General features: G+C 69.6%; 48 protein-coding genes. 22 read left to right on the forward strand and 26 right to left on the reverse strand.

From position 1 onward, the window contains the following. Together AB0M73_RS38880 and AB0M73_RS38885 are read left to right on the forward strand one after the other, a co-directional pair. A partial coding sequence (locus tag AB0M73_RS38880) for an IS3 family transposase (protein ID WP_363902239.1) occupies window positions 1-612 on the forward strand: 612 nt, incomplete at its 5' end. Between the two features lie 33 nt (window positions 613-645). Then, on the forward strand, window positions 646-966 hold the full coding sequence (locus AB0M73_RS38885) for a LysR substrate-binding domain-containing protein (protein ID WP_363902370.1): 321 nt from the start codon (window positions 646-648) through the stop codon (window positions 964-966). 55 nt (window positions 967-1,021) lie between these two features. On the opposite strand, the gene AB0M73_RS38890 is transcribed toward AB0M73_RS38885, so the two are convergent. From AB0M73_RS38890 to AB0M73_RS38900, 3 genes are all read right to left on the reverse strand, one after another. Further along, entirely contained in the window at window positions 1,022-1,810 is a 789-nt protein-coding gene (locus tag AB0M73_RS38890) for a maleylpyruvate isomerase family mycothiol-dependent enzyme (RefSeq protein ID WP_363902242.1), read from the reverse strand. Window positions 1,811-1,881: 71 nt separating this feature from the next. Next, window positions 1,882-3,567, reverse strand: coding sequence for an FAD/NAD(P)-binding protein (locus tag AB0M73_RS38895; protein WP_363902245.1), 1,686 nt, complete (start codon window positions 3,565-3,567; stop codon window positions 1,882-1,884). Further along, complete coding sequence (locus tag AB0M73_RS38900; RefSeq protein WP_363902248.1) at window positions 3,564-6,269, reverse strand: aldehyde dehydrogenase family protein; 2,706 nt, start codon at window positions 6,267-6,269, stop codon at window positions 3,564-3,566. The genes AB0M73_RS38895 and AB0M73_RS38900 overlap by 4 nt, the downstream gene beginning before the upstream one ends. An 830-nt stretch (window positions 6,270-7,099) precedes the next feature. Between AB0M73_RS38900 and AB0M73_RS38905 the strand changes: the two genes are divergently transcribed. From AB0M73_RS38905 to fabI, 7 genes are all read left to right on the forward strand, one after another. Continuing rightward, a complete protein-coding gene (locus AB0M73_RS38905; RefSeq protein WP_043715796.1) occupies window positions 7,100-7,744 on the forward strand; it encodes a GNAT family protein in 645 nt (214 codons plus the stop codon). Next, window positions 7,741-10,335, forward strand: a complete 2,595-nt coding sequence (gene lanKC / locus AB0M73_RS38910; protein ID WP_363902252.1) for a class III lanthionine synthetase LanKC — start codon at window positions 7,741-7,743, stop codon at window positions 10,333-10,335. Before AB0M73_RS38905 ends, lanKC begins: the two co-directional genes overlap by 4 nt. Window positions 10,336-11,006: 671 nt before the next feature. Beyond that, window positions 11,007-12,293: an MFS transporter gene (locus AB0M73_RS38915; RefSeq protein WP_363902255.1), complete on the forward strand. Its 1,287-nt coding sequence runs from the start codon at window positions 11,007-11,009 to the stop codon at window positions 12,291-12,293. Next, window positions 12,290-13,153 (forward strand): DUF4429 domain-containing protein, encoded by an 864-nt coding sequence (locus tag AB0M73_RS38920; protein ID WP_363902258.1) that lies wholly within the window; start codon window positions 12,290-12,292, stop codon window positions 13,151-13,153. The genes AB0M73_RS38915 and AB0M73_RS38920 overlap by 4 nt, the downstream gene beginning before the upstream one ends. Before the next feature lie 11 nt (window positions 13,154-13,164). After that, window positions 13,165-14,823: a thiamine pyrophosphate-binding protein gene (locus AB0M73_RS38925; RefSeq protein ID WP_363902261.1), complete on the forward strand. Its 1,659-nt coding sequence runs from the start codon at window positions 13,165-13,167 to the stop codon at window positions 14,821-14,823. A gap of 4 nt (window positions 14,824-14,827) precedes the next feature. Continuing rightward, the gene (gene fabF, locus AB0M73_RS38930) at window positions 14,828-16,081 is read left to right on the forward strand and encodes a beta-ketoacyl-ACP synthase II (RefSeq protein WP_363902263.1); all 1,254 of its coding nucleotides are present in this window, start codon (window positions 14,828-14,830) and stop codon (window positions 16,079-16,081) included. Continuing rightward, window positions 16,081-16,836 carry an enoyl-ACP reductase FabI gene (fabI, locus tag AB0M73_RS38935; RefSeq protein WP_363902267.1) on the forward strand — a complete coding sequence of 252 codons (756 nt, stop codon included), beginning with the start codon at window positions 16,081-16,083 and terminating at the stop codon, window positions 16,834-16,836. Before fabF ends, fabI begins: the two co-directional genes overlap by 1 nt. An 88-nt stretch (window positions 16,837-16,924) precedes the next feature. Here fabI and AB0M73_RS38940 read toward each other — a convergent pair whose 3' ends face one another. After that, on the reverse strand, window positions 16,925-17,764 hold the full coding sequence (locus AB0M73_RS38940; RefSeq protein WP_363902270.1) for an LLM class F420-dependent oxidoreductase: 840 nt from the start codon (window positions 17,762-17,764) through the stop codon (window positions 16,925-16,927). Between the two features lie 41 nt (window positions 17,765-17,805). Next, on the reverse strand, window positions 17,806-18,450 hold the full coding sequence (locus AB0M73_RS38945) for a 4'-phosphopantetheinyl transferase superfamily protein (protein ID WP_363902273.1): 645 nt from the start codon (window positions 18,448-18,450) through the stop codon (window positions 17,806-17,808). Window positions 18,451-18,637: 187 nt separating this feature from the next. On the opposite strand from AB0M73_RS38945, the gene AB0M73_RS38950 reads away from it, so the two are divergent. After that, a complete protein-coding gene (locus tag AB0M73_RS38950; protein WP_363902276.1) occupies window positions 18,638-20,203 on the forward strand; it encodes a cellulose binding domain-containing protein in 1,566 nt (521 codons plus the stop codon). A 21-nt stretch (window positions 20,204-20,224) separates the two neighbouring features. Here the strand turns inward: AB0M73_RS38950 and AB0M73_RS38955 are convergent, their stop codons facing one another. Continuing rightward, window positions 20,225-21,808, reverse strand: a complete 1,584-nt coding sequence (locus AB0M73_RS38955) for a serine/threonine-protein kinase (RefSeq protein ID WP_363902373.1) — start codon at window positions 21,806-21,808, stop codon at window positions 20,225-20,227. Window positions 21,809-21,950: 142 nt separating this feature from the next. On the opposite strand from AB0M73_RS38955, the gene AB0M73_RS38960 reads away from it, so the two are divergent. Further along, window positions 21,951-22,685, forward strand: coding sequence for an SDR family oxidoreductase (locus AB0M73_RS38960; protein WP_363902279.1), 735 nt, complete (start codon window positions 21,951-21,953; stop codon window positions 22,683-22,685). A gap of 161 nt (window positions 22,686-22,846) precedes the next feature. Continuing rightward, complete coding sequence (locus AB0M73_RS38965) at window positions 22,847-23,482, forward strand: DUF4360 domain-containing protein (protein ID WP_363902282.1); 636 nt, start codon at window positions 22,847-22,849, stop codon at window positions 23,480-23,482. Between the two features lie 105 nt (window positions 23,483-23,587). Here the strand turns inward: AB0M73_RS38965 and AB0M73_RS38970 are convergent, their stop codons facing one another. Further along, complete coding sequence (locus tag AB0M73_RS38970) at window positions 23,588-24,223, reverse strand: winged helix-turn-helix transcriptional regulator (protein ID WP_363902285.1); 636 nt, start codon at window positions 24,221-24,223, stop codon at window positions 23,588-23,590. A 127-nt stretch (window positions 24,224-24,350) separates the two neighbouring features. Next, a complete protein-coding gene (locus tag AB0M73_RS38975; protein WP_363902288.1) occupies window positions 24,351-25,568 on the reverse strand; it encodes an ROK family transcriptional regulator in 1,218 nt (405 codons plus the stop codon). 132 nt (window positions 25,569-25,700) lie between these two features. On the opposite strand from AB0M73_RS38975, the gene AB0M73_RS38980 reads away from it, so the two are divergent. From AB0M73_RS38980 to AB0M73_RS39000, 5 genes are all read left to right on the forward strand, one after another. Then, window positions 25,701-26,357, forward strand: coding sequence for a class I SAM-dependent methyltransferase (locus AB0M73_RS38980; protein ID WP_363902291.1), 657 nt, complete (start codon window positions 25,701-25,703; stop codon window positions 26,355-26,357). A 213-nt stretch (window positions 26,358-26,570) separates the two neighbouring features. After that, the gene (locus AB0M73_RS38985) at window positions 26,571-27,773 is read left to right on the forward strand and encodes a helix-turn-helix domain-containing protein (protein ID WP_363902293.1); all 1,203 of its coding nucleotides are present in this window, start codon (window positions 26,571-26,573) and stop codon (window positions 27,771-27,773) included. A gap of 58 nt (window positions 27,774-27,831) precedes the next feature. After that, window positions 27,832-28,827, forward strand: coding sequence for a hypothetical protein (locus AB0M73_RS38990; RefSeq protein ID WP_363902296.1), 996 nt, complete (start codon window positions 27,832-27,834; stop codon window positions 28,825-28,827). 123 nt (window positions 28,828-28,950) lie between these two features. Beyond that, a complete protein-coding gene (locus AB0M73_RS38995; RefSeq protein ID WP_363902299.1) occupies window positions 28,951-30,690 on the forward strand; it encodes an endoglycosylceramidase in 1,740 nt (579 codons plus the stop codon). A gap of 9 nt (window positions 30,691-30,699) precedes the next feature. Then, complete coding sequence (locus tag AB0M73_RS39000; protein ID WP_363902302.1) at window positions 30,700-31,095, forward strand: hypothetical protein; 396 nt, start codon at window positions 30,700-30,702, stop codon at window positions 31,093-31,095. Here the strand turns inward: AB0M73_RS39000 and AB0M73_RS39005 are convergent. Then, complete coding sequence (locus tag AB0M73_RS39005) at window positions 31,085-31,459, reverse strand: hypothetical protein (RefSeq protein WP_363902305.1); 375 nt, start codon at window positions 31,457-31,459, stop codon at window positions 31,085-31,087. The genes AB0M73_RS39000 and AB0M73_RS39005 overlap by 11 nt on opposite strands. 346 nt (window positions 31,460-31,805) lie before the next feature. On the opposite strand from AB0M73_RS39005, the gene AB0M73_RS39010 reads away from it, so the two are divergent. Further along, on the forward strand, window positions 31,806-32,405 hold the full coding sequence (locus tag AB0M73_RS39010) for a DUF4360 domain-containing protein (RefSeq protein WP_198047738.1): 600 nt from the start codon (window positions 31,806-31,808) through the stop codon (window positions 32,403-32,405). 147 nt (window positions 32,406-32,552) lie between these two features. On the opposite strand, the gene AB0M73_RS39015 is transcribed toward AB0M73_RS39010, so the two are convergent. The 15 genes from AB0M73_RS39015 to AB0M73_RS39085 form a co-directional block, all read right to left on the reverse strand. Further along, window positions 32,553-33,971, reverse strand: coding sequence for an FAD-dependent monooxygenase (locus AB0M73_RS39015; protein WP_363902308.1), 1,419 nt, complete (start codon window positions 33,969-33,971; stop codon window positions 32,553-32,555). Continuing rightward, entirely contained in the window at window positions 33,971-34,543 is a 573-nt protein-coding gene (locus AB0M73_RS39020) for a PadR family transcriptional regulator (protein ID WP_363902311.1), read from the reverse strand. The genes AB0M73_RS39015 and AB0M73_RS39020 overlap by 1 nt, the downstream gene beginning before the upstream one ends. A gap of 87 nt (window positions 34,544-34,630) precedes the next feature. Then, entirely contained in the window at window positions 34,631-35,104 is a 474-nt protein-coding gene (locus tag AB0M73_RS39025; protein WP_363902314.1) for a hypothetical protein, read from the reverse strand. Then, window positions 35,101-35,583, reverse strand: coding sequence for a hypothetical protein (locus AB0M73_RS39030; RefSeq protein WP_363902317.1), 483 nt, complete (start codon window positions 35,581-35,583; stop codon window positions 35,101-35,103). The genes AB0M73_RS39025 and AB0M73_RS39030 overlap by 4 nt, the downstream gene beginning before the upstream one ends. Beyond that, the gene (locus AB0M73_RS39035) at window positions 35,580-36,740 is read right to left on the reverse strand and encodes an MCE family protein (RefSeq protein ID WP_363902320.1); all 1,161 of its coding nucleotides are present in this window, start codon (window positions 36,738-36,740) and stop codon (window positions 35,580-35,582) included. The genes AB0M73_RS39030 and AB0M73_RS39035 overlap by 4 nt, the downstream gene beginning before the upstream one ends. Next, complete coding sequence (locus AB0M73_RS39040; protein WP_363902323.1) at window positions 36,737-37,789, reverse strand: MCE family protein; 1,053 nt, start codon at window positions 37,787-37,789, stop codon at window positions 36,737-36,739. The genes AB0M73_RS39035 and AB0M73_RS39040 overlap by 4 nt, the downstream gene beginning before the upstream one ends. Next, entirely contained in the window at window positions 37,786-38,928 is a 1,143-nt protein-coding gene (locus AB0M73_RS39045) for an MCE family protein (RefSeq protein ID WP_363902326.1), read from the reverse strand. Before AB0M73_RS39045 ends, AB0M73_RS39040 begins: the two co-directional genes overlap by 4 nt. Then, a complete protein-coding gene (locus AB0M73_RS39050; RefSeq protein ID WP_363902328.1) occupies window positions 38,925-39,935 on the reverse strand; it encodes an MCE family protein in 1,011 nt (336 codons plus the stop codon). The genes AB0M73_RS39045 and AB0M73_RS39050 overlap by 4 nt, the downstream gene beginning before the upstream one ends. Continuing rightward, window positions 39,932-40,966, reverse strand: coding sequence for an MCE family protein (locus AB0M73_RS39055; RefSeq protein WP_363902331.1), 1,035 nt, complete (start codon window positions 40,964-40,966; stop codon window positions 39,932-39,934). Before AB0M73_RS39055 ends, AB0M73_RS39050 begins: the two co-directional genes overlap by 4 nt. After that, the gene (locus tag AB0M73_RS39060; protein WP_363902334.1) at window positions 40,963-42,234 is read right to left on the reverse strand and encodes an MCE family protein; all 1,272 of its coding nucleotides are present in this window, start codon (window positions 42,232-42,234) and stop codon (window positions 40,963-40,965) included. The genes AB0M73_RS39055 and AB0M73_RS39060 overlap by 4 nt, the downstream gene beginning before the upstream one ends. Continuing rightward, complete coding sequence (locus AB0M73_RS39065; RefSeq protein ID WP_363902337.1) at window positions 42,231-43,037, reverse strand: ABC transporter permease; 807 nt, start codon at window positions 43,035-43,037, stop codon at window positions 42,231-42,233. The genes AB0M73_RS39060 and AB0M73_RS39065 overlap by 4 nt, the downstream gene beginning before the upstream one ends. Window position 43,038: 1 nt before the next feature. After that, window positions 43,039-43,800, reverse strand: coding sequence for an ABC transporter permease (locus AB0M73_RS39070; RefSeq protein WP_363902340.1), 762 nt, complete (start codon window positions 43,798-43,800; stop codon window positions 43,039-43,041). Further along, entirely contained in the window at window positions 43,797-44,549 is a 753-nt protein-coding gene (locus tag AB0M73_RS39075) for a glucose 1-dehydrogenase (RefSeq protein ID WP_363902343.1), read from the reverse strand. Before AB0M73_RS39075 ends, AB0M73_RS39070 begins: the two co-directional genes overlap by 4 nt. Window positions 44,550-44,558: 9 nt before the next feature. Continuing rightward, window positions 44,559-45,419 (reverse strand): 3-oxoacyl-ACP reductase, encoded by an 861-nt coding sequence (locus tag AB0M73_RS39080; protein WP_363902346.1) that lies wholly within the window; start codon window positions 45,417-45,419, stop codon window positions 44,559-44,561. Window positions 45,420-45,499: 80 nt separating this feature from the next. Next, window positions 45,500-45,691 (reverse strand): ferredoxin, encoded by a 192-nt coding sequence (locus tag AB0M73_RS39085; RefSeq protein WP_363902349.1) that lies wholly within the window; start codon window positions 45,689-45,691, stop codon window positions 45,500-45,502. Window positions 45,692-45,788: 97 nt separating this feature from the next. On the opposite strand from AB0M73_RS39085, the gene AB0M73_RS39090 reads away from it, so the two are divergent. The 3 genes from AB0M73_RS39090 to AB0M73_RS39100 are packed head-to-tail and all read left to right on the forward strand — an operon-like array spanning window position 45,789 to window position 48,444. Continuing rightward, window positions 45,789-46,970, forward strand: a complete 1,182-nt coding sequence (locus AB0M73_RS39090; RefSeq protein ID WP_363902352.1) for an acyl-CoA dehydrogenase family protein — start codon at window positions 45,789-45,791, stop codon at window positions 46,968-46,970. A 13-nt stretch (window positions 46,971-46,983) separates the two neighbouring features. Then, on the forward strand, window positions 46,984-48,009 hold the full coding sequence (locus tag AB0M73_RS39095; RefSeq protein WP_363902355.1) for an acyl-CoA dehydrogenase family protein: 1,026 nt from the start codon (window positions 46,984-46,986) through the stop codon (window positions 48,007-48,009). Between the two features lie 18 nt (window positions 48,010-48,027). Further along, window positions 48,028-48,444 carry a hypothetical protein gene (locus tag AB0M73_RS39100; protein ID WP_363902358.1) on the forward strand — a complete coding sequence of 139 codons (417 nt, stop codon included), beginning with the start codon at window positions 48,028-48,030 and terminating at the stop codon, window positions 48,442-48,444. Here AB0M73_RS39100 and AB0M73_RS39105 read toward each other — a convergent pair. Together AB0M73_RS39105 and AB0M73_RS39110 are read right to left on the reverse strand one after the other, a co-directional pair. Next, window positions 48,441-49,535: a nitronate monooxygenase family protein gene (locus AB0M73_RS39105; RefSeq protein WP_363902361.1), complete on the reverse strand. Its 1,095-nt coding sequence runs from the start codon at window positions 49,533-49,535 to the stop codon at window positions 48,441-48,443. The genes AB0M73_RS39100 and AB0M73_RS39105 overlap by 4 nt on opposite strands. After that, window positions 49,516-51,162: an acyl-CoA synthetase gene (locus AB0M73_RS39110; RefSeq protein WP_363902364.1), complete on the reverse strand. Its 1,647-nt coding sequence runs from the start codon at window positions 51,160-51,162 to the stop codon at window positions 49,516-49,518. The genes AB0M73_RS39105 and AB0M73_RS39110 overlap by 20 nt, the downstream gene beginning before the upstream one ends. Window positions 51,163-51,213: 51 nt before the next feature. Here AB0M73_RS39110 and AB0M73_RS39115 point away from each other — a divergent pair, with 51 nt between their 5' ends. After that, window positions 51,214-52,014, forward strand: coding sequence for a crotonase/enoyl-CoA hydratase family protein (locus AB0M73_RS39115; protein WP_363902367.1), 801 nt, complete (start codon window positions 51,214-51,216; stop codon window positions 52,012-52,014). Window positions 52,015-52,093 lie beyond the last annotated feature (79 nt).

The following is a 52,093-nucleotide window of genomic DNA, read 5'->3' on the forward strand; positions in this document are numbered from 1 at the left end:
AAGTCCCCGCGCACGACCCGGCCGGCGCCGGAGACCGGCAGGCCACGTGATCTGGTGGACCGTGATTTCACTGCCACACAGCCGAATGAGCTGTGGGTAGCCGACATCACCTACGTGCGCACCGCCGCGGGTTGGGTCTACGCGGCGTTCGTGCTGGATGTGTTCTCTCGCTTGATCGTCGGCTGGCAGGTCGCCACCAGTCTCTACACGGATTTGGCGTTGGACGCGTTGCAGATGGCGATCTGGCGGCGCCAGGCTGGCGGCGGTGATCTGACCGGGCTGGTTCATCACAGCGACCGCGGAGTGCAGTACCGGGCGGTGCGCTACACCCAGCGGCTGGCCGAGGCCGACGCCGTGGCCTCGGTCGGGTCCACGGGCGACAGCTACGACAACGCGATGGCCGAGGCGTTCAACTCGTTGTACAAAGCCGAACTCGTCCGCAACCGCGGCCCCTGGCGAGGCCTGGACGACCTGGAACTCGCGACCGTCGAGTACATCGACTGGTACAACAACCGGCGCCTACACGGCGAACTCGGGCACCTCCCGCCCGTCGAGTACGAGGCGCTCCACGCGATGACCCGCCCGGTCGCCGCAACCCTGGAAACCAGTTAACTCAGTCTCCATCAAACCCGGGGCTTGACACTGGTGATCGCCGGCCCGATCGACCACCCGACCTGGCTGGTGGCGCCGCCGGACCAACCGTCGAGGCGAGTGGCGGAAGAGATCATGGCCGAGCTCGGGGTGACACCGGATTCCCGCTGGGAGTTCATGGGACTGGCGACGATCGCCAGCCTCGTGGCGGCCGGCGTCGGCGCGGCGGTGCTCCCCCGCCTCGCGCTGCTGCACGTCGACGTGCCGACAACGCCGACGGGCCGCTCCCGCCGCATCGACGCGGTGATCCGTGCGGGTTCCCGGACCCGACCGGCGGTGACGGCGGTGATGGACGCGCTGGCCTCACTGGCGTGAGGGCATTCGATGCGGAGACCCGGACGACGGCCGCCCGGGTCCTGCCCCCCAGTGATCAGTAGCCGGGGAAGACGCGCCGCAGGTCGTCCAGGGTCAGCGAACCGGTGACCTTCACGGACACCGGGGTGTGCTCGGCGGCGTGCCGACCGGAGAACAGCCGCACCAGGTACTCGGTCGGCGCGACGATCTTGGCCTCGGCGGTGGCCGGCAGGTCGGTCAGCTCGACCACGTCGTCGATGACCAGACCGAGGTCGCGGTCGGGCATGGTGGCCCGCACGGCGACCGTCACGGCGCCGTCGACCTGGTCGGCCTTGCCGGCGAAGCGCAGCAGCGGGCCGATGGTGTCGACCAACAGCACGGCGGCGTCACGGGCGACGGTGGCGGTGGGATCGAAGGCGACGTTGACGTCCCACGCGTGCAGGGCGAACTCGGTGAGCCGCATGCCGGCGACGCCGGCCACGTCCAGCGGCTGGGGCATGAAGCCGAGGTCGATCCGCAGCTCGACCAGCGCCCGGTCGTCCAACGCCTCGAAGGCGCCGACCAGCTCCTCGTTCACGGCGGGGAAGGCGGCGACCTGCTCGTCCGGCGTCATGCCGTCCCAGCGGGCCCACACCTCCTTGTTGAAGTCCATGCCGGGGTTGGCGTCGCCGGCGAGGGCGGCGTCGAGGGACGCCTTGGAGATCACGGCGCCGCTGCCGAGGTGGCTGACCGTCTGGGCCACGGTCCAGTCCGCGGAGCCCGAGGTGCGCACGATGTCGTCCGGCCCCAGCGCGGCCAGCCGGCTGACGAGCTCGTCGTGGCCGCGACGCAGCGCGGCGATGATCTGGGCGGCTTGGCTGCTCATGTCCACAAGATAGTCGCTAGTGGTCGGGGCAGTTATGGAGCGGTGGCCGGGCGAGCCCCGGCCACCGCCCGTCACGTCGCCAGGCCGGCCAGCGCAGCCCTGGCGACGGAGTCGTTCTGCGTGAAGAAGTCGAGCTCGGCGGGCCCGTCGCTGATGGGCGCGCGGAAGCCGGCGACGCAGGGGCCGACGGCGAAGGTCATGGGGTGGGCGCTGCCGTCGGCCCGCAGCAGCCGGTGGTCGCCGGCCCGCACCCCGAGCTGCCCGCTGGACCAGTCGCCGACGGTGTCCTCCACGCACTCGCCCCGCGCCAACAGAGCCCGCACCAGGGGATCGTCGGCACGGCCGATGCTGGGCGGGGGCAGCCGGGCCTCGATCAGGCAGCGGGCGGTGACCGTCGCGGCCTCGGTCACCGCCACGAAGCCGTCCGCACGAGGTGTGATCTCCAGGCCCGGCCCCAGGAAGCGGACGAAGCCGGCGCGGGCCAGGGCCAGCAGCTCCTCGGCCCGCCGCCCCGGCGGCCCGCTGGTCAGGAAGCTGGTCATGGGCAGGAACCGCTGCTCGATGTCGATCACCCGGGACGCCCCGGCGATGCGCCGCTCGGCCAGCAGCTCATGCACCACGCCCAGAGCGGAGCCGATGCCGTTGACGGCCCCGATGAGCGGGCTGCGGTCCCGGTTGTTACGGACGTCCAGCACCTCGGCCAGGAACTGCTCGGCGAAGGTGTGGAAATCCCCGCCGTGCCAACGCAAAGGCTCGAACAGGGCGTCGATGTCGAAGCGGTCGCCCGGCACTGCCTCCTCGATCAGCGCCTCCAGCTCGGCGGAACCCCAGTCGAACTTCTCGAACCCCGTGACGAAGTCCGCCCACTGACCTCGGACCCGCTCCGGGTGGGCCAGGAAGAGCTCGTGGTAGTAGCCCCAAGCCCCTTCCTTGACGACCAACGGCCAGAGATCCCCAACAAAGTCCAAAGCAGCACCCGGCACGGTCTCCCGGTCCAGGAATTTGGGCAGCGGCGCGGGTTCCGCCAACCGGTATCCGGGCTTTGCGTGGTAGGGCAACCCGCTACGGGAACCGGCGTACAGCACCGGTTCCCGCCCGCTCGGCTCGTACACCAGCTCCCCGCCGGGAACGCGGTGGAACTGGCCGCCGCGCCCCTCGGTGAGCAGCACCATGTAGTCCACAAAGGTCAGTCCCAGGCCACGGGCGATCACCGGCGCGCCGGCGGGGATGGCCGACACATCGGAGGCGTAGCCGCTTGGCACGTAGGTCAGGCCGAAACGTCGAGCATGGTCGAGGTACTCCAGCTCCGCAGGGGAAGGCAGCGGGTCGATGTGCCCCTGAGCCAGGATGACGGCGTCGACCTGAAACGAACTGCCGCTGCCTAGAACCACCCGTCCGTCCACAATGTCCACAACACGGTCGGTGTGCACGACCAGACGTGACACACGGGACGCCGCCTGTTCGAACACCCACGAGAAGTACGCGCCGGCTTGCGGCCGCGTGGCGAAGGCCGTCGCCGGCAGCCCGGACCACTCCCCCAGCGACGGCACGCCCGGCCCGAACATCGCCACCCCGGCGACGGTCGAGTTCATCCACAGCAGCGACGGCTGCCGTTCCCGCCAGATCCGCCCCGGACCCGGCGGAAAGGGGTCCACCACATGCACTTCGAGATCGAGAGAACCGGCAAGCGCGCCGAGCCGCTCCAGCACCGAGGTGCCACGCGGCCCGGCGCCCACGATGCACACCCGCGCGCTCATGCGCTGGTGGTCAGCTGCCGCCGGTCGGCGCCGATGTAGTCGGCGACGGCCTTGGAGATCAGCAGCGGCTCGGCGATCCGCCTTCCTTGGTAGGCAACGTAATTGGCGACCATGCCACGGCCGCCGAACGGGGCGTTGCCGTCGTCGGCCTCCAACAGCGTGGTGTTCAGGCACACCTCGTGCCGCTTGCGCAGCAGCTTCACCGTCTCCGGCAGGTCCCCGTACACCATCGCGCCCATCGCCCGCTCCTCCAGGAACGGCAGCGTCAGGATGTCGTGCAGGGCGCGCTGGTCGCCGTACACGACGACGTTGAAGATGGGCGCGAACAGCTCGTCGCAGGTGACCTTGTGCCCCTTGGGACGGCGCAGCACGGTCGGCTCCAGGCTCATCCGGGACAGGTCGACGCGGCCGCCGTGCACGATGTGCCGGGCGTTGCGGTGCAGGTACTCCAGGGCGAAGCCGAACGCCTGCTCGTAGAACATCGGCGAGTAGTCGGCCTTGGGGTCGGACCGCTCCCCCAGCACCAGCTCGTCGATGCGCTTGCCGAGCGTGGCGAAGAAGCGCTCCTCCAGCGACTCGTGCACACACACCAGGTCCGGGCCGAAGCAGTCCTGGCCGGAGTTGAGCAGCCGGATCTCCAGCAGGTCGGTGACGGCCAGGTCGACGTCCGCGCCGGGGCCGACGACGAACGGATTGATGCCCTGGCCGTAGTACACGAACAGCTGATCGGGGCGCAGCTGGGCGCGGATCTTCTCGGCGTTGGAGTACGCCCCGGTGAACACCACCACCTCGGAGGCGGCGGTCTCGCCGGTGACGAACTCCTTCTGGGTGCTGGTGGACAGCGTGATCGGCAGCCCGTGCACGGGGGCGAGCAGCTCGTGCAGGGCGATCAGCTGCCGGCGGATGTGCGCGGACGGCCGGAACACGACCTCCTCGCTGTACAGGGCCGGCACCAGCAGGTACAGCACGTAGCCGAACAGCGGGACGTTGGACGGCATGAACACGGCGGTCCGGTTGACCAGCGGCGGCGACCACAGCGCGACCTCGGCTGCGGCGCCCTTGAGGGTGGCCAGCGCGGTGTTCAGCTCGCCGGCGGCGGTGCGGTAGTTGGACATCTCCGTGAGCACGCCGAGCACCTCGTCGCGGTGCTCCCGCAGGTACTGCTCGACCTTGCGCAGCGCGTCGACCCGCTCGGCCAGCGGGATCCGGCTCAGGTCGGTGCGCATGCCGTTGATGGCCACCGGGAACACCTCCTCCGGGTCGTCCTTGACCTGGCCCGCCGCCAGCTCGCGCAACGCCCGCTGATCGACCTTTCCGTTGTGGTTGAGGGGAAAGTTGTGCACGACGAGCACCTGGTTGGGCTGCTCGTGCACGGCCAGGCGCTCGCCGAACACGCGCCTCCAGTACTTCGGGTCGCGCCCGGACTCGTCGGCGACGACGAACACCAGCTTGCTGCCGCGGCGCTCGTGCTCCAGCGCCACCACCCGCACCGGCGCGCCGAAGGCTTCGGCCTTACGGGCCAAGGCTTCCGGGTACAGGGTGTGCCCGTGCCGGTGCACCGCGCCCTTGCGGCCGAGCACGGCGACGTTGCCGTCCTCGTCGAGGTAGCCGATGTCGTTGGTGTGGTACAGGGTTCGCGTGCTCTCCAGGAACCGGCCGTCCTTGTCGATGGTGCCGACGAGCAGATCCTCGCTGCGCACCACCAACTCGCCCACGACACCGGCCGGCACCGGGATGCCCTTGTCGTCCAGGACGTCGACCTCGAAGCCGTCCAGCGGCTTGCCGCACAGGTTCTCGTCGCCGGGCGCGGCCAGCGCGATGTTGCCGGCCTCGCTGCTGCCGTAGCCGTCCAGCAGCGGCTTGCCGGTGAACTCGCGGAACTTGGCGATCAGGGTGCTGCCCAGCGGCGCGCCGCCGACGCACCACATGCGCACGTGGGCCAGCTGGTCGCGGGTGACCTGGCGGTGGTCCATGACCCGCAGCAGCGAGTCGTAGGTCGACGGGGTGGTGTCGACGACGGTGACGCGCATGCTGGTGATGGCCTCGACGGCCCGGTCGAGCCGGGCCCGCGGCACGATCACCAGGCAGCACCGGCTCTGCCACCACAGCAGGATCAGCGACAGGCCGTACTGGTGCGAGAACGGCAGCATCGGCAGCATGACGTCGTCGTCGCGGTAGCCCATGCGGCGCGCGGTGGCGTCGATGTTGCTGCGCACCGACCGTCCACTGCGGACGATGATGGCCGGCGCGCCGGTGGTGCCGGAGGTGAGCAGCACCAGGGCGTCCCGGCGGTTCCACCACGCCGAGAAGTCCAGGGCCAGCGGCTCGTCGGTGACGTTGGCGTCGGCCGCCGGCACCACGTCGGCCATCCTCACGACCCGCACCCCCCGGGGCGCACGGGTGGGCATGGCGTCGGTGGCGACGGCGTCGCTGCCGAGCATCCACTGCACGGAGCGCAGCGCCGGCGCGCGGTCCTCGGCCGACTGGTGCTCGTCCAGCAGCATGATGGACACGTCGAGATGGATCAGGGTGAGCAGCGCAAGCACGTAATCGGTGGAATTCGCGCCGACGAGGGCGACGCGGTCGCCCGACCGTAAGCCGGCCGCGACCAGTTTCCTCGCCAGGGCGGCGCACCGGCGGGCCACCGTCTGCGTGGACCAGACCGAACCCTCGCTGACCAGACGCACGTCGACGCTGCTCACCTGGCGCTCCTCTGCTCGTCGCTTGCTACAAACCCAGGGTTTGGGTTTTTATTTGTTCCCTACACCCGGCAACCAGGGCTACGCACCTTTGTTTCCCACACTATCCACGCCCCCCCACCCGCCCCGCGCCCCGTTACGCCGCCCCGCGACAACGGATTTGGTGAGCGGATCCCGGCGACTGCCGGGCGAATTCGAGGTGCTGGCCTGCGACGTGACCACCGTCATGAACGCTACCGGGCCCGGCCACGCGGTTCAAGAATGAAGCTCGGTTCGGCGTGGGAGCGCATCCACCCCTGCCCTCGCACACCCGTGCGGACGTGGGAAGACGTTACGCCGCACCGCCTACGCGCGAATCAAACGTCGTACGACGGTTGGAACACCGTGAAACACCGATGGAGTAGTCATTTGAGCGTGGCTCAAAGCCTGATCAGAATCGAACGGGATTTGCGGACCACGTTCGTAAGTGGTGTGCGAGCGTCGTTCGGGAAAGCGTCGCCGATCCGTCCGGGCAAGGCCGTTGACAGTCGAACGTCCTACCGGTAGTCGTGTAACCAGAGCGGAACGACTGGGGTGCAGTAACTGGGGTAGTGCTGGGGTGAGCGCGCAGAGGCGCGCCGTGAGCGCACGTTGGTGCGCCCCCCGGTGTGCGGCAGATGCGACTGCCGTCTTTCACGCCGTTCGCCACTGGGCGGGCCGAGGGTTCTCCTCGTGTGCCCGCGGATCAGGCATGCGGCCGTTTCACACCACACACACTCACGCTGTGGCGCGCCCTGGCGCGCCCACAGCCCGTTTCCCATGGGCCGGAGCGGTCCGGAGGGAGCACACACACCATGAAAGGCGCGATCTGTGCGCTGCGCTGGCCGGAGTCCGACGACTACGACCGGATCGCGGCGTGGCTGCGGCCGATGTCGCACGCCGCGGCCCTGACCGGCGACACCCACGAGGCGATCGACGCGGCCGCGCTGCGGCAGGCCGCCGAGAGCGGGCAGGTGCGGTACTTCGTTGTCGTGTCAAGGGACGGCGAGCCGGTGGGCGTGGTCAACTACCGGGCCGCGGGCGGCGGCGGGGCCCACTCGTACGCGATGGGCGGCGCGGTCGGCATCTCCGAGAGGTGGCAGGCCGGCTACGGCGCCGAGGCGCTGAGCCTGCTCACCGATTTTGTGTTCCACCAGCTCAACGCCCACCGGGTGGAGTTCTCGACGGCCAGCTACAACCGGCATTCGCTGCAGGTGCTGACCAGGGACGGCTTCACGTTGGAGGGCGTGCTGCGCGACTACTACTTCGTCGACGGCGAGTACCACCACCGCACGATCTGGTCGATCCTGCGGCACGAGTACTACGCCAACCGGGCCGAGTACGGGCGCCGGCTGCCGATGCCCGAGCTCGTCCCGGCCGAGGACAAGGCCAGGGCCCGGGAGTCGCTGGCCAAGTACCTCGCCAACGACGGGCCCTCGTCCTGGGGAGAGATGCGATGAAACCGGCAATAGAGCTGTATTCGCTGGCCGACCGGGTGTTCTTCGAGGATCCGATGCGCTGGCACGCCGAGCAGACCTTCGAGCTGGCCACCGGTGACGTGCCGGCCGGCTGGCGGCGCAGCGGCGCGGGGCCGTGGGTCATGCTGCGGCCGGACGGCCTGGCCCTTCCCAAGCAGGGCTGGAAGATTCACGTGTCGGCCGTGCCGTCGAACGCGCTGGAGGTGCTCAAGGCCGTCGCGGGCTACCTGGTCGAGCACGGCGTGGCCTTCAAGTTCCTGCGCGGCCGGGCGTTGCTGCACGCGTACAGCATGAAGTACGCGCCGCGGGCGGCGAGCGGCAAGCTCATCACCATCTACCCCGTCGACGAGGCCGAACTGGAGCGGGTGCTGGTCGGCCTGGACGAGCTCGTCGGCGGCGCGGACGGCCCGTATGTGCTGAGCGACCTGCGTTTCCACGACGGGCCCCTGTACGTGCGCTACGGCGGCTTCGACAAGCGCTACTGCGTGACCGAGGACGGCGAGCGTGAGCTGGCGATCGAGCGACCGGACGGCACGCTGGTGCCGGACGAGCGCCGCCCGGTGTTCACCGTGCCGGAGTGGGTCCAGCTGCCGGCTTTCCTTCAGCCGCACCACGACAAGGTGAAGTCCGGTGGGCAGCTGGACTACGACGTGACCGAGGCGCTGCACTTCTCCAACGGCGGCGGCGTGTACGTGGCCAAGCGGCGCACCGACGGGCACGAGGTCGTCATCAAGGAGGCGCGGCCGCACGCCGGACTGTCCGGTGATGAGCAGGATGCGGTCACGAGGCTGGCTCAGGAGGAGTGGGCGCTACGCCACTTGGCCGGTGTGCAAGGGATTCCGGCTCTGCACGAGGTCATCCAGGTGTGGGAGCACCGGTTCCTGGTGATGGACCGGGTGCCCGGGCAGGCCCTCCAGCACTGGATGGCCAACCAGTTCCCGTTGGTGGGCGTGTTTTCCACGCCCGAGCAGCGCCGGGCCTACGCCGAGCGGGCGATCAAGCTGCACGACCGGATCACCGAGCTGGTGGCGCGGGTGCACGAGCGCGGTGTGGTGTTCGCGGACCTGCACCCGGCCAACATCATGGTCGACGACAACGACGAGCCCGGCCTCGTCGACTTCGAAAGCGCGTTCCCGGCGAGCGAACAGCGCCGCCAGCTGGCCGGCCACGCGGGTTTCGTGTCACGTGAGGTGTCGGGCGTCGACGTCGACCGCCAGGCGTTGACCGTGTTGCGGCTGTGGATGTTCATGCCGCTGACCAGCGTGCTGGCGTTGGCGCCGGCCAAGCTCGGTGAGCTGATGAACGAAGCGGAACAGCTGTTCGAGCTGCCGCCGGAGTTCACCAAGCCGGTGCACGAGCTGTCGGATCGCCGTGCCGTGAACCAGGTTCCGGCCGCGGTGTCCGCCCCGTCCGCGCGCTGGGGCGAAGCCGGGTGGTCCGCGGCCATCGAGTCGCTGGCGGCGGCGATCACCGCCAGCGCCACGCCCGATCGTGAGGATCGCCTCTTTCCCGGCGACATCGAGGGTTTCATCTCCACCGACGGCGCCAGCTTCGCGCACGGCGCCGCCGGCGTGCTGTGGGCGCTGTCGTCAGCGGGGCTGCCGACCGAACGCAAACACCGAGAGTGGCTGCTGCACAAGGCATCCGCGCCGGTGGAGCGGCCGGGCTTCTTCGACGGCGCGCACGGCGTGGCCCATGTGCTCGACCATCTCGGCTATCGGGCGGAAGCGGCGGGCCTGGTGGTCCGGGCGGCCGACCTGGTGGCTGAGACGACCGACCTGACGCTGTTCAGCGGGTTGGCCGGCATCGGGCTGAATCTGCTGCACCTGCACGACAAACGGCCCGGCACCGGGCATCTCGCCCGAGCGCTGGAGCTGGGTCTGCGGGTCGGCGACGCGGTGGAGAGCGGTCAACCCTGCGGCATCGACCGGCCGCCGGGCCGGCTGGGCCGAGTGCGGGACTCCGGCACCAACGGGGGCCTGCTGCGGGGCTGGTCCGGGCCGGCGCTGTTCCTGTTGCGGCTGTACGAGGCGACCCAGGATCGCGCCTGGCTCGATCAGGCGGTCCGGGCCGTGCACCGCGACCTGGACCTGTGCGTGGCCGACGAACAGGACGGCACGCTCCAGGTGGACGGCGGCTTCCGCCGGCTGCCGTACCTGGAGATCGGCTCCGCCGGGATCGCCCTGGTGGGCGACATGGTGTCCCGACACACCGCCGACGAACGCGTCCTGGCCGCTCTGAGCCCGCTTTCGCGCGCCTGCGAGAGCATGTTCGTAATGGACGCCCAGCTTTTCAACGGGCGCGCCGGATTGCTCGCGGTTCTCTCTGGACTTTCCCGCTCGGGGCATGCTAGTCTCATTTCAGAGCGAATCGGACAGGACCTAGAATCCAGCGCTGAGGATCACCTCGCGAAGCTCCGATGGCATCTGCTCGAATATCATGGACATGCCTCTTTTCCCGGTGACGGATCGTCCCGCTTGTCCATGGACTTCTCGACCGGCAACGCCGGAATCATCGCAGCCATAAACTCGACGATTCGACCTGGCGTGCCGTTCATGCCCTTCGCACAGTGATTTCTTCCGATATCAACGCGGGGGCTCTTCTACCACCCGGCTCAGCCCCGGGGAATGTCATACGCGAACGGAGGTGATCACCCATGATCCTGGACCTTCAGACCCTGGAGACGTCCGCCGCCGAGACCCGCCTGCCGGGCTCGACCGTCAGCGGTGGCTGCTGAGAAACCAGCGCCTGTAGCCCACTTTCCGACCTAGTCTTCGAAGCGAGGTGACCACCAATGATCCTGGACCTTCAGACCCTGGAGACGTCCGCCGCCGAGACCCGCCTGCCGGGCTCGACCGTGAGCGGTGGCTGCTGAAAAGCGCCCGAGTCGTTCTTTTCGCACTAGCGCACGAAGCGAGGTGACACTCATGATCCTGGACCTTCAGACCCTGGAGACCTCCGCCGCCGAGACCCGCCTGCCGGGCTCGACCGTCAGCGGTGGCTGCTGAACCCGATTCACCCTTGTTGTCAGACGGAATTCTTCAGCACAAAGGAGCACGCCATGATCCTGGACCTGCAGAACATGGAGACCGCGGCCGTCGAGTCCCGCCTCCCGGGCAGCACGGTGAGCGCCACCTGCTTCAACGCCTGATGCGTTAAGCGATAGTCGGTCGGTGCGGGCGGCGTGCAACGCCCGCACCGGCCATTTATTGTCTCCGGCGACCGAAAGGCGGGTGAGAACACGATGGCGGCACCGGTGAAAGCGCTCGACGCGGCGCCGGCCCGGGTCGGATATCCGATCATGCTGCTCGCGTTCGGCACCAGCATGGTCGGCGTCGGAATCGGCTCCTACGGCCTTCCCCTCTTCGTGCTCACCACCACCGGCAGCGCGACGCTGACCGGCTGGATCGCCGCCGCCGCGCTCGTCGGCTCCCTGCTCACCGGCGGCCTGATGGGGCCGCTGATCGACCGGGTCGGCATGCGCCGGGCCTGGATCTTCTCGCTCGCCGGCGGCTCGACCACCGCGGCGCTGACGGTCGCCCTGTTCGCGGCCGGGCTGCTGCCGCCGTGGCTGCTGGTCTCGCTCTCGTTCGTGCGCAGCTGCGTGGAGTCACCCGGCCGGGTCGCCATCTTCGGCATGATCCCGGCCGTCGCCGAAGCCTCGGGCCGCAACCTGGCCCGCGCCAACGGCACCGTGCGCGCCATGAACGGGGTGTCCAACCTGGCCAGCCCGATCGCCGCCGGCATTATCGCCGCGGTGCTGGGCAGCGTCTTCACCATCCTGGCCGACGCTGTCTGCGCGCTGCTCGCCCTGACCGTCGCGCTGGTGTTCCTGCGCCGGCCGACGATGACCACCATCGACGAGGTCAACGCCGCCCGACCCCGGCGTCGCTCGTACCAGCGCGAGTTCCGGGAGGCCATCCGGTACTTCTGGTCCGACCGCCTGTTACGCACGCTGATCTGCTTCACCGTCTTCTTCGCCGCACTGGACGCGGCCATCGCCAACATCGGCCTCACCCTGTACGCGCAGCAGGTGCTCGGCTCCGTGACCTGGTACGGGGTGCTGGTCAGCTGCTTCGGCCTCGGGTCGCTGGCCGGCACCGTCGGCTACAGCGTCTTCGGGCACAGAGCCCCGCCGCGCGGCCTGTACCTGAGCGCCTACCTGGGGTTCGCCCTGGTGGTGCTGCTGCTGTCGGTGAACGACCACACCGCCGTCGCGCTCGGCCTGATGGTGGTGGCCGGCGTGCTCACCAGCCCGATCGACCTGCTCTACCTGGCCGCATTGCAGGAACGCGTGCCGGAGCGGATGTTCGGCCGGGTCACCAGCGTCGCGACGACCGTCATCTCCGGTCCCGGACCGGTCGCCGTGGCGCTGGTGACCTGGCTGATCACCGGCGTCGGCGCGCACGCCGCCTTCGCCCTCATCGGCGGCTGCTACCTGGTGGTCGCGGTGTCGCTGCTGTTCGTCCGGTCCCTGCACCAGCTCCGTCCGCCCAAGCCCGTCACCACAACCGCGGAGGTGTCGTCATGAGCAGCCCGGAACTGGACTTCGACCTGACGCTGGCCGGCCGGAACGCCACGTGGGCGTTCACCCCGGCCGGCGTGCGGGTCAACTACTCGGCCAGCAAGGGAGTGCCGAGACTGCTGCGCCGGATCGGGCAACGGCTGGTGCCGTTCGAGGCGATCACCTCGGCGACCGTGCACGACGACGACGGGCTGCCGTCGCTGGTCCTGTCCCTGCGGCCGGGCTCCGACCCGTACACCGAGGTCGCGGCCGGGCAGCTGCCGGAGGACTACGCGCTCTACCGGCTGGAGCTGGACCAGCACCAGGCCGAACACGCCTTGCGGTACAAGGACACGATCAACGACCGGTGCGCGCCGACCGACGAGCCGGCGCCGCGCTTCCTGCTCGACACCGACCCGGCTCCGTTGCGGCTGCGTGGTTTCGACGGTGTCGCCACGTTCGACGGCGACTCGGTGCGGCTGTCGTGGGGCATGAAGGCCAGCCTGGCCAAGCAGGCCGGCGGCGACCAGGTGTACCGGATCGGCGAGCTGGCCGCCGTGGAGTGGTCGCTGCCCGGGTTCGTGCGAGGCCACCTGCGGCTGCGCCCGGTCGGTGTGCTGCGGCCGCAGATGGACGTGATCGACGACCCGCACACCCTGCTGTTCGGGCTCGGCTACGGCGCCGTCGCGGAGTCCCTGCCCTTCGCGGCGGCGCTGACCGCCGCCATCGGCAACGGCAGCGGCCCGGTCGGGGACCTGACCTCGGCCGGCGTCCGCGCCGAGCAGGTCGCGGCGGCCATCCGCACGCTGGGCGGGCTGATGGCCGACGGCCTGCTCAGCCGCGAGGAGTTCGAAGCCAAGAAGAAGCACCTGCTGGACCAGATCTGAGGGGCACGCTGATGATCACCTATCCCGGCTGCTGGCACGCCGCCGTCGACTACCTGGAAACCGCCGGCGTGGAGACGGTGTTCGGCCTGCCCAGCGACGACCTGGGCTACCTGGCCGCCGTCGACGGCTCCAAGCTGACTTCGGTGCTGTGCCGGGACCAGCGCAACGCCGTGTTCATGGCCACCGGGCACGCCATGGCGTCCGGCCGGCCCGGCGTTGTCGTGGTGGGCAAGGGACCGGCCGTCACGAACACGCTGACCGGCTTGCTGGAGGCCAGGTTCTCCGCCGCCCCGGTGGTCGTCCTCGCCACCGGGACGTCCTCGGAGCACCGGGGCTCCGGGGCGTTTCAGGAGCTTGACCAGCTGGCGGTGCTGGCCCCGCTGACCAAGTGGGCGACCCGGGTGGATCACCCGTCACGGGTGGTGGCCTCGCTGGAGCGGGCGTTCGACGTTGCGGCGAGCGGGGTTCCGGGGCCGGTGTACGTGGAGTTCCCGGACGACCTGCGGGAGACGGAGATCGTGCGCACCCGGCCCTGGGCTGCGTCGATCGAGCGCACGGTTTCGGTTGCCGGCGCCGACAGTGCTGCGGTGCAGGCGATTCAGCTGGCGCGGCGGCCGTTGATCCTGGTCGGCGGCGGCATGCGGCACCGGAACTCGGGGCGGCTGCTGGAGAAGCTGGCTGAGAAGACCGGCGCGGCGGTGCTGGTCACGGCGTCCGGGCGTGGCTCGTTCGACGAGGAGCATCCGCAGTTCCTTGGCCTGGCCGGGTTGTACGCGCGGCCGGCGGTGTCGGAGCTGGTGCGCGACGCCGACCTGGTGATCGCCCTGGGCAGCCGGCTGGAGGAGACCGCCCGCTACGGCTGGCGGCACGACCAACAGACCGTGCAGGTCAACATCGACGCCGCCGAGTTCAGCACGGAGTTCGCCGGGCCGCGAGTGCTGGGTGACGGCGGCGATGTCGTGCGCTCGTGGCTGGGGTTGACGGGCGAGCCCGATCCCCAGTGGCTCAAGCGGGTTGTCGGCGCTCGTCAGTCGCTTGTGGACGATGCCTCAGCCGAGCTGGCCCGACTGCGGGCCACGCCCCGGCTCCAGATCGCCGAGGTGCTGGCCGCTTTGCAGGACGTGCTGCGGCCGGACGCGATCCTCGTGCAGGAGAACGGTTTGCAGGACATGTGGTCCTACATCTTCCCGTACTTCCGGTGCGGCGGCTCGATCGTGCCGTCCGAGCAGACCAGCCTCGGTTTCGGCGCGGCGGCGGCCGGCGGCGTGCGGCTGGCCCACCCGGACCGCCAGGTGGTCGCCTTCGTCGGGGACGGCGCATTCACCATGGTTATGTCCGATGTGGACACGTTGGTGGAGAACGGCATCGGCGTGTTGTTCGTGGTGCTGGACAACGGCGGCTACGGCTGGTTGCAGACACAGCTGGAGCAACGCGGACTGACCGAGTTCTCGTTCACCCGGGCCCGGACCGCGCCGACCAGGCATCCCCACGTGCACGCCGTCACGCTCACCGAGCGGGGCCACCTGCGCGAGCAGCTGGCCGACGCGCTGGCCGCGACCGAGCACGGCACGGTCGCCATCGCGCGGGTGCCGGTCGAGCTGGACGACGCGCCGCCCGGGATTTCACAGCTGGAAGGGGACTTCCCGACACTGAAAGAGGAAAGGTCGTGACGAGATGGGCACTGCAGGAGCGCCGCGCCGGATCGTGATCACCGGTTGGGGCGCGGTCACCCCGCTTGGCCTGACGGTGGAGGAGACGTGGTCGGCGATGCTGCGCGGGTGCAGCGGCATCGCCGAGCTGACCACTGTGGACACCACGGGCCTCACGGTGCGGATCGGCGGTGAGGTGCGGGGCTTCAACCCCGAGGACTACATGCCGCGGACGGTGAGCCGGCGGCTGGACTCGTTCGCCCAGTACGCGGTCGGGGCCGCGCAGCAGGCCGTCGAGCACGCCAAGTTCACCATCGGGCCGGACGAGGCCGACCGGGTCGGCGTGCTGATCGGCAGCGGCTACGGCGCGGCCAACTACAACCAGCAGGTCGCCCACCTCGTGCGGGATCGCAGTCCCCGCGCGGTGAGCCCGTTCTCCCAGGTCACCGGGGCAATCGACAGCGCCGTCGGCGAGGTCACGATGCGCATCGGGGCCCAAGGTCCGAGCCGGGCCCAGTCCACCGCCTGTGCCACCGGCACCGACTCCATCGGCGAGGCCGCCCGCTGGATCCGTTACGGCATAGCGGATGTCGTCGTCGCGGGCGGGGCCGAGAGCTGCCTCAACCGCGCCGATCTGGCCGGCAGCGCCAATGCCCGCGCGCTCTCCACCCGTAACGACGACCCGACGCGGGCCTCCCGCCCCTTCGACGCCGCCCGCGACGGCTTCGTGATGAGCTCCGGGGCCGGTGTGCTGGTGTTGGAAGAGCTGGAACACGCCCTTCGTCGCGGCGTGCCCATTCTGGCCGAGGTCAGCGGCTACGGGTCCACTTCGGACGCTTATCATCTCACCGCCCCGCATCCCGAGGCGATCGGCGCCCGCAAGGCCATGCGCCTGGCGCTGGAGGATGCCGGCGTCGATTCGTCCGATGTGGACTACATCAACGCCCACGGCACCAGCACTCCCATCGGCGACGAGCGTGAGGTGTACGCCATCCGCTCAGTGCTGGGGGCACGCGCCAGTGCCGTGCCCGTGAGCTCGACGAAGTCGATGACCGGCCACATGCTCGGGGCCGGCGGTGCGGTCGAGGCCATCGTGTGCGCCCTGGCCATGCGGGACAGCGTCGTGCCGCCGACGGTGAATCTCGACGACCCGCTGGACGCCGAGATGAACTTCGTGCCGAATGTGGCGCAGGAGCACGAGGTTCGGGTCGCCGTCAGCAACTCCTTCGGCTTCGGCGGACACAACGCCGTGCTGGTGTTGTCGGCTTGGGAGCACTGATGCTGCTCACCGGCAAGCGGCTCGTGATCACCGGGGTCATCACCGAGTCGTCCATCGCGTTCCACACCGCCCGGGTCGCCCAGTCGCAGGGGGCCGAGGTCCTGCTCACCGGCTTCGGCCGGCTGTCCCTGGTCCGCCGGCTGGCCGACCGTCTGCCCAAGCCCGCGCCGGTCGTCGAGCTGGACGTGACATCCGCCTCCGACCTGGCGTTGCTGTCCGAGCGGGTCGCCGAGCACATGCCGGCCGTGGATGGGGTCGTGCACTCCATCGCCAACGCCCCCGCCTCGTGCTTCGGCGACTTCATGGCCACGCCGTGGGAGGACGTCGCCTCGGCCGTGCACGTGTCGGCCTTTTCCTTCAAGGCCTTGGCCGGCGCCGTTGCCCCGCTGTTGACGCCCGGGGCTTCGTTGGTGGGCCTCGACTACGACGCCCGTGTGGCGTGGCCCGACTACGACTGGATGGGCGTGGCCAAGGCGGCGCTGGAGTCCGTCACCCGTTACGTGGCAAGGGAACTCGGGCCGCACGGCGTCCGGGCCAACCTCGTCGCGGCCGGGCCGTTGCGCACGATGGCCGCCCGCTCCATCCCCGGCTTCGCCGACATCGGCGAGACGTGGAACGCCCGGGCTCCCCTCGGCTGGGACTCCGACAACGCCGACCCCGTAGCCCGCACGGTCTGCGCCCTCCTGTCCGACTGGCTCCCGGCCACAACAGGCTCGATCGTCTACGCCGACGGCGGCGTCCACATCATCGGCTAGCCCCCGCGAGTCCCGCTCAGCGTCACACCGAACTGTATGAATCCGTTTCACGCAGTTCGGTGTGACGCTAGGCGGGACTCGCGGGGGTTCAGGAGTGTAGGCGGGTGCCCATTTTGGCTAGGAAGGCCAGGGCAGAGGCCTCGTCCTTGTCGGGGACGCCGATGATGATCTCGTCGACTCCCAGGGCGGAGAGGTGCTCGATACGGTCGGGGGTGGCGCGGTCCAGGGCGGCGATGTAGGGCTTGCCGGGGCGGGAGGCCTTGGACCAGCGCTCCAGGAGCAGGCGCACAGCGGCGTCGACGTCGGTCTCGCCGGGGGTGGTGATCCAGCCGTCGGCGTGGGCGGCGATCCAGTCGAAGGTGCGTTCGGTGCCGCCGGCCCCGATCAGCAGCGGCAGGTGGGACTGGACAGGCTTGGGGTAGGCCCAGCTGTCGCCGAAGGACACGAACTTCCCTTGGTACGCAGCGACGTCAGAGGTCCACAACGCCCGCATGGCCTCGATGTACTCGCGCAGCGCGGTGTAGCGGAAGCGGCCGGGAATGCCGTGGTCGGCCAGTTCGTCGGTGTTCCAGCCGAAGCCGGCGCCGAGCGTGACGCGGCCGTCGGACAGGTAGTCCAGGGTCGCGATGGTCTTGGCCAGGGTGATCGGATCGGACTCCACCGGCAGCGCAACCGCCGTGGCCAGCCGGATCCGCGACGTCACGGCGGCGGCCGCACCGAGGGAGACCCAGGGGTCCAGGGTGCGCAGGTAGCGGTCGTCCGGAAGCTCGGCGCCGCCGGTGCGGGGATGGGCGGCGTCGCGGCGTACGGGGATGTGGGTGTGCTCGGGGACGTAGAAGGAGTGGAAGCCGGCGTCCTCGGCGGCGCGGGCGCACGTCGCCGGACGGATGCCCCGGTCGCTGCTGAACAGCACGACGCCGAACCTCATAGCCACCTCGCCAACTAGAACGCGTTCTAGTTGGCACGGTATCAGCGCAGGGCGATCGCCGTCACTACGTAACCGTCCCGCACCAGGTAGTGGCCCTCGAAGCCGGCCAACGGCACCCCACGGACCAGGGGCGGCTCGACCCGCAGCTCGACCGAGAACCGGTTCTCGTCCGGGTGGAAGGTCAGGCGCGCGTCGCCAAAACCGAGCCACCGCTCGGTCAGCGGAAACCATGCCTTGTAGACGCTCTCCTTGGCACTGAACAGGATGCGGCCCCAGAACAGATCGCCGGGCAGCGCGGCCAGCATCTCCCGCTCCTCGGGCAGAGTGACAACGCCGAGAACACCGTCGGGCAGCTCGTCGTGGATCTCGGCGTCGATGCCGACGGTCAGCATCTCGTCGGCCCGGGCCACGGCGGCGGCATAGTAGCCCCGGGTGTGGGTGATGCTGCCGACGATGCCGGCCGGCCACAGCGGCTGCCGCTTGGGGCCGCGCAGGATCGGCACCTCGGGCACGCCGAGCTTGCCCAGGGCCCGCCGGGCACAGGTGCGGGCGATGGTGAACTCCCGGACCCGCTTCTCCACGGCCCGGGCGACGTCCGGCTCCTCCTCGGGCAGCAGCCGGGCGTCGGGGTCGTCGCCGAGCACGTCGGCCGACACGACCTCGGCGGGCAGCAGGTCCTCGATCACGGCACGGACGTTACCGGTCCGGCCGGCACCGCAGCGGCGATCCCGAGACAGCTGCGCCACGCCGTCGGCGGCTCTGATCGTGGCAGCCATCCCGTCGAGCAGCGGCTACGGCGAACGGACCTAGCGCGACGGTCGAACGGTCCCGCATGATCTGCACGGCTGCCACCACCTTCACTGGAGCAGCCCTATGTCGTCACGACGCCTAACCCTGCTGGTCGTCGCCGCCCTGGCCTTGCTGGCCGCGCCGGCCACCGCGGCCACTCCCGGCGCCGTCAGCGCCGACTTCGCCCAGACCTCCGTCTGGGGCGGTGGATACCAGGGCCAGTACACCGTCACCAACCAGAGCAATCACGGCATCAGCAGCTGGAAGGTGGAGTTCGACCTGCCGGCCGGCACCACCGTGTCGTCGTCCTGGGACGCCACGGAAACCGTCAGCAACAACCACTACACGTTCACGAACAAGAGCTACAACGGCACGGTGGCGGCCGGGGCGACGGCGGCGTTCGGCTTCGTCGCCAGCGGATCGGCGCTGCCGGGCGACTGCCTGCTGAACGGGGCGACCTGCGCCGGGGTCGTGGACACGACACCGCCGTCCGCGCCGAGCAACCTGAAGGCCGGCACCATCACCACCACGGGCGTCGCGCTGACCTGGTCGGGGTCGACGGACAACATCGGCGTCACCGGCTACGACGTCTACAAGGGGTCGACCAAGGCCCTGACCATCGCCGGCACCTCGGCCACGGTCACCGGCCTGGCCCCGTCCACCGCGTACACGTTCACGGTCAAGGCGCACGACCTGGCCGGCAACCAGTCGGCGGCTTCCAACGCCATCACCGTCACGACGGCCGCCGGCTCGGGCAGCGGCAGCACCTGGCCGCTGAAGGTGGCGCCGTACGTGGACATGGGCTCGTGGCCGACGCCGGTCCTGACCGACACCGCCAACGCTTCCGGGCTGCAGAACTTCACCCTGGCCTTCGTCACCGGCAACGGCTGCAAGGCGAGCTGGTTCAACGCCTACGACCCGACCACCGGCTGGGACCGGGCCGACATCGACGCGCTGCGGGCCCAGGGCGGCGACGTGACGATCTCCTTCGGCGGCGAGGCCGGCACCGAACTCGCGGGCTCGTGCACCGACCAGACGGCGATTCAGCAGCAATACCAGGCCATCATCACCGCGTACGCCACGAGCCGGCTCGATTTCGACATCGAGGGCGCCGCGGTCGTCGACCACACTTCCGTCGACCGGCGCAATGCGGTGCTGGCGAAGTTGCAGGCGGCGAATCCGGGCCTCCAGGTCTCGTACACGCTGCCGGTGATGCCCTACGGCCTCACTTCGGACGGCACGTACATCGTGCAGTCGGCGGTGAATCACGGCGTGAACGTCAGCCTGGTGAATGTGATGGCCATGGATTACGGCCAGCACGACGGCGTGGACATGGGTCTGAAGGCGCAGCAGGCGGCGCAGGCCACCCATGACCAGCTGAAGGCCATTTACCCGGCGAAGACCGATTCCCAGCTGTGGGGCATGGTCGGTGTGACGCCGATGCTCGGCGTCAACGACGACGCCAGCACGTTCTCGCTGGCCAATGCCTCGGCGCTGGCCACCTACGCGAACGGCAAGCACCTGGGCGAGCTCGGTTTCTGGGAGGTCACCCGTGACCGCAACGCGTGCAACGGCAGCCTGACCAACTGCACCAATGTGACGCAGCAGCCGTACGACTTCAGCCGGCGATTCGAGGCTTTCACCGGCTGATGTCGAGGCGGCGGCCCCCGATCAGCTCTTGCGGGGGTCGCCGTCGATACGCAACTGGCCGGCCACCCGGATGACCCGGATCTGCTTGTGCTGGGTGACGTTGCTGCCGTCCGTGCCGATGAACGTGACGTCGACCGGCACCGAGACCGAGCCGTCGGGATTGTCGCTCACACCGAACGCGCCGTTTCCGTAGACCTGGCTGAATCCGGCCCAGTACTGGTTGTAGGCGTTCTGGTCGTTGGTGAACAGCGCCTGGATATTGGTCGACAGCGAACCCCACCCAGCGGTCGGATTCGGGGTGTTGTAGTAGTTGATCACCAAGGTGCCGGCCTGGCCCTTGTCGATCGGCGGTCCGCCGGGATCGTTGGTGGCGCTGGGCCGGGTCGTCGTCGTGGTGGTCGTCGTGGTCGTGGTCGTCGAGGCGCCGGTCGTGCTGCTCGGCGCCGGCGCGGACGAGGTCTGCTGCGTCCCGGTGTTGGCCGGCGGTGGGACCTGGCCCGCGGTCGTCGTCGGCTTCAGCGAGGTCGTCGGCGGGGTGCCGCCGTTGCCGTTGCCGTTCAGGGCCGCGATCACGATCAGCCCGGTGGCGATCACCACCACCGCCACGACCAGCCCGATGATGATCGCCCGCCGCGACGCCGGCTTGTCCGGCGCCGGCGGCTGGCGCACGTCCTGCTTGGTCGTCTGCTCCGGCAGCGTCGCGGTGGCCAGGAACAACGCCGGCGGCTCGGCCTCGCCTTCGGCGGCCAACACGGCGGTCCTCGCGGTCGGAGTCCAGGTCATCGAGCGTCCGGCGCCGACCTCGGTCAGCGCGTCCGCGGCCTCCCGCATGGTCGGCCGGGCCTCGGGCTCGGCGTCCAGCATGCCCATCAGCAGCGTCGTGACGGAGCCGGCCTGCTTGGGCGGCGGCACCTTGCCCGTCGCGACGGCGTGCAGCAGGGCGAGCGGGTTCTGGCTCGTGCCGAACGGCGGCCGGCCCTCGACCGCGTTGTACAAGGTCGCGCCGAGCGAGAACACGTCGGCCGCCGGGCTCGGGTCGTGGCCTCGGGCCACCTCGGGCGCCAGGTACGCGGGCGTGCCGGCCGAGATCCCGGTCTGCGTGACGGTGACGTCGCCGACGGCGCGGGAGATGCCGAAGTCGGTGATCTTGGCGGTGCCGTTCTCCGTGAGCAGGATGTTGGCCGGCTTCACGTCCCGGTGCACGATGCCGGCCGCGTGCGCCGCGGACAGCGCCGAGGCCACCTGCGCGCAGATCTTGGCCGCTTCCTCGGGCGAGAGCGTGCCGCGCTCGGCCAGCACCGAGGACAGGCTGCGGGACGGCAGGAACTCCATCACCAGGCACGGCTCGCCGTCGTTCTCGGCGACGTCGAACACCGTGATCGCGTTGGGATGCTGCAGCCGGGCGGCGATCCGGGCCTCGCGCATGGCCCGCCGCCGCGCCTCGTCCGTCTCCTGCTCGGACAGGCCGGGCTGGAGCACGAGCTGCTTGATCGCGACCAGCCGCTCGAGACGCTCGTCCCTGGCCTGCCACACGACGCCCATGGCGCCGCTGCCCACCCGTTCGACCAGCCGGTAGTGCCCGCCGATCAGCTGCCCCGTGTCGATGACCGATTACTCCTCGTGAACACCCTCACCCGCACGTCCCTCGATGGGTCACACAATAGCGACCCTGTATTACTACGGGCAGTAGGTGTTGGCCACACCCGACCCGGGTCCACTATGGACGTGCGACGGTACGTTGACCAGCATGAGGACAGCAATTGTGACCGGCGCGGGCGCCGGCATCGGGGCGGCCACGGCGGTGGCCCTGCTGGACGCCGGCTACCACGTGGCGCTGGCCGGGCGGCGCGAGCAGACCCTGCGGGAGACCGCGGGCGACCGCGAGAACGCCCTGGTCGTGCCGTGTGACGTGGCCGTCGAGGAACAGGTCGAGGCCCTGTTCGAAACCGTGGAGAGCGCGTGGGGCCGGCTCGACCTTCTGGTCAACAATGCCGGCACGAATGGCCGGGCCGCGCCCGTCGAGGACATGTCGGCGGAGATGTGGTCGAAGGTGATCGGCACCAACCTCACCGGTTCCTTCCTCTGCGCCCGTGCCGCCTTTCGGGTGATGAAGCGCCAGCGGCCGCGCGGCGGCCGGATCATCAACAACGGCTCCCTGTCCGCGCACGTGCCGAGGCCCAACTCGGTGGCCTACACCGCGAGCAAGCACGCCGTGACCGGACTGACCCGCGTGCTGTCGCTGGAGGGCCGCCAGCACGACATCGCGTGCGGCCAGATCGACGTCGGCAACGCCGAGACGGCGATGACCGCCCGAATGGCCGACGGTGTGCCCCAAGCGGACGGCTCCATTCGCCCGGAACCGCGTATGGACGTCTCCGCGGTGTCCGACGCGGTGCTCTACATGGCGGGCCTACCCTTGAGCGCCAATGTGCAGTTCATGACCGTCATGGCAACAGCGATGCCATTCATCGGGCGCGGCTGACACAATAAAGGCCGCTCATGGGACGATCCCATCGTGCCCTGTCAGGACGAAGCTGAATACGACTCAGCTTGTTACTCCGTTCAGTGGGCCACATTTTTCGCATTTGCGGCTACCGTGGGTCGCACCCGCCCCCCAGTCGTGGAGTATTGGGAAGGACACCCATGCTGAAAACGCTGGCCGCAACCGGTGTGGTTTTCTCCCTCTTGCAAACGATACAGCCGTTTGCGTGGACCACCCCTCCGCCGCCCGACAAGATTGTCATCGACGTCGCGACGGTCCTCGGCTCCGGGTGCCCGGCCGGCACGGCCGCGGTCGCCGTCGCCCCGGACAACACGGCGTTCACCGTGACCTACAGCAGCTACACGGCGCAGGTCGGGGTCGGTGCGCTCCCGACCGACCTGCGTAAGAACTGCCAGCTGAACCTCCGGGTTCACGTGCCGTCAGGATTCACGTACGCGATCGCAGAGGCCGATTACCGGGGATTCGGCCATCTGGAGAAGGGTGCGACCGGACAGGAGCGCGCCAACTACTACTTCCAGGGCAACGCGCCGACCGCCTATACCTCGCACAACCTCGCCGGGCCGTTCGACGACGACTGGCAGAACACCGACACCACCGATATCGCCTCCCTGATCTGGGAGCCGTGCGGCCAGGAGCGGAACTTCAACATTAACACCGAACTCCGGGTTGCCTCCGGAACGTCCAACCCGAAGACGACAACCAGCTTCCTCAGCATGGACTCAACGGACGTGGGCATTACGACCACTTACCACTTCGCGTGGAAGACCTGCCCCTGACGGTCAGGTTAAAAGGAAGCCCCGTGCGACGGTGTGGCGCGGGGCTTCCTCATGCGCCGGTCGTTACCTGCTTCATGGTTGCCCGAGAGCGGGACTCGCGGTGTTTCAGAGCAGGTCCAGTAGCTCCCGGCAGCGGCGCACGGCGTCGACCGCACCGCTGATGGTCAACTCCCCCGCCGCCATGGCGTCGTCCGCCGACATCTGGCCGGCGCCCAAGCGCACCAGCGTCACGGCGTCCGCCGTCGCCACCACCGACGCCGCCCCGGCCCGCCCGGCCGCGGCCTGCACGCGGCCGTCCCGCACCTCGAACCGGAAGACCTCGTCGTCGACGTGGAACTCATAGTCCTCGTCGATGTCGCCGGCGCGGTCCTCGCGCAGGCGGGTCTCGGCGGCGAGGAAACCCCAGCGCGGACGCACGGCGTCCACAGTGGACTTGTCCGGGGTGAAGCCGAAGCCCCAGCGGGTGAGGTCGAGCACCATGGGCCGCAGCAGCGCGCCACCCGCGGTGAGCTCGTAGGCGGCGCGGCCGGCGCACTGCTGGATGACGCCCTTGTCGACCAGGAACTTCAGCCGGTCGGCCAGCAGGTTGGTGCCCAGCCCCGGCAGGTCGGCCAGCAGGTCGCTGTAGCGCCGCGGCCCCAACAGGAGCTCACGCACGATCAGCAGGGTCCACCGCTCGCCCAACACGTCCAGCGCGGACGCGAGGCCGCAGTACTGGTGGTAGGCACGCCTGATGTTCAAGATCCTCACCTCCCCCGTGGGATCACCCGGTACGAAAGTTTGCTGATACAACCTTATCCTCGGGAACGGTCACGAGAGGCGGAATCGGCGTTTTTCCGGGTCTCGGTCCAAGAGCCGACGTGACCGGTCAGGCCGATCGGCGCATGTGGTCGGCCGGGTTCTGCACGATGCGGTTGACCACCGAGCCGGCCGCGCCGCGAACCGCCGCCTCCCAGCCGAGTCTGGACACCTCGACCTGCGGCTCCGTCCACCGAGCGCCCAACACCCTGGTCGCCATCTCGGCCTGCACGGGCTCCCGCAGCCACGGCGCCAGCAACGCGAACATGCCGCCCAGCAGCACGGCGTCCAGGTCGAGCAGGTTGACCATGCCGGCCAGGGCGACGCCGAGGGCCTCGCCGGCCGTCCGCACGGCGTTGACGGCCCGCTCGTCGCCGGCCTCCGCCCGTTCCACCAGCCGAGCCAACGGCCCGGCCGGGGTGGCCAGGGTCGTGCCGGTGCTGGGCGGCAGGCCGGCCGCGCGCAGGATCGCCTCCTGGCCGGCGATCGCCTCCAGGCAGCCGCGGGCCCCGCAGCCGCAGACGGGGCCGTCGGGCCGCACCGTCACGTGACCGAGCTCGCCGGCGAAACCGTTGCGGCCACGGAACAGCTCGCCGCCGACGATCACGCCGGCGCCGATGCCGATCTCGCCCGAGACGTGGATGAAGTCGGTGCGGGTGGGCTCGCCGAACCACAACTCCCCCAGCGCCGCCAGGTTCGCCTCGTTCTCCACGCTGACCCGCGGCCACCCGGGCCGGGACAGGTCGGCCACCACCGCCACCTGGGTCCAGCCGAGGTTCGGCGCGGAGGCCAGCAGCCCTTCGGCCGTCCGCACCAGGCCCGGCACGGCCGCCACGACGCCGGACGCCGACAGTCCGGCGGCTTTCGCCGCGTCCAACGCGGACTCCACCAGCCCCGCCGCCTCGGCCAGCACCTCGCCCACGGGCCGGTCCCGGTTGTCCGCCAACGACACCGCCTGGTGCCGTGGGCGTCCGGACAGGTCGAGCACGCAGCACGCCAGGTAGTCCACGTTGATCTCGACGCCGACACCGACCGGCCCGTCGGGGTTGAGCCGCAGTGCTTGTCCTGGCCGGCCGACGCTGTTGCCGGCCGGCCCGGCCTCCACGATCAGGTCGTGACGGGCCAGTTCGTCGACGAGGCTGGACACCGTGGCCTTCGTCAGGCCGGTCGCCGCGGCCACCTCGGCCCGGGACACGCCCTCGCCGTCGGCGATGCCGCGCAGCACCACACCCAGGTTGTGGTCGCGCATCCCCTGCTGTCTGACCGGGATACCGGCCGTTTCGCTCACCTGGCGGAGTGTACGTAGTCGGGCGGCCGAAGGGGCCCTTGCCCGTTTCGTGGCGGCCGACCGGCCCCCCGTAATCGGTCACGAGGTCGGGCCGATGGGTCGGGTACGGGGGCGAGGGGCGAGGAGCCGGCCATGAGCATGAGCCGCACCATCCAGCGCGTGCTGACCGATCCGAACAATCCGGGGTCGCTGTCCGCGCGGGCGCGGGCCAAGCGGTGGAACGAGCTGACGCGGCGGTTCCCGTCGCTGGCGTCCATGCGGGTGCTCGATCTGGGCGGGCTGCCCGATTTCTGGCGGCAGTCGAGCATCCGGCCGGTCCATGTCACGACCGTGAACCTGGTGCCGGCGCAAGCCCCGGAGCCCTGGGTCGACCACGTCGTCGGCGACGCCTGCGCGCCGGAAGGCCTGTCGGGCGGGCAGTTCGACCTCGTGGTGTCGAATTCCCTGCTGGAGCACGTCGGCGGCTACGCCCGGCGGCGGCAGCTGGCGGACGTGATCCACGGGCATTCCGACCGGCACTGGGTGCAAACCCCCTACCGGTATTTCCCCATCGAGCCGCACTGGGCGTTCCCCGGGCTCCAGTTCCTGCCCGTGCCGGTCCGGGCCGCGGCCGTGCGCCGGTGGCCGCTGGGTCACGCCGCGATTCCCGGCCGCGCCGAGTCGGCCGACGCCGTGCTGGCCACCGAGCTGTTGTCGCTGACGGAGATGCGCCTGCTGTTCCCCGACTCGGACATCTGGCACGAGCGCGCCGCCGGCCTGACCAAGTCCCTGGTCGCGGTGCGTGCCTGAAACCGTGTTTCGGTGTGACGCGCAGTGTCTAATCCTTGGGGGAGCTCGCGGGGTTGAGGGTTACTCGACAGTGCTGGAGTGAAAGGCTTTTCCGCGGTTTTTATCACGATCATGAGCACTTCACTGTCATGGTGGTGACGATTACTGACCGGAGTCAAAACCGGGTCCCGTGTGGCAGAATCACCGAACCACGACAGTTCTGGGGATGAAGCCATGAGAACGACCGCCGAACGGCTGCCCAGGGAATTGGCGACACTGATCAGACCTCAGCTGGCCCCGCTGGCCGAGGACATCGTCCACACCATCCGGGCCACGATCCCGGAGTACGCGAAGCCGCTGGACGGCTGCTACGGGCAGGCCATCCGGCTGGGCGTCGACCAGGCGCTGAAGCAGTTCGTGGACCGCATCGCCGAACCCGACCGGCCCCGCGCCGACTTCGCCGAGGTGTACCGCCAGCTCGGACGGCTGGAGGCCAGCGAGGGCCGCAGCCTCGACTCATTGCAGAAGGCCTACCGCCTCGGCACGCGCGTGGCGTGGCGGCACCTGATTCGGTTCAGGCAGCGCAGCGGCCTGCCCACGGCCATGATGTTCACCCTCGGCGAGGCCACCCTGGCCTACGCCGACGAGCTGATCGCCCTGTCCGTCGAGGGCTACGCCGACATGCAGGCCCGCAGCGCGCAGGGCTTGCAACGGCGGCGCAAGCGCCTGGTGCGGCTGCTGATCAGCGAGGAGGACCGGGACCGCGCCGAGGCGGCCGAGCTCGCCGCCCCCGCCCGCTGGCCGCTGCCGGCGCAGCTCTGCGTCGTGATGCTGGATCGTGTCAGCGGAGACTCCGTGCCCGAGCTGCCGGACACCGTGCTGGCCGATTTCCAGGGCGCGCAGGCCTGCCTGATGGTGCCCGATCCCGACGCCGCCGACTGGTGGTCCCGCTGCGCCGACGCGCTGTCCGGCTGGCGGGTGGTGATCGGGCCGACCACCGCCCTGTCCGACGCCGCCAAGTCATACCGGCACGCGCAGCTGGCCCGGGAGTTGGTGCGGCGCAACACCATCGAGGACTCCTCCCCGGTGCGCTGCGCCGACCACCTGTCCACGCTGTGGCTGCTCACCGACGAGTTCCTGGTCGAGCAGCTCATCCGCACGCGCCTCGCGCCGCTGGCCCCGCTGACCGACAAGCAGCACAAGCGTCTCGGCGAGACCCTGCTGGCCTGGTTGGAGACCCGCGGCGGCGCCCCCGAGATCGCCGCCCGCCTCCGTGTGCACCCGCAGACCGTGCGCTACCGCATGCGGCAGGTGGAGCGCCTGTTCGGGGACCAGCTCCGCTGCCCCGACGCCCGTTTCGAGCTGGAGGTCGCCCTCCGCGCCGCCTCCCTCATCGAGCCCCCACCCCAGGAGCAGGAGGACCGCGAAGCCGGCTAGCACAGCACCTTCAAGTCCTCACCACAGGTTCCTGACATCTCGGCCGTAGCCTGCCGGCATGCGAACCGCACTCGGTATCGGAATTCTCTTCGCCGGCACGGTATTCGTCGCGCCGACGGCGACGGCCGCGGACCATGTGGTGGTGCACGAGCAGGCGGTCAGCGCCGCCGACCAGCAGGCGGTGCTGGCCTACTGGACGCCGGAGCGGATCAAGGCGCTCATCGTGCCGTCCACTGCGCACAACCCGCCCAAGGCCGGCCCCGACGGCGCGCCCTGGACCGGGGAGAACCGGACGGTGGGCCGGCTGTTCTTCACCGACCACGGCGAGGACGCCAGCTGCACGGCGACGGTCGTGGACAGCGCCAACCGCAGCACGGTGGTCACCGCCGGGCACTGCGTGAACAACACGGATCTGTTGGGGGACAACAACGCCTGGAACGCCAACGTGCTGTTCGTCCCCGGCTACCACGACGGCCAGGCCCCGTACGGCACATTCGTCGGCCGGCTCGGCGTGGCCGACGCGACCTGGCTGCGGAACGACCAGCAGGACGCCGTCAAGTACGACCCGTACGACCAGGCCTTCGTGGTGCTGAACCCGAACGCCCAGGGTCAGCGGGTCCGGGACGCCGTCGGCGCCGCCCAGCACATCGGCTTCGACCGGCCCGGCGCCGTCGACCAGTTCCAGTTCGGCTATCCCCGCGCCAGCAGCGATCCCGCCCGTGACAACCTGCCCGAGTACACCGGCGAGCGGCTGGCCTTCTGCCACGGCGTCGCCAAGGAGTACCCGGGCCCGCCCGACTTCCCGGCCGGTCCCGACCAGTGGGGTCCGGCCTGCACCATGGGCGGCGGCTCCAGCGGCGGCCCCCGGATCGCCGACTTCCACCACGGCATCGGCACGGTCGTCGGCGACAACACCCAGGGCGGCTATTTCACGACCGGCACAGACAATGTCTGTGCCACGCCAGATCACTCGGGATGCACGCGACACCTGGTCGGGCCGCAGTTCGGCGGCAAGATCACCAAACCGTTGTACGAACGCGCCCAGCATTCCTGACCTGTCGAACGAGTCGATCAGCGCAAAGAGCATCGAGAAAGGCACCGAACGGCCCATTGACCCCTGCTCACGCTCATCACTACTGTCAAGCGCGAATTTTTTTCATGTTTTACAGGGAGCGTGATGAGGGCACTGATCGCGGTGCTCGCGGCGGCGACGGCTGTGCTCAGCACGGCCCCCGCGGCGACAGCGGTAACGGAAACACGCGGCCTGACCGTCCACAACGGGACCTTTGTGGACGGTCATGGCCGCGAGGTCGTGTTGCGGGGCTTCAACATCGCCGGCGAGGTGAAGCTGGCCGAGAACGGTTTCCTGCCGTTCGCCAGCACAGCCGACGCACAGGCCTCGGCCGCGGCGATGCGCCGGCTCACGGGCGCCAACGCGGTCCGCTTCATGATCTCGTGGGCCGGCGTTGAACCGGTCAAGGGCCAGGTCGACACCGGCTATCTGACCAAGCTGACCGACCAGATGCGGGCCTTCCTGGACGCCGGCTTCGAGGTGCTGCCGGACTACCACCAGGACCTCTACTCCCGCTACCTGTTCAACACCGGCAGCTGGTACAGCGGCGACGGCGCGCCGAAGTGGGTGGTGGACCAGGGCCACTACCCGCAGGAGAGCTGCGGCCTCTGTGTCCACTGGGGACAGAACGTCACGAACAACGGCGCGGTCACCGCGGCCACCAGCGACTTCTGGCACAACGCCAACGGCGTGCAGGACGAGTTCGTCAACCAGGCCACGCAGACCATGCGCTACCTGCACGACCACCTGACGGCCGACGAGTTCGCCGGGCTCGCCGGCATGGACCCGTGGAACGAGCCCTTCGCCGGCCGCTACGACAGCAACCAGACCAGCCAGTCCTGGGAGCAGACGGTGCTGTGGCCGTTCTTCCAGCGCTTCCGGCAGGCCATGGACACCGCCGGCTGGCCGGACAAGCCGGCCTTCGTCGAGCCGAACATGTTCTGGAACGCCAACATCTCGTTCCAGAAGCAGGTCGGCGGCTTCCTCGACACCGGCGCGATGGGCGCCCGCTACGTCTTCAACACGCACTTCTACGACGAGCTGGCGCAGTCGGGCGTGTTCATGCCGGGCAAGGCCGGCGACGGCCAGTACTCGAACGACTTCGGCACGATCCGCGACCGCGCCACGGCACTGGGCACGGCGGCGATCGTCACCGAGTTCGGGCACCCGTTGACCGGCAACACGTCGGACAAGACGCCGACCGTGGACAAGGCGATGTACCAGGCCCTGGACTCACGGCTGTCCGGTGCGAACTGGTGGAGCCACCCGGCGCAGTCCGGCCCGGTGCTGTCGGGCACGCAGTGGCACTGGGATGTCTACAGTGGACAGCACCACGAGCTGATGAACGACAACCCGAACAAGGTGCAGACCACGGCCGACGCCTGGAACGGCGAGGACTACTCGGCCGTGCAAGGAAATCAGCTCCGCCAGGATTCGCGGCTGCTGGACCGGCTGTACCCGGCGGCGGTGGCCGGCCACACGCTGGCGTTCACCTACGAGGACCGGTCGCGCGACGGCAGCCAGGTGCTGACCTGGAACCCCGTCCCCGGCTCCATGCCCGCCACGTCGACGATCGTCGGCAGCGGCCGCTACGGCGTGCTGGTGTGGCAGGGATCGGCCTCGGACGCCCCGACGGAGCTGCACGTGCCGGCCGACATGAACGCAGTGGTGGTCTCGGATCTGACGGCCTCCCGGGCCGGCGACCGCCTGCAGCTGCCGGCCACGCCGGGGCTGCACTACGCGCTCGTGGCCGAGTCGGCGGCGACGCCGTCGGATGCCCAGCTGGCCGCCGCCCGTGCCGAACTCGCCCGCTGGGCACCCTCAGCCACTGCCGGGAACTCCTAGAATCGCCGCATGGCCGAGGGCACGCCGCTCGATCGCAAGCTCGGCATCAAGCCGGGCCACTTGGTGACGCTGCGGCATGCCCCGCCGGGGTGGTTGTTCCCGGACGTGACAGTGCAGGAAGGCGAGGACGACATCGCCGGGGCAGATGTCGTCCTCGCCTTCTACCGCCACGCCGACCTCAGTGACGACGTCACCACCCTTGCGTCGGGACTGGCGGTGGCGTCGTCGCTGTGGGTCTGCTGGCCCCGCCGCGCCGGTGGTCACCGCAGTGACATCACCGACAACCTGCTGCTCGAACTGCTGCTGCCGACCGGGCTGGTCGACGTCAAGGTCGCCGCGCTGTCACAGGACTGGTCGGGCCTGAAGTTCGTGTGGCGCAAGGAACTCCGGGCCCTCAGGACGTGACGTCGTGGTCGTGGCGGCGACCGATCACGGTGGTGTCCTGCTCCCGCTGGGTGATCTCCTGCTGCGTGCTGAGCTGCTCCGCGAGCCGGTCGCGCTCACGGGCGGCGTCGTTGGCCTCCCGCCGCGCGGTCCGGTAGTCGGCCCGCGCCGCCCGACGGCGACGGCCGGCCACGGCCACCATCCACACGCCGAGGCAGAAGACCAGGGCGATCACGATGCCGCCGAGAAAGATCTGCATATCGTTGGCGTTCGCCACGTGTTGCCCGAACGCGGTGATCTCGTGCCCGGCACCGGAGCCGTTGAACGCCACCGCGGTCACCGCTGCGGCGACCGACAGCACGATCAACACGAGTCCGACGATCATGGCCGTTCACCTCCACTGGGGGCCCGTCCGGCCCGATGGCTGCGGCTACCCGTTCAGCGCCGACTCAAACGCGTCCGCCGAACGGAGTCGCCGAGTTTGGGCAGTCGCAGCATCGGCGTGAGCGTTTACCGATAGCCCGTACGCAGCAAGACACGGAAAGCCGTTTCCGACACGTAAAGCAACCGAGGTCAATTCATCCCACCATCGGACAACGGGCCGTTTTCATGTTCCACCGTTCAGTGGGTGCTCCGTTGTTACGACTGCGCTACCGTGAGCCACGCGTGCGATCCTGTCGTGAAAAGTATTGGGAAGGAAACCCATGCTTACTACGATGGCGGCTACCGGTATGGCATTATCGATGATCTTTGCCCCGGTTTCCGCTCCCGATTCCGCTCCGCCTTCAGGTCCGGTCACCGTCAACGTCGTGACGGTCAACGGATCCGGGTGCCCCGCCGGCACCGCCGCCGTGGCCGTCGCCTCGGACAACTCCGCGTTCACCGTCACCTACAGCCAATACCTGGCCCAGGCCGGGCCGCAGTCGGCGCCGACGGACATCAGGAAGAACTGCCAGCTGTCCCTGCGCGTCCATGTCCCCCAGGGGTTCACGTACGCGATCGCCGAGGCCGATTACCGAGGCTTCGCCGATCTTCACTCGGGCGCCTCCGGCATGGAACAGGCCAACTATTACTTCCAGGGCACGTCGCCGACGGCGCGCGTCCCCCACCGGTTCTCGGGTCCGTTCTTCAACGACTGGGAGACGGTCGACAGGACCGATGTCGCGGCATTGGTCTTCGCGCCCTGCGGCGTCGACCGGAACCTCAATGTCAACACCGAGCTGCGTGTCGCGGCCGGCACCTCGGACCCGTCGACCACCAGTTTCATGACGATGGACTCGACGGACGGAAGCGTTAACACCATTTATCGCTTCGCCTGGAAGGAATGTTGATCTTTTTCGGCCGGATCGGTGGCGCTCCCCCGGCGCCACCGACCCGCTGACGGCTTCCCGGCCTCGTCGGCGTCCTCCGCACGCGGCGCCCGGTCAGTCCCCACCGGCGCCCGGTTCCAGCCGCCGAACCGGGCGGCGGCGGGCTCCTCAGGCCGGCACCAGCCCGAACCAGCGGGACAGCGCCGCCGCCAGCGGCCCCGGCTCGGCCCGGCCGTCGGCGGTGGCCAGCCAGGCGACGTGGCCGTCCGGCCGGACCAGCATCGCCGCGACCTGGCCCTCGTCCATCGACTCGGTGTCCAGCGGCTCGGCCCGCACCACGTCGACCCGGTCCAGGGGCGGATGGTCCAGCCCACCGAAGTCGAGCAGCAGTCCGGAGCCGCCGCGCAGCAGCTTGGCGACACTGGTCGGACACCCGTCGATCGCGATCGGAATGTCCGGAGCCATTCGCCCGAGCCACGGATGAGTGGCGAATTCGCCCATCTCGTACCGGGTTTCCACCCCGGTCGCGAGTTCGGCCAGGTATCGGCCGACGCTGTCGAGCTCGCTCAGTTCGGCGAACAGGTCGCGCAAGGGGCCGATCCCGTCGCCGGCGAGCAACGCCTGTGCCTGCGTGTGCAGCAGGACTCGCGCCCCGGCCGCATGCCGCTCGCGGTGGTACGTGTCGAGCAGTTCCGGCGAGGCCCAGCCCTGCACGGCGGCGGCCAGCTTCCAGCCCAGGTTCATCGCGTCCGCGATGGCCAGGTTGACGCCCTGCGCGCCGGCCGGCGGGTGGATGTGCGCGGCGTCGCCGGCCAGCAGCACGCGTCCGCTGCGGTACTGGGCCGCCTGCCGGGCGGCGTTGCCGAACCTGGTGAGCCAGCGCGGTTCGGCCATCTCGACGTGCCGGCCGAGCGCTTCGTCCACAGTGGAATTGAGCTGTGCCAGGGTGATCGGCTCGGCACGGTCGAACACGGGGTCCGCCACCACGACACGGACGTAGCCTGGGCGCGGGATCACGAAGACGCCGCCCTCATGCTTACCGGGGACAAGATCGGTCTCGACGTCGCCGAGCATGACGTAACGAGTGGTTGGCGTGCCAGGGAAATCGATGCCGGCGAGCTTGCGCACCGCGCTGCGGCTGCCGTCGCAGCCGACCAGGTACCGGGCCCGGAGCTCGCCGTTGACGGTGACGCCGCTGTCGTCCTGGGTGAAGCTGTGCACGGCTTGGCCGCGGCGGATGTCCACGCCGAGCTCGGCGGCGTGCTCTTCGAGGATCTCCTCGACGCGGGTCTGCGCGATGCCGAGCGTGTACGGGTGTTCCCAGCCGAGATTGCCGATGTCCAACGGCGCCGGCAGGCCGCCGAAGGACGTCACCGGAACCTTGTGGCCCTCGGCGATGAAGCGGTCGGCGATGCCCCGCCGGTCGAACGCGTCCAGGCTGCGGGCGTTCAGGTTGAAACCACGGCAGAATCCCGGTCTCCGCGGTTCGCGTTCGAGCAACACGGTGCGCACGCCGACCATCGCCAGCTCACAGGCCAGCGTCAGCCCGGCCGGCCCGGCGCCGGCGATCACCACATCGGTGTCCATCACTGCTCCTCCCCCGGTTTCGGCCACGCGATCGTGCCCGCGGTCATCTCGGCGGCGGCCTGTCGCAGCCACTCCACTTCCGCGCGGCGCATCGCCTGCGCGTACTCCACCTCGATCATGAACAACCGCCGCAGGGTGATCCCCTTCAGCTGGTCGTCGGTCTGCCTGACGGATTCCTCCAGCCGGTCGGCCCGCTCGGTGAGCGCGGCGACGGCGCCCTCGACGCCGAGCACACCGACGTAGCTGACGGCGGCGATGAACTTCGGGTACTCGTTGACCGGCATCCGGATCAACTCGTCGATCCACTTCTGGAACTCGGCCAGCCCCAGCTCGGTGTACTCGTAGACGGTGCGTTCCGGCCGGTTGCCGTCCCGCACGATCTCCACCGCGCGGATCCACCCGTCCCGCTCCAGCCCCTCGACCACGTCGTACAGGGAGCCGGTGGTGACCTTGAAGCTGGTCTCCTTGTTCCGCTCCCGCAGTCGCTGCGCCATCTCGTACGGGTGCGACGGCTCCTCGATCAACAGCCCCAGCACCGCCAGCGCCAGCGTGTTGCGGCTTCTCCTGCCCACGTCCACTCCTCGGATCCGACTACTCGGAACCGACTATATGACCGCTGTCAACCGCGAGTCCCGCTCTCGGGCACCCGAGTCACAGGTTCAGAGCACGGTCAGGCCGGTCACCCGCCAGGTGTCGCCGGTCCGATGCGCGACCACCCTGAGCTGGGCCGATGTCGAGGTGTTGCCGTTGTCTCCCGTTCGCACGGCCTGCTGGTCCACGAACACCAGCAGCGTCGCGTCGTCGGCGTGGAGCTCCCGCACCGCTATCGCGCGGACGGTGCTGACCAGGACCAGTTTCTGGGCGGCCGCCTGCGTGCGGACCTGCTCGAACAGCTGCTCGTACTGCCGCATGGCATCCCCGACGAGGACGCTTCGCGCCGCCTTCTCGGTGCGGGCGGTGTCGGTGTAGTCGTAGGAGAAGGAGTTCTCGACCGCCTTCTTGACCTGGTCCTTGACCTGGCTCGTGGTCGCCGTGTCGACCAGCGCCGTGTTGGTCATCGGCGGCGCCTGGTCGACCCAGAACCAGACCGCCGCGGCGATGGCCACGACGACGACCGCCGCCGCGGCCCTCACTCGATCACCTGCACGGTCCCGGTCTTCCAGCCGTCCTCGGTGCGGGACAGCACCGCATCCACGCGGCTCTTTCGTACGGAGGGCTGACCGTCAGCCTGCCTGATCGTCACCTCGACTGCCACAAGCACGGTCGCCGTGCCGGCGCGAGTGTCCACCGTGTCCACCGCCGCGTCGACAATCTTGGCCGTGGACACGGTTTTCTGCTGCTTGGTCGCCGCGACGTCACTGTCGTGCTGATTGGTCAACTGGTTGAGCAGATTGCCGGTGGTGACCCGCTGCCACTGCGTGAAATCGTCCTCGGCCTTGCGGTAGTCGACCGTGTTGAGGGTCTTGATCTGGTCCGAGGCCGTCGCCAGCACCAGGTCCCGGGTCTGCGCGTAGGTCACGGCGTCGGAGTGATCGGACTGCCACCAGTTCCAGGCCGCCCAGCCGGCGCCCAGCACGGCCAGCAGCGCGACGACCGCGAGGACCCGGTTCATCCCGACAATCCCAGCAGCTGCGCCATGTTCGTCGGCGACGGCGTGGTCGTTGTGGTGCCGAGGGCGCCCGGTAGCCGCGGTGTGTTGCCGCGCGGCACGTTCTGCGAGCCCCGGACATCGATCGGGCTGTTGGGCGGCTCCGCGCAGTAGGCCTGGGCGTTGGCCGCCTTAGGCGCCGTGCTGTTGGCCGGCCGCTCCTGCGTCGTCTCGTAGCCCTTGGTGCAGGGGAAGGGATTGAAGAAGTTCAGCACCAGTCCCAGGTGCCCTGTGCCGTCCGGCGACAGCCCCGGCGTGAACGCCGTGATCACCGGATAGGCCACCAGCAGCTCCTCGACACCGGCCGTCCTCGACGAGGTGATCGCCGTTGTCGTGTACAGGTTGGCCAGCACCACGCTCAGATTCCGCCCCGAGGACCGGAGGATGTCGTCCACCGGCTGCGCCGCGGCCGGCGCCGCGCTGATCAGCGACCGGATGTCGGCGTCGGATCCCTTGAGCTGCGCGGCAACCTTGTTCAGCGACTGGGCGAATGAGGTGATCGCCGCCGCGTCCTTGTTCTGCGTCCACAGCACAGCCTTGCCGTCGCTCAGCAACGCCTTCGTCTGCGGCAGGTTCCTCGCCGCCTCGGTCGTCAGGCTGCTGCTGGCGTCCAGCAGTTTCTGCAGGTCCGGCCCCGTCCCGGTGAACGTCTTGTCCAGCTCGTCCACCACGACCTTCAGCTTGTCCGCCGGCACGCTCTTGACCAGGGCGTCCAGATTGGACAGCACCTGGTCCGGGCTCGGCGGCAGCGTCGTCCGCTCCTGCGGTATCACCGATCCTTGGCTGAGATAGGGCCCGTTGTCGTCCTGCGGCTCCAGGTCGATGTACTGCTCCCCCACCGCCGACCGATTGGCCACGACCGCTTTGGCGCTGGCCGGAATGTGCGGCGCGGCGGCATCGATCGTCAACACGGCCTGTACGCCCGCGCTCGACAGCTTGAGCTGGTTGACCCGCCCCACCGTCACGCCCCGGTAGGACACCTCCGCGTTGGGGAACACCCCGCCGGAATCGCTGAGCTGCACGGAGATCTGGTAGCCCGGCGTCTCCAGGAACCGGTACAACCCCACGATGCCGGCCAGCGCGACCACGAGGAACACGGCCAGTTGGACGCGGAGTCTCATCCCACACCCCCGATGATCGGCGACTGCGGGCCGAGTAGGGAGCTGAGGTCCAGGTTGAACCGGATGTCCGAGTTGAAGTAGTCGCCCTTCACATCGTTGGCCGCGTAGTCGCTGAACGGGTAGGTGGCCAGGTACTCCAGCGCCGCCGGCAGCTTCGAACCGGTCTCGGCGAGCTTCTGCAGCACCGGCTGCAACTGCCGGAGATCACCGACCAGGTCGTCGCGGCTGCGGTTGATCGTGTCCACCGCCACCGACGACAAGTGATCCAACGCGTTCAACATGCTGGTCAGCTCGGTGCGCTGCTCCGTGACGACTTTCAGCCCCGACCCCAGCCCGTCCAGCGCCGTGGCCACGTTGTCCCGCTGCCCGGCCAATGTGGTCGTCAACCGGTTCATGGCGTCGATGGCCTTGACGATGTTGTCCTTCTGCCCGTCCAGGTCCCGCACCAGATTGTCCACTTGGGACAGAAAGGACCTGATCTGCGGCTCGTTGCCGGTCATGGCCGCGTTGAGCTCACGGACGATGTTCTGCACCTGCCCGATGTCGCCCCCGTTGAGCAGCAGCGACAGCGCTCCCAGCACCTCTTCGATCTCCGCGCTGCGGGCGGTCCGGTCCTTCGTGATCACCGCGCCGTCCCGCAGCTCGCCGGCGGCCTGCGCCGGCGCGGTCAACTGCACGTACTTCTCCCCCAGCAGGCTGGACTGGCCGAGCTGCGCGCCGGTGTTGGCGGGCAGCCGTACCGAGCCGTTGATCAGCACGTCCACCTGCGCGGTCTTGTTGTCCGGCGCGAGGTCGATGCGGTCGACCCGCCCCACCGGCACGTCGTCGACCTTCACGCTCGACTGCGGCACCAGATCGAGGACATCCGTGAACTCCACGGTCACGTGATAGGGGTGATCGCCGAGATCCGCGCCGCCGGGCAGAGGCGTGTCGTAGAGGCTGCAGCCGGTCAGGAGGAGAAGGGGAACGACCACGATGGCCAGCGAGCGCCGCCTCAGGCCGCCACCATTGCCGGCGGACAACGACCGGTCGGCCGGCCCCGCCCTCATTTTCCTCCCCCCAGCAGCGGCAGCGGCAATGGAGGCAGCTTTCCCTGTTGCAGCGCCGACAACACGTCCGCCGCCGACGGCAGATGGAGGGTGCCGTCCAACAGCGGCGCGATCTGCTTGCACAGGTCGGCGAGGGTGGCGGGGATCTGGGTGGGGGTGCTGCGCTGGAGGAGCTGGCACACCATCATCACGGGCGGATATGTGAGTTCGTTGATGTTGCCGCGAACCGCGATGGAACCGGACTTGGCGTCGTAGGCGTTGACGAAGTTGGTGGCGGCGGTGGGGGCCACGTCGAGCACCTCGGCCAGGGCGGCCCGCTGGTCGACAAGAGTCTTGGTGATGGCGGCGAGGTTGTCGACGTTGGTCTGGATGAGGCCCTTGTTGTCGGTGAGGAAACCCTGCACCTTGGTCAGGGCCGCGGCCAGCGAGGACACGGCGGCGGCGAGTTGCTGGCGGTTGTCGGCGAGGAAGCCGGTGGTGTCGGCGAGACGGCCGGTGAGGTCGTGGACCTGCTGATCGCTGGACGCCAGCGTCGACGTGATCTGGCTGAGGTTGTTGACGGTGCCGAACAGGTCGCCCTTGGAGTGGTCGAGGGTGCTGGCGGCCGAAGAGAGCTGCTTGAGGGTGTTGTTGAGGGAATCGCCGGTGCCGGAGAGGTTGGCGGCGGCGGTGTCGACGAGGTTGGACAGGGCGCCGTTCTTGTTGGCGCCGGACGGGCCGAGGGCCTGGCTGAGCTGATCGACGCTGGTGAACAACTGGTCCAACTCGACCGGGCTGGCGGTGCGATCGCGGGACAGCGTGGAATTGGGCGGCAGCTCGGGGCCACCGTCGTACGCGGGCGTGAGCTGCACGTAGCGGTCGCTGACCAGACTGGGAGCGATGACCACGGCGTGCACGGAGGCCGGGATCTGCACGTCACGGTCCACAGTGAACCGAACCTTGACCTGACCACCGACGGGCGTCACGGAGTCGATCGTGCCGACCTTCACGCCGAGCACCCGCACGGCCGAACCTGAGTACAGACCAATGGTCTTGTCGAAGTACGCGGTGACGACGGTGCCGGAAGTCGGGGCCAGCCAGAGGAAACCGCTGGCCAGCACCAGGGCGACGACGCAGGCGATGGCGAGGACGCGCGTCATTTCGACCCCAGGCTCGGATCGGCCAGCGGCGTGGAGCAGCCGCCGGGGTTGAACTCCAGGCCGGCAGTGGTCTGCGCGGGTGGCAGCAGGCCGCAGATGTAGCCGTCGAACCAACGGCCGGTGCCGATGGTGTTGTTGAAGACCCGGACGAACGGGGCCAGCGAGGCCAGGGCCTGGTTGAGGTTGTCCTGGTTGCGGGCGAGCACGGCCGTGACCTCGTCCAACTGGTCCAGCGCCGGCTTGAGCTGGTTCTGGTTGTCGGTGACCAGGCCGCTGAGCTGCTTGGCCAGCTGCTGGGTGCCGGAGAGCAGCTGGGCGATGGCCTGCTTGCGTTGCTGCACAACGCCGAGCAGCAGATTGCCGTCGTCGAGCAGCTTGGTGATCTCGGCGTCGCGGGAGGCCACCGTGGCGCTCAACTGGTTGGTGCCGGCCAACATTCCGGCGATCTGATCGTCACGGGACGCGATCGTCGTGGACAGTGACGACAGCCCGGCGGCGGCCTGCTTCAACGGCTCCGGCGTGTCCTTCAGGGCGTCCGAGAGCACCTGGAAGCTGGCGGCGAGCTGGGTCGGGTCGATCTGGCCGACGGTGCTGCCGAGCTGGTTGATCGCGTCGGTGACGTCGAACGGCGACAGCGTGCGGTCCTTGGGAATGGTCTGCCGCGGATCCTGCGCCTGGGTGCCATCCGGTTGCAGCGCAAGGTACTTGTCCCCGAGCACGGTCCGGATCTGGATGGACGCGCTCGACTTGTCGCCGAGGAAGACGTCGCCGACCCGGAACTCGACCAGCACCTTGTTGCCGGCCAGCGACACCCGCCGCACCTGCCCGACCTTCACGCCGGCCACGCTGACCTCGTTGCCGGCGACCAGGCCGGCCGACTCGCTGAAATAGGCGGAGTACGTGGTGCCGCCGCCGATGATCGGCAGGTCGTCGGCGTTGAACGCGGCCAGCACACCGAGCGCCAGCACGACCACCGTGACCAACCCGACCAGCGCTTCCCGCCTCATGGGCCACACCTCGCCGGCATCTGGGACACCGGGAACGGCACGATCGGCAGCGCCACGCCCAGCGAGCCGACGCTGATCGAGCCGGACAGCCGGCACAGGTAGTAGTTGAACCAGCCGCCGTAGCTGGCGGTCCGGGTGAAGGCCTGGAGATCGCCGGGCAGCTTCTGCAGGAACTTGTCCAGCGTCGGATCGGCGTGGTTGAGCAGGGTCGACACCTGGCCGAGGTTGCCGATGTCCTGTTGCAGCGACGGTCGGGCCTGGGCCAGCAGGTCGGAGGTCGCGGTGGTCAGGCCGTCCAGCGCGGTGATCGCGTCGGCGATCGGCTGGCGGTCCTCGGCCAGGCCGCTGACCAGCTGCTGCACGGTCGAGATCAGGCTCGACAGCTCGGCGCCGCGGCCGTTGATGGTGGCCAGCACGGCGGTCAGGTTGTCGATCACCTGGCCGATCACCTTGTCCCGCCCGGCAATGGCCGAGGTGACGGAGGCGGTGTGGGCCAGCAGGTCGTTGATGGTGCCGCCTTCGCCCTGCAGCACCTGGATGATCTCGTACGACAGCTGGTTGACGTCCTTGGGCGACAACGCCTGGAACAGCGGCTTGAACCCGTTGAACAGCGCGGTCAGGTTCAGCGCCGGCTGGGTGCGGCTCAGCGGGATCGTCGTGCCCGGCTCCAGGACCGCGTTCGGGTCGCCGACGTCGGTGCCGAGGGAGATGTAGCGCTGTCCCACCAGGTTCCGGTACTTGATCGTGGCCGTGGAGGACGCCGGCAGCTTGCGGTCGGCGGCCAGCTCGAAGGTCACCTCGGCGTTCTTGTTGTCCACCAGCGCGATGTCGTCGACCTGTCCTATTCGGACACCGGCGACACGGACGTCGTCACCCTTGTTCAGGCCGCTGACGTCCGTGAAGACCGCGTGGTACCGGGCGGTATTTCCCAAGCTGGCATTGACGATGGTGGCCGCGAGCATGCCGGTCAGCAACACGGTGACCACCGTGAAGAGGGTGATCTTCACACCGGCGCCGAGGGTGGATCTCATTTCAGCGTCACCTCCGAGCCGCGCAGCAGCGGGCCGACCACCAGCGAACTCCAGCCGGGCGCGTCCTGCGGCATCACGCCGAGTTGGGGAGCCATCAGGAGATTGAGCAGCTGCTGCTCAGCCGGCGAACCGGCGACGGACCCGGTGGCGGCCTGCACGGTGGTGCCGGCCGGCGGATGGGTGGATCCGTCCTGGATGGGTCCACCGGGCGGGTACTGCGGGAAAAGGTTGCCGGCACTGGCTTTCTGGTAGCACTGCGGCCCGCGGGTGTCCAGGTACTTCGGCGTGTCCACGCCCGGCTTGTACGCTCCGCGGCTGGCGGTGATCGACAGCGTGAACTTGCCCATCTGCGGGTGATCCGTGCCCTTGCCGAAGGTGAAGTCGGCGTTGGCGAGCTGGTCGGCGAGCTGCCCCAGCACACAGGGATACTCCGGCGCGTACTTGGCCAGCACGGCCAGAGTCGGCGCGGCCGAGGCGGCGAGGCCGATCACGTTGGCCTGGTTGACCCGCAGGAAGCTGTCCAGATCCACCGCCGTGGTCGTGACCACGGAGTACAGCGTGTCCAGCTGGGTCCGCTGATCGACCAGGGTCCGGCTGGTCGTGGTCAGATCGGCCAAGGCGTGCAGGAAGTCCGGCGCAGCCGTCGAATACGTGTCGGCGACCTGCGACAGGGCGGCCAGATCGGCGTTCAGGTCGGGCAGCCACGGCGCCAGCTGCTTGAGGTAGGAGTCGGCCTGGGTCAACACCTCGCCGAGCTGCTTGCCGCGACCGTCCAACGCCTGTGACAGCGCGGTCAGAGTGCCGGCGAGCTTCTGTGGTTGCACGGCCTGGAGCACCGGCATCAGATCGTCCAGCACCTTGCTGATCTCGATGGCCGAGCTGCTGCGGTCCTGCCCGATCACCGCCCCGGCCTCGATCGGCGCGGCCGGGCGGGTGGGAATCTGCAGCGCCACATAGCGTTCGCCGAACAGGGTCTTCGGCAGCAGCCGGGCTGTCACGTTCGCCGGCACCTGATCGACCAGATCCGGTTGCAGCGCAAGGTCAAGCGACGCCACGCCGCCGTCGGTGCCGACGGAGCGCACCTCGCCGACGACCACGCCCCGCACCTTGACGTCCGCGCCGGGAGTGAGCTGGTTGCCGACCGAGTCGGCCTTCAGGGTCACGTGCACGGCCGGTGTGAAGGCCTTCTCGTAGACGGCGACCGTGAACGTCAGGAAGGCCACGATGACCACCAGGAAGGCCGCGCCGAACACGTGGTATCGGTTCATCCGGCGATCCGCACCGTCGTGGACGAGCCCCAGATCGCCAGGCTGAGAAAGAAGTCCAGCACCGTCTGCGACACCAGCGCCGCCCGCACCGCCCGGCCGACCGCGACGCCGACACCGGCCGGCCCGCCGGTGGCGGTGTAGCCGTAGTAGCAGTGCACGAGGATCACCACGACGCTGAACACCATGACCTTGCCGAAGGACCACAACACGTCTTCCGGCGGTAGGAACAGGGCGAAGTAGTGGTCGTAGGTGCCGGCGGACTGCCCGTAGAACAGCACGGTGATCTCGCGGGAGGCCAGATAGGAACAGAGCAGACCGATGACGTACAACGGAATGACCGCGGCGACGCCGGCAATCATGCGGGTGGTGACCAGGTACGGCAGGCTCGGCACGCCCATGACCTCCAGCGCGTCGACCTCCTCGGAGATGCGCATCGCGCCGAGCTGAGCCGTGAAGCCGCAGCCCACCGTGGCCGACAGCGCCAGGCCGGCCGACAGCGGGGCCACCTCGCGCGTGTCGAAGTAGGCCGAGATGAACCCGGTCAGCGCCGAGGTGCCGAGCTGGTTGAGGGCCGAATAGCCTTGCAGGCCGACGATCGTGCCGGTGAACAGGGTCATGCCGATCATCACGCCGAGCGTGCCGCCGATGACCGCCAGCGCCCCGCTGCCGAAGCTGACCTCGCCGAGCAGCCGCAGCACCTCCCGCGGGTAGCGGCGAATCGCCTGCGGCGCCCACGCGATGGCCCGGCCGTAGAACGCCATCTGGCGGCCGAGGTTCTCCAGTTGCACTGCGGGCGTGGTCATGTCACATGCCCTTCGGCGGGACCAGCTGGAGGTAGATGCCGGTCAGCACCACGTTCACCAGGAACAGCAACAGGAAGGTGATGACCACGGCCTGGTTCACGGCGTCGCCGACGCCCTTCGGGCCGGCCGACGGGTTCAGCCCGCGGTAGGCCGCCACCACGCCGGCGATGAAGCCGTAGATCACGGCCTTGAGCTCGCTGACCATCAGGTCCGGCAGCTGGGCCAGCGCGTTGAAGCTGGCCAGGTAGGCGCCGGGCGTGCCGCCCTGCAGGATCACGTTGAAGAAGTAGCCGCCCAGCACGCCGACCACGCTGACCAGGCCGTTGAGCAGGATCGACACGAACATCGCGGCCAGCACCCTGGGCACGATCAGCCGCTGCACCGGCGGCACGCCCAGCACCCGCATGGCGTCGATCTCCTCGCGGATGGTCCGCGCGCCGACGTCCGCGCACATCGCCGAGCCGCCCGCCCCGGCCACCAGCAGCGCCGTGATCAGCGGGCTGGCCTGCTGGATGATCGCCAGCGCGCTGGCCGCGCCGGTGAACGACTGGGCGCCGATCTGTTTGGTCAGCGAGCCGAGGTGCAGCGAGATGACCGCGCCGAACGGGATCGCCACCATCGCCGTGGGCAGGATGGTGACGCTGGCGAAGAACCAGGACTGGCGGATCAGCTCCCGCCACTGGAAGGGCCGCTGCGGCACCGACCGCACGACGTCCCAACCCAGCAGGGAGATCCGCCCGACCTGACGGAACGCGACGATCATGACGGGGCCAGGGCGTGGGTCGCGGCCGCCCCGCCGTCCACCGAGAACTCGCCGCCGGTGCAGTAGGAGCTCTCGTCGCTGGCCAGGAACAGCACCACGTTGGCGACCTCCTCGGGCCGGCCGGCGCGCTGGATGGCCAGCTTCTTGAGCACCGGCGTCATGTCCATCTCGTGGCCGCCCAACGCGGTCTTCACCATGTCGGTGTCGATCGCGCCGGGATGCACCGAGTTGACCCGGATGTTCTTGCGGCCCAGCTCCACCGCCGCCACCTTGGTCATGCCGCGGATGGCGAACTTGGAGGCGGAGTAGGCCACCAGCAGCGGCATCGCGGCCAGACCCTCCACGGAGGACACGTTCACGATGGAGCCGCCGTGCTCCTTCATCAGCGGCACCGCCGAGCGCATGCCGAGGAACGTGCCGATCTGGTTGATCCGGATCACGCGCTCGTAGTCGGCCAGGGTGGTCTTGCCCAGCGGCGAGAAGTGCAGTACGCCGGCGTTGTTGACCAGCACGTCCAGCCGTTCCAGCTCACTGGTGACCTGGGCCCAGTCCTGCTCCGAGCCGACGTCGAGGTGCCGGTAGTCGGCGGCGTCGCCGAGTTCGTCGGCCAGCGCCTTGCCGGCGTCGTCGTTGACGTCCGCGATGATCACGCGGGCGCCTTCCGCGACGAACCGCCGCGCCGCGGCCGCGCCCTGGCCCCGGGCCGCGCCGGTGATCAGCGCGGTCTTGCCGTCGAGTCGTCCCGTCATGGCCGTCTCCTAACCGAGGGACAGAACTTCGGTGCAGGCGAAGGTGCGCGCCGGGTCACGGTCGGCGAAGTAGCCGCCGACGGCGGCCCAATCGCCGTCGGCCGCGCGGAAGACCTGTTCCACGGCCGGGGCGGCGATCAGCGCCACCATGCCGCCGTGCACGACGAAGAGCTGCCCGCTGATGTGGTCGGCGGCCGGCGAGGCCAGGTAGGCCACGAACGGGGCAACGTGTTGCGGCGAAAGGGGATCCACGCCCTCCGGCGCGTCGCCGAAGACGTTCGCCGTCATGGCCGTGCGGGCGCGCGGGCAGATGGCATTGGCCTTCACGCCGTAGCGGGCCATGCCTCGCGAGGTCGCCACGGTCAGCGCGACGATGCCGGCCTTCGCGGCCGCGTAGTTGGGCTGCCCCTCCGAGCCGAGCAGGAACGCCTCCGACGAGGTGTTGACCACGCGACCGTACACCGGCTGGCCGTCCTGTTTGGACTTCTGCCGCCAGTAGGCCGAGGCGTTGCGGGACAGCAGGAAGTGGCCGCGCAGGTGTACGCGGATCACCGTGTCCCACTCCTCGTCGGACATGTTGAACAGCATGCGGTCGCGCAGCACACCGGCGTTGTTCACGACGATGTGCAGGCCGCCGAAGCCTTCCACCGCCGCCTGCACGAGCGCGTCGGCCGTGGACCGCTCGGCGATGTCGCCCAGCACGACCTCGGCCTTGCCGCCCAGCTCCTCGATCTCCGCCAGCACACCGGATGCGTCGGCCACGTCGCCCAGCACCACCGACGCGCCGGCCGCGGCCAGGGCCAGCGCCTCGGCCCGGCCCAGTCCGGCGGCCGCGCCGGTGACGATCGCGACCTTGCCCGCCAAGTCCACTCGCCGCTCCTAGTCGCCGGGAATCACCGCGGTGTTACCCAGGCCACACTAGAATCTGTTCTCGTTCTGGGCAAGACCGGTCAGCCGGTCACGCGCAGCGCGTTGCGCGGACAGCTGGCCACCGCGACCCTGACCCGCTCGGCCAGCTCGGCGTCGGCCACCACCTCGCCGATCACCAGCTCCTCGTCTTTGTCCAGCGTGAACACCTCGGGAGCGGCCGCGACGCACAGGCCGTTCGCCTCGCACAGATTTCGATCGACTTCGATCGCCACGACCGCCTCCCGTTGCCTGTGATTGGGCGCGATTCACGGTAACACCGTGCTACGGTGACTAGAACACGTTCCACCTCGCCGAGCCGGGAGGCCGCGGATGCGGATCGCGTACACCCCCGAGCAGGAGCGGCTGCGCGCCGAACTGCGGGCGTACTTCGCGGAGCTGATGACGCCGGAGCGGCGGGAGGCCTTGGCCACCGCCAGCGGCGAGTACGGCGACGGCGCCGCCTACAAGGAGGTCGTCGCCCAGCTGGGCCGGGACGGCTGGCTGGTGATCGGCTGGCCGGCCGAGCACGGCGGCCAGGACCGGTCCATGCTGGAGCAGCTGATCTTCCTCGACGAGGCGGCCGTGGCCGGCGTGCCGGTGCCGTTCCTCACCCTCAACACCATCGGGCCGACGATCATGCGGTTCGGCACGCCGGCGCAGAAAGCCGAGTTCCTGCCCCGGATCGCCGCCGGTCGGGTGCACTTCGCCATCGGCTACTCCGAGCCCGGCGCCGGCACCGACCTGGCGTCGCTGCGCACCCGCGCGGTGCGGGACGGCGACGACTACGTGATCAACGGCCAGAAGATGTGGACCAGCCTCATCCAGTACGCCGACTACGTGTGGCTGGCCGCCCGCACCGACCCGGATGCCCAGAAGCACAAGGGATTGAGCATCCTGATCGTGCCCACCGACGCGCCGGGTTTCAGCTGGACGCCCGTGCACACCATGGCCGGCCCGACCACCAGCGCCACCTATTACCAGGACGTGCGGGTCCCCGCCACGGCGCTGGTCGGCGAGGAGCACCGGGGTTGGCCGCTGATCACCAACCAGCTCAACCACGAGCGGGTCGCCCTGACCTCCGCCGCCCCCGTGCTGACCGCGCTGCACGAGGTCACCGCGTGGGCGCAGCGGACCAAGCTGCCCGACGGCAACCGCGTGATCGACCAGGAGTGGGTGCAGCTGCATCTCGCCCGGGTGCACGCGAAGGCCGAGTTCCTCAAGCTGATGAACTGGCGCATCGCCTGGGGCGTCAAGCAGTCGCCCAGCCCCGCCGACGCGTCGGCCACCAAGGTCTTCGGCACCGAGTTCGCCACCGAGGCCTACCGGCTGCTGATGGAGGTGCTCGGCACGAACTCCTTGGTGCGCCAGGGATCGCCCGGCGCCCTGCTGCACGGGCGGATCGAGCGGATGCATCGGTCGTCACTGATCCTGACGTTCGGCGGCGGCACCAACGAGGTGCAGCGGGACATCATCGCCGCGGTGGGCCTCGGCCTGCCCGTCGGCCGGCGCTGAAAGGGAACCTCCGGTGGACTTCGAGTTTTCGGAAGCGCAGCGGGATCTCGCCGCCATGGTGCGTGAGCATCCACAGTGGACCGACCTGGCGGCGTCCGGCGTGCTGGCCGCCGCCCTGCCCGAATCCGCCGGCGGCAACGGTTTCGGGCTGTTGGAGCAGTGCAGTGTGCTGGTCGAACTCGGCCGTGCCGTGTCGTCGGCGCCGTACCTGCCGTCCATCGTGCAGGCCGCGTCGACGGTGGCCCGGTTCGGCACGGCCGAGGCCGTCGACCGCTGGGTGCGGCCGGCGCTGACCGGGTCGACCGTGCTGTCGGTCGCCTTGTCCGAAGAGAACAACGACGATCCCCTGGCTCCGGTTACGCGGGCCTCGCAGGTCGATGGCGGCTGGCGGCTCACGGGGACCAAGTCGCTGGTGCCGCCGGGCGAGGTCTTCCTGGTTCCCGCCAGCACTTCCGACGGCCTGCGGCTGTTCCTCGTCCGCGCCGACGAGGCTTCCGTGCTGCCGCAGGAAGTTGTCGACGGCGACGACAGCTGCCTGCTCGACCTCGCCGACGTGCACCTCGACGACGACCGCGTGCTGCCCGGCGAGGCCGTTTCCTTTGCCCTGCACCGGGGCGTCGTCGGGCACTGCGCGCTGCAACTCGGCGTCGTGGAGCGGGCGTTGGAGATGACCACCGAGTACGCCCGGACGCGGCAGCAGTTCGACCGCCCCATCGGCAGCTTCCAGGCCGTCACCCAACGGCTTGCCGACGCGTACATCCAGGTCGAGGCCATCCGGCTCACGCTGTGGCAGGCCGCGTGGCGGCTCAGCGAGGGGCTGCCCTGCGACACCGAGCTGGCCACCGCCAAGTTCTGGGCGGCCGAGGGCGGGCACTACGTCGCCCACACCGCCGTCCACGTCCACGGCGGCATGGGCATCGACCTCAGCCACCCCCTGCACCGGTACTTCACCGCCGCCAAACGTCACGAGTTCGCCCTCGGCGGCGCGACCACCCAGTTGCTGCACATCGGATCCGCCCTGGCGGCCACCCCCGTGTAGTGCCGCTATCATCACGCTGTGCCACTGAGACTCCGGATGAGCGTGCTCTCGCAGGTGGCCATCATCGTGGCCAGCTGGATTCTGCCGTTCGGGGTTTTTGTGCTGGCCGGTCCGCTGCTTTCCGGCGCGCTGGAGATTCCCGCGCTGGTCGTGGCGCTGCTGGTCGCCGTCACGCTGAGCGTGCGCGGCACGGAGTGCGGCGTCGACTGCACGCCCGACACGATCAGGGTGCGCGGCTGGGTCCGGACGGTGTCCATCCCGACCAGCGCGGTCACCGGCGTGGACCAACGCCGCAACACCCTGCTCTGGACGGACCCGGGCGGCGTCGAGCGGCGGACCCGGGTCCACGCGTTCGGGCGATCCCGCAGCGGGCGGCACGATCCGCACAGCCAGGAGTCGCTGGAACGGTTGGCCGATTGGGTGGGCAGCCGCTAGCGCAGCTTGTCGAGCCTGGTCAGGGTCTCGTCGAACTCCCGCAGCAGATCGGCCATGACGGCGGCGACGGGCCGGATCTCGTTCATGCGGCCGACGATCTGGCCGACGGGCATGGAGACGACGCTGGGGTCGCCGGAGCGGGTGATGCGCTGGTGGGCGTCGGCGACGAGCAGGTTCTGCAGCGGCATGGGCAGCGGCTCTGGGGCGTCGGGCCGGGCCCAGGCCTCGGTCCAGCGGGTCTTGAGCAGCCGGGCCGGTTTGCCGGTGTAGATGCGGGTCCGCACGGTGTCGCTGGAGCCGGCGGCGAGCAGGGCCTGTTGGGTGGCGGAGACGGGCAGACCCTCGGCGTACTCGGCGGTGGTGAGCCAGCACGAGCCGAGCCACCCGCCGGAGGCGCCGAGGGCGAGGGCGGCGGCGAGCTGACGACCGCTGCCGATGCCGCCGGCGGCGAGGACGGGAACGTCTGAGCCGACGGCGTCGACGATCTCGGGCACGAGGACCATGGAGGCGATCTCGCCGGTGTGGCCGCCGGCCTCATAACCCTGGGCCACCACGATGTCGACCCCGTTGTCGACGTGCCGGCGGGCGTGTTCGGCCTTGCCGGCGAGGGCGGCGACGGGGACGTCGTGGCTGTGGGCCAGCTCGATGACGTCGACCGGCGGGGAGCCGAGGGCGTTGGCGATCAGGCGGATGGGATGCCGCAGGGCAACGTCCACATGGGACCGTGCGACGGAATGGAGCCAGCCCAGGACGCCGGTGCTGTGGGAGTCCAAGGGTGGCACGCCGAGTTCGAGCAGGGTGCGCTCGACGAAATCCCGGTGCCCCGGGGGAATCAGGGCGTCGAGGTCGATGGCGGTGCCCTCGGTGGGGACCTTGGCCGGCATGACGACATCGACGCCGTACGGCCGCCCGTCGGTGTGCTCGTCCATCCACGTCAGCGCGGCATCCAGCTCGGCGGGGTCGTTGAACCGGACGCAGCCGAGCACCCCGAGCCCGCCGGCACGGCTGATGGCCGCGGCGACGTGCTCGGACGGCGTGAAGCCGAAGATCGGGTGCTCGATGCCGAAGCGGTCACACAGTTCCATGCGCACGGGAGCCTCCAAGGCCGGCGGTGGTCTGCACCTCGACGCTCGGCGCGCGGTTGGCGACGAGTTCCTTCGCCCAGCGATAGTCGGGCTTGCCGCTGGGCAGCCGGCTGATCTCGTCGACCAGCCAGATGCTGCGTGGCACCTTGTAGCCGGCGATCTGGTGCCGCGCATGGGCATCCAGGTCGTCGAAGGACAGTGTCCGATCGGGGCGGGTCTGCACGACGGCGGCGACCCGCTGGCCGAGGCGGTCGTCGGGGATGCCGAGAACCAGCGCGTCGAAGACGTCGGGATGCGACTTCAGGACGCCCTCGACCTCCTCGGGGAACACCTTCTCCCCCGCGGTGTTGACGCACATGTTGCCGCGCCCCAACAGCGTCACCGTGCCGTCCTCCTCCAGCCGGGCGAAATCTCCCGGCACGGCATAGCGTTTGCCGTCCACCTCGACGAACAGGGACGCCGACTTCTCCTCGTCCTTGTAGTAGCCGATCGGAATGTGGCCGCCACGGGCCAGCTTCCCGATCACGCCGGCCGGGGCGGGCCTGCCGTCGTCGCCGAGCACGATGCTGGAGGGATCGGCCTTCACGCGCGGGCCGCCGGTCTGCGGCGCGCCGCTCTGGACGACGCCGATGCCGGTGAAGCCGGTCTCCGACGCGCCGATGGCGTCGGTGATCACGACGTTCGGGAAGGCGGAGACGTACTCCTCCTTGACGGCCTTGGAGAACAGGGCCGCACTGCTGGAGATCGCCGCCAGCGACGACGCGTCGTAGTCACCGTCCCGATAGGACTCGATCAACGGCCGCGCCATGGCGTCGCCGACGATCATCATGACCTGGACCTTGTGCTGCTGCACGGCCTGCCAGATCTCGTCGGCGTCGAACTGTGGCAGCAGCACGACGGTGCTGCCGGTGAACAGCGCGCCGAACACGCCCCACTGGGCGGCGCCGTGGATCATGGGCGGCGCGCACAGCCGGACCAGGCCGTAGGCCTGGCCGGCGCGGGCCTGCTGCCACTCGTCCTCGACGGGGACGCCGGTGATGAAGTCGATGCCTCCGCCGAGCACACGCCAGACGTCCTCCTGACGCCACAGCACGCCCTTGGGGTAGCCGGTGGTGCCGCCGGTGTAGAGGATGTAGATGTCGTCCGGGCTGCGCTCCGGGAAGTCCCGGGCCGGGCTGGCGCCGGCCAGCGCGGTCTCGTACTCGACCGCGGAATAGGACACGTTCTCGTTCGAGCCGTCCTCGGTGTAGACCACATGCCGCAGCCCCGGCACGTCCGGCAGCACCTCGGCCACCAACGGCGCGTAGCGGCGCTCGTGGACCAGCGCGACGAGGTCGGAGTTGTCGAACACGTAGCGCAGCTCGGCGCTCGTGTAGCGGTAGTTGATGTTGATGGCGACGGCCCGCAGCTTGTACGCCGCGAGCATGCTTTCCACCATCTCAATGGAATTCCGCGAGTGCACCCCGACGTGGTCGCCGGGCTTGACGCCCGCGGCCGCGAGGTGGTTGGCCAGCCGGTTGGCTCGTTCGTCCAACTCCGCGTAGGTCACCCGGCGTGGGCCGCAGACCACCGCGGCGCGCTCGGGGACGAGATCGACTGCGTGCTCCACGAGGTCTGCGATGTTCAGGGCCACCCCTGCAAACTAGAACGTGTTACTGTTTTCGGCAATCCCCTGGGAGGCTTGATGACGGCGACGCAGGAGTCCGAGCACTGCCTGGTAGACCAACGAGGCGGCGTGCTCGTGGTGACGATGAACCGCCCGGAGGCGCGCAACGCCCTGTCCGGCCCGATGATGGCGATCATGCGCGAGGCCTGGGACCGCGTCGATTCGGACGACAGCGTCCGGGTCTGCGTGCTCACCGGGGCCGGCGGCGCGTTCTGCGCCGGGGCCGACCTCAAGGCCATGACCGCCAGCCATCCCGGCGACTCCTTCTCCGGCGGCGGCTGGGACCTGTCGGTGATCGAGCCGCTGCTCAAGGGCCGCCGGCTGACCAAGCCGCTGATCGCCGCGGTCGAGGGCCCGGCCATCGCCGGCGGCACCGAGATCCTCCAGGCCACCGACATCCGCGTCGCCGGCGAGAGCGCCCGGTTCGGCGTGTCCGAGGCCCGCTGGGGCCTGTTCCCCCTCGGTGGCTCCGCCGTCCGCCTGCCGCGCCAGATTCCCTACACCGTCGCCGCCGACCTGCTGCTCACCGGCCGCCACATCACCGCGGCCGAGGCGCTGAGCTTCGGCTTGATCGGTCACGTCGTCCCCGACGGACGGGCGCTGGCCAAGGCGTTGGAGCTGGCCGACACCATCGCCGCCAACGGCCCGTTGGCCGTGCAGGCCATCCTGCGCACCATCCGCGAGACCGAGGGCCTGCCCGAGAACGAGGCGTTCAAGATCGAGGCCCAGCACGGAATGCGCGTCTTCCTCAGCGAGGACGCCAAGGAGGGCCCGGCCGCCTTCGCCGCCAAACGCAAACCCGAGTTCAAAGGCAAGTGAACCCCCGCGAGTCACGCTCTCAGACACCATGAATGTCGGTTTCGGGCAGAACTGAACCTGAAGGCTCAGTTCTGCCCGA

Source organism: Kutzneria sp. NPDC051319 (assembly GCF_040682195.1).
Lineage (GTDB): Bacteria > Actinomycetota > Actinomycetes > Mycobacteriales > Pseudonocardiaceae > Kutzneria.

Excerpts from the sequence above, each read along its gene's own strand:
- AB0M73_RS38890 (WP_363902242.1), bottom strand. The coding sequence starts at position 1,810 with ATGAGCAGCCAAGCCGCCCAGATCATCGCCGCGCTGCGTCGCGGCCAC.
- AB0M73_RS38895 (WP_363902245.1), bottom strand. The coding sequence starts at position 3,567 with ATGAGCGCGCGGGTGTGCATCGTGGGCGCCGGGCCGCGTGGCACCTCG.
- AB0M73_RS38905 (WP_043715796.1), top strand. The coding sequence starts at position 7,100 with ATGAAAGGCGCGATCTGTGCGCTGCGCTGGCCGGAGTCCGACGACTAC.
- lanKC (WP_363902252.1), top strand. The coding sequence starts at position 7,741 with ATGAAACCGGCAATAGAGCTGTATTCGCTGGCCGACCGGGTGTTCTTC.
- AB0M73_RS38915 (WP_363902255.1), top strand. The coding sequence starts at position 11,007 with ATGGCGGCACCGGTGAAAGCGCTCGACGCGGCGCCGGCCCGGGTCGGA.
- AB0M73_RS38920 (WP_363902258.1), top strand. The coding sequence starts at position 12,290 with ATGAGCAGCCCGGAACTGGACTTCGACCTGACGCTGGCCGGCCGGAAC.
- AB0M73_RS38925 (WP_363902261.1), top strand. The coding sequence starts at position 13,165 with ATGATCACCTATCCCGGCTGCTGGCACGCCGCCGTCGACTACCTGGAA.
- fabF (WP_363902263.1), top strand. The coding sequence starts at position 14,828 with ATGGGCACTGCAGGAGCGCCGCGCCGGATCGTGATCACCGGTTGGGGC.
- fabI (WP_363902267.1), top strand. The coding sequence starts at position 16,081 with ATGCTGCTCACCGGCAAGCGGCTCGTGATCACCGGGGTCATCACCGAG.
- AB0M73_RS38940 (WP_363902270.1), bottom strand. The coding sequence starts at position 17,764 with ATGAGGTTCGGCGTCGTGCTGTTCAGCAGCGACCGGGGCATCCGTCCG.
- AB0M73_RS38950 (WP_363902276.1), top strand. The coding sequence starts at position 18,638 with ATGTCGTCACGACGCCTAACCCTGCTGGTCGTCGCCGCCCTGGCCTTG.
- AB0M73_RS38960 (WP_363902279.1), top strand. The coding sequence starts at position 21,951 with ATGAGGACAGCAATTGTGACCGGCGCGGGCGCCGGCATCGGGGCGGCC.
- AB0M73_RS38965 (WP_363902282.1), top strand. The coding sequence starts at position 22,847 with ATGCTGAAAACGCTGGCCGCAACCGGTGTGGTTTTCTCCCTCTTGCAA.
- AB0M73_RS38980 (WP_363902291.1), top strand. The coding sequence starts at position 25,701 with ATGAGCATGAGCCGCACCATCCAGCGCGTGCTGACCGATCCGAACAAT.
- AB0M73_RS38985 (WP_363902293.1), top strand. The coding sequence starts at position 26,571 with ATGAGAACGACCGCCGAACGGCTGCCCAGGGAATTGGCGACACTGATC.
- AB0M73_RS38990 (WP_363902296.1), top strand. The coding sequence starts at position 27,832 with ATGCGAACCGCACTCGGTATCGGAATTCTCTTCGCCGGCACGGTATTC.
- AB0M73_RS38995 (WP_363902299.1), top strand. The coding sequence starts at position 28,951 with ATGAGGGCACTGATCGCGGTGCTCGCGGCGGCGACGGCTGTGCTCAGC.
- AB0M73_RS39000 (WP_363902302.1), top strand. The coding sequence starts at position 30,700 with ATGGCCGAGGGCACGCCGCTCGATCGCAAGCTCGGCATCAAGCCGGGC.
- AB0M73_RS39005 (WP_363902305.1), bottom strand. The coding sequence starts at position 31,459 with ATGATCGTCGGACTCGTGTTGATCGTGCTGTCGGTCGCCGCAGCGGTG.
- AB0M73_RS39010 (WP_198047738.1), top strand. The coding sequence starts at position 31,806 with ATGGCATTATCGATGATCTTTGCCCCGGTTTCCGCTCCCGATTCCGCT.
- AB0M73_RS39015 (WP_363902308.1), bottom strand. The coding sequence starts at position 33,971 with ATGGACACCGATGTGGTGATCGCCGGCGCCGGGCCGGCCGGGCTGACG.
- AB0M73_RS39030 (WP_363902317.1), bottom strand. The coding sequence starts at position 35,583 with ATGAACCGGGTCCTCGCGGTCGTCGCGCTGCTGGCCGTGCTGGGCGCC.
- AB0M73_RS39035 (WP_363902320.1), bottom strand. The coding sequence starts at position 36,740 with ATGAGACTCCGCGTCCAACTGGCCGTGTTCCTCGTGGTCGCGCTGGCC.
- AB0M73_RS39040 (WP_363902323.1), bottom strand. The coding sequence starts at position 37,789 with ATGAGGGCGGGGCCGGCCGACCGGTCGTTGTCCGCCGGCAATGGTGGC.
- AB0M73_RS39045 (WP_363902326.1), bottom strand. The coding sequence starts at position 38,928 with ATGACGCGCGTCCTCGCCATCGCCTGCGTCGTCGCCCTGGTGCTGGCC.
- AB0M73_RS39050 (WP_363902328.1), bottom strand. The coding sequence starts at position 39,935 with ATGAGGCGGGAAGCGCTGGTCGGGTTGGTCACGGTGGTCGTGCTGGCG.
- AB0M73_RS39055 (WP_363902331.1), bottom strand. The coding sequence starts at position 40,966 with ATGAGATCCACCCTCGGCGCCGGTGTGAAGATCACCCTCTTCACGGTG.
- AB0M73_RS39060 (WP_363902334.1), bottom strand. The coding sequence starts at position 42,234 with ATGAACCGATACCACGTGTTCGGCGCGGCCTTCCTGGTGGTCATCGTG.
- AB0M73_RS39065 (WP_363902337.1), bottom strand. The coding sequence starts at position 43,037 with ATGACCACGCCCGCAGTGCAACTGGAGAACCTCGGCCGCCAGATGGCG.
- AB0M73_RS39070 (WP_363902340.1), bottom strand. The coding sequence starts at position 43,800 with ATGATCGTCGCGTTCCGTCAGGTCGGGCGGATCTCCCTGCTGGGTTGG.
- AB0M73_RS39075 (WP_363902343.1), bottom strand. The coding sequence starts at position 44,549 with ATGACGGGACGACTCGACGGCAAGACCGCGCTGATCACCGGCGCGGCC.
- AB0M73_RS39090 (WP_363902352.1), top strand. The coding sequence starts at position 45,789 with ATGCGGATCGCGTACACCCCCGAGCAGGAGCGGCTGCGCGCCGAACTG.
- AB0M73_RS39115 (WP_363902367.1), top strand. The coding sequence starts at position 51,214 with ATGACGGCGACGCAGGAGTCCGAGCACTGCCTGGTAGACCAACGAGGC.